The 53030-nt window shown below is 70.9% G+C and carries 63 protein-coding genes and 1 tRNA gene (1 of these 64 running past the window's edge); 17 read left to right on the forward strand and 47 right to left on the reverse strand.

The features are described 5' to 3' along the window. Window positions 1-212: 212 nt before the first annotated feature. A complete protein-coding gene (locus ACLBXO_RS24460) occupies window positions 213-923 on the reverse strand; it encodes a hypothetical protein (RefSeq protein WP_447686992.1) in 711 nt (236 codons plus the stop codon). A 13-nt stretch (window positions 924-936) separates the two neighbouring features. Further along, window positions 937-2061 carry an AI-2E family transporter gene (locus tag ACLBXO_RS24465; protein WP_331315672.1) on the reverse strand — a complete coding sequence of 375 codons (1125 nt, stop codon included), beginning with the start codon at window positions 2059-2061 and terminating at the stop codon, window positions 937-939. 142 nt (window positions 2062-2203) lie between these two features. Between ACLBXO_RS24465 and purM the strand changes: the two genes are divergently transcribed. Both purM and purN read left to right on the forward strand, forming a co-directional pair. Then, the gene (purM, locus tag ACLBXO_RS24470) at window positions 2204-3283 is read left to right on the forward strand and encodes a phosphoribosylformylglycinamidine cyclo-ligase (RefSeq protein ID WP_447686993.1); all 1080 of its coding nucleotides are present in this window, start codon (window positions 2204-2206) and stop codon (window positions 3281-3283) included. Next, window positions 3283-3933 carry a phosphoribosylglycinamide formyltransferase gene (gene purN, locus ACLBXO_RS24475; protein WP_447686994.1) on the forward strand — a complete coding sequence of 217 codons (651 nt, stop codon included), beginning with the start codon at window positions 3283-3285 and terminating at the stop codon, window positions 3931-3933. The genes purM and purN overlap by 1 nt, the downstream gene beginning before the upstream one ends. Before the next feature lie 132 nt (window positions 3934-4065). Here purN and ACLBXO_RS24480 read toward each other — a convergent pair whose 3' ends face one another. Then, window positions 4066-4431 carry a hypothetical protein gene (locus ACLBXO_RS24480; RefSeq protein WP_331315675.1) on the reverse strand — a complete coding sequence of 122 codons (366 nt, stop codon included), beginning with the start codon at window positions 4429-4431 and terminating at the stop codon, window positions 4066-4068. Window positions 4432-4599: 168 nt separating this feature from the next. Next, window positions 4600-5022, reverse strand: a complete 423-nt coding sequence (gene ndk, locus ACLBXO_RS24485) for a nucleoside-diphosphate kinase (protein WP_012317495.1) — start codon at window positions 5020-5022, stop codon at window positions 4600-4602. Window positions 5023-5291: 269 nt separating this feature from the next. Between ndk and ACLBXO_RS24490 the strand changes: the two genes are divergently transcribed. After that, on the forward strand, window positions 5292-5756 hold the full coding sequence (locus ACLBXO_RS24490) for a DUF2147 domain-containing protein (RefSeq protein WP_331315676.1): 465 nt from the start codon (window positions 5292-5294) through the stop codon (window positions 5754-5756). Between the two features lie 6 nt (window positions 5757-5762). Here the strand turns inward: ACLBXO_RS24490 and ACLBXO_RS24495 are convergent, their stop codons facing one another. Further along, window positions 5763-6398 carry a glutathione S-transferase N-terminal domain-containing protein gene (locus ACLBXO_RS24495; protein WP_447686995.1) on the reverse strand — a complete coding sequence of 212 codons (636 nt, stop codon included), beginning with the start codon at window positions 6396-6398 and terminating at the stop codon, window positions 5763-5765. Window positions 6399-6637: 239 nt separating this feature from the next. Here ACLBXO_RS24495 and ACLBXO_RS24500 point away from each other — a divergent pair, with 239 nt between their 5' ends. The 5 genes from ACLBXO_RS24500 to ACLBXO_RS24520 all read left to right on the forward strand — a co-directional run bounded on the left by ACLBXO_RS24500 (window position 6638) and on the right by ACLBXO_RS24520 (window position 10818). Continuing rightward, window positions 6638-6955, forward strand: a complete 318-nt coding sequence (locus ACLBXO_RS24500; protein ID WP_447686996.1) for a hypothetical protein — start codon at window positions 6638-6640, stop codon at window positions 6953-6955. A gap of 126 nt (window positions 6956-7081) precedes the next feature. Continuing rightward, window positions 7082-9121 (forward strand): FUSC family protein, encoded by a 2040-nt coding sequence (locus ACLBXO_RS24505; RefSeq protein ID WP_447686997.1) that lies wholly within the window; start codon window positions 7082-7084, stop codon window positions 9119-9121. A 23-nt stretch (window positions 9122-9144) separates the two neighbouring features. After that, window positions 9145-9339, forward strand: coding sequence for a DUF1656 domain-containing protein (locus tag ACLBXO_RS24510; RefSeq protein WP_020091795.1), 195 nt, complete (start codon window positions 9145-9147; stop codon window positions 9337-9339). Next, on the forward strand, window positions 9339-10394 hold the full coding sequence (locus ACLBXO_RS24515) for an efflux RND transporter periplasmic adaptor subunit (RefSeq protein ID WP_447686998.1): 1056 nt from the start codon (window positions 9339-9341) through the stop codon (window positions 10392-10394). Before ACLBXO_RS24510 ends, ACLBXO_RS24515 begins: the two co-directional genes overlap by 1 nt. Before the next feature lie 202 nt (window positions 10395-10596). Then, window positions 10597-10818 carry a hypothetical protein gene (locus ACLBXO_RS24520; protein ID WP_331315681.1) on the forward strand — a complete coding sequence of 74 codons (222 nt, stop codon included), beginning with the start codon at window positions 10597-10599 and terminating at the stop codon, window positions 10816-10818. Window positions 10819-11326: 508 nt separating this feature from the next. On the opposite strand, the gene gatB is transcribed toward ACLBXO_RS24520, so the two are convergent. From gatB to ACLBXO_RS24545, 5 genes are all read right to left on the reverse strand, one after another. Beyond that, window positions 11327-12799, reverse strand: a complete 1473-nt coding sequence (gatB, locus tag ACLBXO_RS24525) for an Asp-tRNA(Asn)/Glu-tRNA(Gln) amidotransferase subunit GatB (RefSeq protein WP_447686999.1) — start codon at window positions 12797-12799, stop codon at window positions 11327-11329. A 210-nt stretch (window positions 12800-13009) separates the two neighbouring features. Further along, window positions 13010-13309: a hypothetical protein gene (locus ACLBXO_RS24530; RefSeq protein ID WP_331315683.1), complete on the reverse strand. Its 300-nt coding sequence runs from the start codon at window positions 13307-13309 to the stop codon at window positions 13010-13012. Continuing rightward, window positions 13306-14784, reverse strand: a complete 1479-nt coding sequence (gene gatA / locus ACLBXO_RS24535; protein ID WP_447687000.1) for an Asp-tRNA(Asn)/Glu-tRNA(Gln) amidotransferase subunit GatA — start codon at window positions 14782-14784, stop codon at window positions 13306-13308. The genes ACLBXO_RS24530 and gatA overlap by 4 nt, the downstream gene beginning before the upstream one ends. A 78-nt stretch (window positions 14785-14862) precedes the next feature. Next, the gene (gatC, locus tag ACLBXO_RS24540) at window positions 14863-15150 is read right to left on the reverse strand and encodes an Asp-tRNA(Asn)/Glu-tRNA(Gln) amidotransferase subunit GatC (protein WP_012317485.1); all 288 of its coding nucleotides are present in this window, start codon (window positions 15148-15150) and stop codon (window positions 14863-14865) included. Window positions 15151-15318: 168 nt separating this feature from the next. After that, window positions 15319-15459: a hypothetical protein gene (locus ACLBXO_RS24545; protein ID WP_012317484.1), complete on the reverse strand. Its 141-nt coding sequence runs from the start codon at window positions 15457-15459 to the stop codon at window positions 15319-15321. 172 nt (window positions 15460-15631) lie between these two features. On the opposite strand from ACLBXO_RS24545, the gene ACLBXO_RS24550 reads away from it, so the two are divergent. Next, window positions 15632-16201, forward strand: a complete 570-nt coding sequence (locus ACLBXO_RS24550; RefSeq protein WP_447687001.1) for an SMI1/KNR4 family protein — start codon at window positions 15632-15634, stop codon at window positions 16199-16201. Beyond that, window positions 16198-16710 (forward strand): Holliday junction resolvase RuvX, encoded by a 513-nt coding sequence (ruvX, locus tag ACLBXO_RS24555; protein WP_331315688.1) that lies wholly within the window; start codon window positions 16198-16200, stop codon window positions 16708-16710. The genes ACLBXO_RS24550 and ruvX overlap by 4 nt, the downstream gene beginning before the upstream one ends. On the opposite strand, the gene dprA is transcribed toward ruvX, so the two are convergent. The 21 genes from dprA to ACLBXO_RS24660 form a co-directional block, all read right to left on the reverse strand. Beyond that, window positions 16700-17902, reverse strand: a complete 1203-nt coding sequence (gene dprA / locus ACLBXO_RS24560) for a DNA-processing protein DprA (RefSeq protein WP_447687002.1) — start codon at window positions 17900-17902, stop codon at window positions 16700-16702. The two genes, ruvX and dprA, sit on opposite strands and share 11 nt — an antisense overlap. Window positions 17903-17948: 46 nt before the next feature. Then, on the reverse strand, window positions 17949-18554 hold the full coding sequence (plsY, locus tag ACLBXO_RS24565; protein WP_447687003.1) for a glycerol-3-phosphate 1-O-acyltransferase PlsY: 606 nt from the start codon (window positions 18552-18554) through the stop codon (window positions 17949-17951). Beyond that, window positions 18551-19855, reverse strand: a complete 1305-nt coding sequence (locus ACLBXO_RS24570) for a dihydroorotase (protein ID WP_447687004.1) — start codon at window positions 19853-19855, stop codon at window positions 18551-18553. The genes plsY and ACLBXO_RS24570 overlap by 4 nt, the downstream gene beginning before the upstream one ends. Further along, window positions 19852-20655, reverse strand: coding sequence for an imidazole glycerol phosphate synthase subunit HisF (gene hisF, locus ACLBXO_RS24575; protein WP_447687005.1), 804 nt, complete (start codon window positions 20653-20655; stop codon window positions 19852-19854). The genes ACLBXO_RS24570 and hisF overlap by 4 nt, the downstream gene beginning before the upstream one ends. 32 nt (window positions 20656-20687) lie before the next feature. Further along, window positions 20688-21431, reverse strand: coding sequence for a 1-(5-phosphoribosyl)-5-[(5-phosphoribosylamino)methylideneamino]imidazole-4-carboxamide isomerase (gene hisA / locus ACLBXO_RS24580; protein ID WP_447687006.1), 744 nt, complete (start codon window positions 21429-21431; stop codon window positions 20688-20690). A gap of 37 nt (window positions 21432-21468) precedes the next feature. After that, window positions 21469-22128 carry an imidazole glycerol phosphate synthase subunit HisH gene (hisH, locus tag ACLBXO_RS24585; RefSeq protein ID WP_331315695.1) on the reverse strand — a complete coding sequence of 220 codons (660 nt, stop codon included), beginning with the start codon at window positions 22126-22128 and terminating at the stop codon, window positions 21469-21471. A gap of 19 nt (window positions 22129-22147) precedes the next feature. After that, window positions 22148-22627: a DUF2628 domain-containing protein gene (locus ACLBXO_RS24590; protein WP_419539363.1), complete on the reverse strand. Its 480-nt coding sequence runs from the start codon at window positions 22625-22627 to the stop codon at window positions 22148-22150. Window positions 22628-22701: 74 nt separating this feature from the next. Continuing rightward, a complete protein-coding gene (gene hisB / locus ACLBXO_RS24595) occupies window positions 22702-23289 on the reverse strand; it encodes an imidazoleglycerol-phosphate dehydratase HisB (protein WP_447687007.1) in 588 nt (195 codons plus the stop codon). 84 nt (window positions 23290-23373) lie between these two features. Next, a complete protein-coding gene (locus ACLBXO_RS24600; protein WP_447687008.1) occupies window positions 23374-24249 on the reverse strand; it encodes an S-methyl-5'-thioadenosine phosphorylase in 876 nt (291 codons plus the stop codon). A 297-nt stretch (window positions 24250-24546) separates the two neighbouring features. After that, entirely contained in the window at window positions 24547-25458 is a 912-nt protein-coding gene (locus ACLBXO_RS24605; RefSeq protein ID WP_331315700.1) for a cytochrome c1, read from the reverse strand. An 18-nt stretch (window positions 25459-25476) separates the two neighbouring features. Further along, a complete protein-coding gene (locus ACLBXO_RS24610) occupies window positions 25477-26763 on the reverse strand; it encodes a cytochrome b (RefSeq protein WP_331315702.1) in 1287 nt (428 codons plus the stop codon). A 13-nt stretch (window positions 26764-26776) separates the two neighbouring features. After that, a complete protein-coding gene (petA, locus tag ACLBXO_RS24615) occupies window positions 26777-27346 on the reverse strand; it encodes a ubiquinol-cytochrome c reductase iron-sulfur subunit (protein WP_447687009.1) in 570 nt (189 codons plus the stop codon). Window positions 27347-27543: 197 nt separating this feature from the next. Beyond that, complete coding sequence (locus tag ACLBXO_RS24620; RefSeq protein WP_331315706.1) at window positions 27544-29409, reverse strand: ABC transporter ATP-binding protein; 1866 nt, start codon at window positions 29407-29409, stop codon at window positions 27544-27546. An 88-nt stretch (window positions 29410-29497) separates the two neighbouring features. Beyond that, a complete protein-coding gene (locus ACLBXO_RS24625) occupies window positions 29498-30085 on the reverse strand; it encodes a protease inhibitor Inh/omp19 family protein (protein WP_447687010.1) in 588 nt (195 codons plus the stop codon). Between the two features lie 171 nt (window positions 30086-30256). Next, complete coding sequence (locus ACLBXO_RS24630; RefSeq protein ID WP_024831121.1) at window positions 30257-31081, reverse strand: succinate dehydrogenase iron-sulfur subunit; 825 nt, start codon at window positions 31079-31081, stop codon at window positions 30257-30259. 85 nt (window positions 31082-31166) lie between these two features. Further along, the gene (sdhA, locus tag ACLBXO_RS24635; RefSeq protein WP_076727961.1) at window positions 31167-32984 is read right to left on the reverse strand and encodes a succinate dehydrogenase flavoprotein subunit; all 1818 of its coding nucleotides are present in this window, start codon (window positions 32982-32984) and stop codon (window positions 31167-31169) included. Between the two features lie 31 nt (window positions 32985-33015). After that, window positions 33016-33435, reverse strand: coding sequence for a succinate dehydrogenase, hydrophobic membrane anchor protein (gene sdhD, locus ACLBXO_RS24640; protein ID WP_331315710.1), 420 nt, complete (start codon window positions 33433-33435; stop codon window positions 33016-33018). A 10-nt stretch (window positions 33436-33445) separates the two neighbouring features. Continuing rightward, a complete protein-coding gene (sdhC, locus tag ACLBXO_RS24645) occupies window positions 33446-33847 on the reverse strand; it encodes a succinate dehydrogenase, cytochrome b556 subunit (protein WP_331315711.1) in 402 nt (133 codons plus the stop codon). 129 nt (window positions 33848-33976) lie between these two features. Further along, entirely contained in the window at window positions 33977-35278 is a 1302-nt protein-coding gene (locus tag ACLBXO_RS24650) for an SLC13 family permease (RefSeq protein ID WP_447687011.1), read from the reverse strand. 223 nt (window positions 35279-35501) lie between these two features. Continuing rightward, on the reverse strand, window positions 35502-36089 hold the full coding sequence (locus ACLBXO_RS24655; protein ID WP_447687012.1) for a hypothetical protein: 588 nt from the start codon (window positions 36087-36089) through the stop codon (window positions 35502-35504). Between the two features lie 124 nt (window positions 36090-36213). Further along, entirely contained in the window at window positions 36214-37707 is a 1494-nt protein-coding gene (locus ACLBXO_RS24660) for an AMP nucleosidase (protein ID WP_331315714.1), read from the reverse strand. Window positions 37708-37832: 125 nt separating this feature from the next. Here ACLBXO_RS24660 and tsaA point away from each other — a divergent pair, with 125 nt between their 5' ends. Then, the gene (gene tsaA, locus ACLBXO_RS24665; protein ID WP_331315715.1) at window positions 37833-38342 is read left to right on the forward strand and encodes a tRNA (N6-threonylcarbamoyladenosine(37)-N6)-methyltransferase TrmO; all 510 of its coding nucleotides are present in this window, start codon (window positions 37833-37835) and stop codon (window positions 38340-38342) included. Then, window positions 38339-39031 (forward strand): SGNH/GDSL hydrolase family protein, encoded by a 693-nt coding sequence (locus ACLBXO_RS24670; RefSeq protein WP_447687013.1) that lies wholly within the window; start codon window positions 38339-38341, stop codon window positions 39029-39031. The genes tsaA and ACLBXO_RS24670 overlap by 4 nt, the downstream gene beginning before the upstream one ends. A gap of 27 nt (window positions 39032-39058) precedes the next feature. Here ACLBXO_RS24670 and guaA read toward each other — a convergent pair whose 3' ends face one another. The 8 genes from guaA to ACLBXO_RS24710 form a co-directional block, all read right to left on the reverse strand. After that, window positions 39059-40615: a glutamine-hydrolyzing GMP synthase gene (gene guaA / locus ACLBXO_RS24675; protein WP_447687014.1), complete on the reverse strand. Its 1557-nt coding sequence runs from the start codon at window positions 40613-40615 to the stop codon at window positions 39059-39061. A 223-nt stretch (window positions 40616-40838) separates the two neighbouring features. Continuing rightward, window positions 40839-41258 carry a hypothetical protein gene (locus ACLBXO_RS24680; protein WP_331315721.1) on the reverse strand — a complete coding sequence of 140 codons (420 nt, stop codon included), beginning with the start codon at window positions 41256-41258 and terminating at the stop codon, window positions 40839-40841. Further along, complete coding sequence (locus ACLBXO_RS24685) at window positions 41255-41647, reverse strand: hypothetical protein (RefSeq protein ID WP_331315723.1); 393 nt, start codon at window positions 41645-41647, stop codon at window positions 41255-41257. The genes ACLBXO_RS24680 and ACLBXO_RS24685 overlap by 4 nt, the downstream gene beginning before the upstream one ends. A gap of 237 nt (window positions 41648-41884) precedes the next feature. Then, the gene (locus ACLBXO_RS24690; protein ID WP_331315724.1) at window positions 41885-43258 is read right to left on the reverse strand and encodes an NTP/NDP exchange transporter; all 1374 of its coding nucleotides are present in this window, start codon (window positions 43256-43258) and stop codon (window positions 41885-41887) included. Window positions 43259-43366: 108 nt separating this feature from the next. Continuing rightward, window positions 43367-44122, reverse strand: a complete 756-nt coding sequence (locus ACLBXO_RS24695; RefSeq protein ID WP_447687015.1) for an NADPH-dependent F420 reductase — start codon at window positions 44120-44122, stop codon at window positions 43367-43369. Then, a complete protein-coding gene (locus ACLBXO_RS24700; protein ID WP_447687016.1) occupies window positions 44112-45017 on the reverse strand; it encodes an aldo/keto reductase in 906 nt (301 codons plus the stop codon). The genes ACLBXO_RS24695 and ACLBXO_RS24700 overlap by 11 nt, the downstream gene beginning before the upstream one ends. Window positions 45018-45130: 113 nt before the next feature. Next, entirely contained in the window at window positions 45131-45469 is a 339-nt protein-coding gene (locus ACLBXO_RS24705; protein WP_331315729.1) for a hypothetical protein, read from the reverse strand. A 74-nt stretch (window positions 45470-45543) separates the two neighbouring features. After that, on the reverse strand, window positions 45544-45999 hold the full coding sequence (locus ACLBXO_RS24710) for a CHRD domain-containing protein (protein WP_447687017.1): 456 nt from the start codon (window positions 45997-45999) through the stop codon (window positions 45544-45546). Between the two features lie 260 nt (window positions 46000-46259). Between ACLBXO_RS24710 and ACLBXO_RS24715 the strand changes: the two genes are divergently transcribed. After that, window positions 46260-46336: transfer RNA gene (locus ACLBXO_RS24715), tRNA-Met, on the forward strand. On the opposite strand, the gene ACLBXO_RS24720 is transcribed toward ACLBXO_RS24715, so the two are convergent. The 7 genes from ACLBXO_RS24720 to ACLBXO_RS24750 form a co-directional block, all read right to left on the reverse strand. Then, window positions 46315-47469 (reverse strand): tyrosine-type recombinase/integrase, encoded by a 1155-nt coding sequence (locus tag ACLBXO_RS24720; RefSeq protein ID WP_447687018.1) that lies wholly within the window; start codon window positions 47467-47469, stop codon window positions 46315-46317. The two genes, ACLBXO_RS24715 and ACLBXO_RS24720, sit on opposite strands and share 22 nt — an antisense overlap. Continuing rightward, window positions 47466-47729, reverse strand: a complete 264-nt coding sequence (locus ACLBXO_RS24725; RefSeq protein WP_447687019.1) for a helix-turn-helix transcriptional regulator — start codon at window positions 47727-47729, stop codon at window positions 47466-47468. Before ACLBXO_RS24725 ends, ACLBXO_RS24720 begins: the two co-directional genes overlap by 4 nt. Window positions 47730-47879: 150 nt before the next feature. Then, window positions 47880-48515, reverse strand: coding sequence for a lambda exonuclease family protein (locus ACLBXO_RS24730; RefSeq protein WP_447687020.1), 636 nt, complete (start codon window positions 48513-48515; stop codon window positions 47880-47882). Between the two features lies 1 nt (window position 48516). Then, entirely contained in the window at window positions 48517-49314 is a 798-nt protein-coding gene (locus ACLBXO_RS24735) for an ERF family protein (protein ID WP_447687021.1), read from the reverse strand. Window positions 49315-49345: 31 nt separating this feature from the next. After that, on the reverse strand, window positions 49346-49849 hold the full coding sequence (locus tag ACLBXO_RS24740) for a hypothetical protein (protein ID WP_447687022.1): 504 nt from the start codon (window positions 49847-49849) through the stop codon (window positions 49346-49348). A 1-nt stretch (window position 49850) separates the two neighbouring features. After that, window positions 49851-50015: a hypothetical protein gene (locus ACLBXO_RS24745; protein WP_447687023.1), complete on the reverse strand. Its 165-nt coding sequence runs from the start codon at window positions 50013-50015 to the stop codon at window positions 49851-49853. A 448-nt stretch (window positions 50016-50463) separates the two neighbouring features. Beyond that, window positions 50464-51312: a helix-turn-helix domain-containing protein gene (locus tag ACLBXO_RS24750; RefSeq protein WP_447687024.1), complete on the reverse strand. Its 849-nt coding sequence runs from the start codon at window positions 51310-51312 to the stop codon at window positions 50464-50466. Window positions 51313-51329: 17 nt separating this feature from the next. On the opposite strand from ACLBXO_RS24750, the gene ACLBXO_RS24755 reads away from it, so the two are divergent. Beyond that, window positions 51330-51572: a carph-isopro domain-containing protein gene (locus ACLBXO_RS24755; RefSeq protein WP_427510080.1), complete on the forward strand. Its 243-nt coding sequence runs from the start codon at window positions 51330-51332 to the stop codon at window positions 51570-51572. 29 nt (window positions 51573-51601) lie between these two features. On the opposite strand, the gene ACLBXO_RS24760 is transcribed toward ACLBXO_RS24755, so the two are convergent. Beyond that, window positions 51602-51829: a hypothetical protein gene (locus ACLBXO_RS24760; protein WP_447687025.1), complete on the reverse strand. Its 228-nt coding sequence runs from the start codon at window positions 51827-51829 to the stop codon at window positions 51602-51604. Between the two features lie 293 nt (window positions 51830-52122). Between ACLBXO_RS24760 and ACLBXO_RS24765 the strand changes: the two genes are divergently transcribed. The 3 genes from ACLBXO_RS24765 to ACLBXO_RS24775 form a co-directional block, all read left to right on the forward strand. Next, complete coding sequence (locus tag ACLBXO_RS24765) at window positions 52123-52524, forward strand: hypothetical protein (RefSeq protein ID WP_447687026.1); 402 nt, start codon at window positions 52123-52125, stop codon at window positions 52522-52524. Window positions 52525-52661: 137 nt separating this feature from the next. Then, window positions 52662-52895: a hypothetical protein gene (locus ACLBXO_RS24770; protein ID WP_447687027.1), complete on the forward strand. Its 234-nt coding sequence runs from the start codon at window positions 52662-52664 to the stop codon at window positions 52893-52895. After that, on the forward strand, window positions 52892-53030 hold the start of the coding sequence (locus ACLBXO_RS24775) for a DnaB-like helicase C-terminal domain-containing protein (RefSeq protein WP_447687028.1). Its footprint extends 1325 nt past the window's final position; only the first 139 of its 1464 coding nucleotides appear in the window; its start codon is at window positions 52892-52894; its stop codon lies beyond the right edge, outside the window. Before ACLBXO_RS24770 ends, ACLBXO_RS24775 begins: the two co-directional genes overlap by 4 nt.

Genomic DNA, 53030 nt, shown 5'->3' on the forward strand with positions numbered 1-53030 from the left:
CGCGCGCCGGGCCGCGGGCGCGCGCCGCGTCGCCGGGTTGGCCGCCGCGCGCCGCCGGGGCTCGGCGGCCTCGTCGGCGGCGTCGCGGTCCATGGGCTTCTGCGTCGATTCCATCCCGGATCCCTGTCTCTGCTCCTCGCGGCGGCGGAGCGTGTATCACCCTCGACCGGCGGCCTTCACGACAGTTTCGTGACGCCCGCCGCATTCCGCGCTCAGCCGGCCGGGTCGGACTCGTCTTCCAGACCCATCCGCCGCAGGACGGCCAGCGCGAGCGGCCGGCTGATCCGCCGCCCGCGGCCGAGGGCGTCGCGGTCGAGCTCGGCAACGACGTCGCGGGCGCGGCCCAGCGATCGGTCGATTCGCAGGGCCAGCGCATCGATCACGCCGAGATCGACGACCAGCTGCCGGTCCACGAACAGCTTGACCAGGACGGCGCGCAGCAGGGCGTCGTCCGGCGCCTCGATGGCGATGCCGGGGGCGAGGCGGAGCCGCGAGCGCAAGTCCGGCGTCGCGAGGTCGAGGGCGTCGAGGCCCGCGGCGCTGGTCAGCAGGACCGGGCAGCGCCGTTCGCGGGCGCGGTTGAGCAGGTGGAACAGCGCCGCCTCGTCGAGCCGCTCCGCCCGGTCGATGTCCTCCACGATTAGCGCCCCGTTGGACACGAGGTGCTGGACGGCGTCGGCACCCAGCTCCGCGGCCGGCAGGGTCCAGGCATGGGCGCGCTCGGCCCAGATCGCCGCGAGGTGGCTCTTGCCGCTGCCCGGGGGGCCGGTGAGGACCAGGACGCTGTCGGGCCAGTCCGGCCACGCCTCGATCAGCGCGTAGGCAGCCTCGTTGGCCGGCCCGACGAGGAAATCCTCGCGCCCGTAGCGGGGATCGAGCGGCAGGTCGAAGGCCAGCTGCCGGGGTGGGGCGTTCTCGCGCATGTGCCGCTCAGGATCATCCCGCGCCCGCGGAGGTCAAGGCCGAAGCGTCCGTGCCGCCGTGCTCGATCAGGATCGGCTGCCCGGCGTGATAGAGCCGGCTCTCCAGGTAGCGGGCCAGGGCGAAGCGGACCAGCACGCCGATCGAGGCCGCGATCGGGACCGCGAGCAGCAGCCCGACGAAGCCGAACAGCGTCCCGAAAGCGAGCAGGGCGAACATCAGCCAGACCGGATGCAGCCCGGTGGAATCGCCGACGAGCTTCGGCGAGATGACGTTCCCCTCCAGGAACTGGCCGACGAGGAACACGCCGACGGTCAGGCCGAGATGCAGCCAGTCTCCGGAGGGCCAGAACTGGACGAGCGCGACGCCCACGGAGAGCAGGAAGCCGGTGAGCGTACCGACGTAGGGGATGAAGGTCAGGAACCCCGCGATCAGCCCGATCAGCACGCCGAAGTTGAGGCCGACCAGCCAGAGGCCGACCGCGTAGAAGCTGCCCAGGATGAGGCAGACCAGCGTCTGGCCGCGGACGTATCCGGTGACCGCCCCGTCGATCTGGCGCGCCAGCTCGCGCACCGTCGCCCGGTGCCGGGGCGGCACCCAGCCGTCGATGGCGGCGACCATCCGGTCCCAGTCGACGAGGATGTAGAAGGCGACGACCGGCGTCACGACGAGCAGCGAGGCGATCGAGATCAGCGCCTGGCTGCCCGACCAGAGCGATTTCAGGAAGGCCAGGAGCCACGTCCCGGCCTGGGTGGCCAGCGTACCCACCGAGGATTGCAGCTCGTTGAGGACGTTCGCGCCGCCGACGCGCTCGAGCAGGGTGCCGGACCGCTCGGCGATGATCGCCTGGAGCCGCGACACCATCCCGGGCAGCGCGTTGACGAGCGCCACGACTTGGTTGGCCGTGAGCGGGATCAGGATCAGCAGCGTCACGACGAGGACGACGACGAACAGCGCCAGGATCAGCAGGCTCGCCGCCAGCCGCCCGAGACCGAGCCGCTCCAGCCGGTCGGCCAGGGGATCGAGCAGGTAGGCCAGCGTGATGCCGGCCACGAACGGCAGCATCACCTCCCGGAGGAGGTAGACGATCAATCCCAGGGCGACGACAGCGGCCAGCCCGATCACAGCCCGTGCGCGCACGATGACGCTCCCCCCGCAGCACACCACGCCAGCGGGCAGAGTGGGTATGCGGGGCGCGCCGATCAAGGCGCCGCCGGCACGACTCGCGCCGCGCGCGGGAAGCCGCTAGAGCGGGGCCAGTATTCAGCGAGGTGGCGCGGGCATGACGGCCAAGGACGGCAACGAGCCGAAGACGGGGCTGACCTACGCGGCGGCGGGCGTCGATATCGATGCCGGCAACGCCATGGTCGAGACGATCAAGCCGCTGGTGCGCTCGACCCGGCGCCCGGGCGCCGATGCCGAGATCGGCGGGTTCGGCGGCCTGTTCGACCTGAAGGCCGCGGGCTTCCGCGACCCGATCCTGGTCGCTGCCAATGACGGCGTCGGCACCAAGGTCAAGATCGCCATCGAGACCGGCCGCCACGACACGATCGGCATCGACCTCGTGGCGATGTGCGTGAACGACATCATCGTCCAGGGCGCCGAGCCGCTGTTCTTCCTCGACTACTACGCCACCGGCAAGCTGGTCCCGGGCGTCGGCGCCGACATCGTGCGCGGCATCGCCGAGGGCTGCCGGCAGGCGGGCTGCGCGCTGATCGGCGGCGAGACCGCCGAGATGCCCGGCCTCTACGACGAGTTCGACTACGACCTCGCGGGCTTCTCGGTCGGCGCCGCCGAGCGCGGCGCGCTGCTGCCCCGGCCCGGCATCCGGCCCGGCGACGTCGTGCTCGGCCTGCCCTCCTCCGGGGTCCATTCCAACGGCTTCTCGCTGGTTCGCCGGATCGTCGCGAAGACCGGCCTCGGCTGGGACGCGCCGGCCCCGTTCGCCCCGGGCCGCAGCCTCGGCGAGGCGCTGCTGGAGCCGACCCGGATCTACGTGAAGCCGCTGCTCGCGGCTCTGGGCGCCACCGGCGGGATCCGGGCGCTGGCCCACATCACCGGGGGCGGCTTCCCCGACAACCTGCCGCGGGTCCTGCCCGACGATGTCGGCATCGCCGTCGACCTCGACGCCGTCACCCCGCCGCCGGTCTTCGGCTGGCTCGCCCGCGAGGGCGGCGTCGCCGAGGCCGAGATGCTGCGCACCTTCAACTGCGGGATCGGCATGGTGGTGATCGCCGCCGCCGACGCCGTCGACGACGTCGACGAGGCCCTGACCCGGGCCGGCGAGACCCCGGTCCGCCTCGGGCGGATCACGGCGCGCGGCCCCGAGCCGGTGACCTTCACCGGCCGCCTCGCCCTCTGATGGCGGCCGGCCGCAAGACCCGCGTCGCGGTCCTGATCTCGGGGCGCGGCTCGAACATGGTGGCGCTCCTGGAGGCCGCGAAGGATCCCGCCTTCCCGGCCGAGATCGTGCTGGTCCTGTCGAACCGCCCGGAGGCCGCCGGCCTGGCCCGGGCGGCCGAGGCGGGCATCCCGACGCAGGCCATCGATCACCGGGCCTTCGCCGACCGCGCCGGCTTCGACGCCGCCCTCGACGCGGCGCTGCGCGCGGCCGAGATCGACCTCGTCTGCCTCGCCGGCTTCATGCGGATCCTGACGACGGACTTCGTGGCGTCCTGGGCCGGCCGGATGCTCAACATCCACCCGTCGCTCCTGCCGCTGTTCAAGGGCACCCACACGCACCGGCAAGCGCTGGACGCCGGCGTGCGCCTGCACGGCTGCACGGTCCATTTCGTCGTGCCGGAGCTCGATGCCGGACCGATCGTCGCCCAGGCCGCGATCCCGGTCCGCCAGGACGACGACCCCGACAGCCTCGCCGACCGGGTGATCGTGCAGGAGCGGCGCCTCTACCCGGCGGTGCTCGCCCTGGTGGCGGGCGGCCGCGCCCGCCTTGAGGGCGACCGCGTGGTGATCGCCGACGCGGCGCCGGACGGCGCGCTGCTCAGCCTCTAGCAGGCGGCAATACGGTCAACCCCGTCCCGGCGGGCGGGGCGAGGCCATTCGGCCGACCCGCCCGCCGCTGTGACGCTCCCCGGGTTGCCGCCCTCCGCGCGCGGACCCGGGAGCCCTCGGGACTCGGGGCGCTCAGACCGGGCGCTGCAGCTTGCAGCTGTCCAGGGCCGAGAGCGCCTTGGCGCGGGCGGTGTCGTTGAAGTAGCCGGTGGTCCGGTAGGCCTCGATCTCGGAGGCATCGAGGCTGCGCAGGGTCTGCCGGGCGTAGCAGCCGCAGGGGCGCTCCAGGGACGCCTCGGGGGCGCTGGTCATGCGGGCCTGGACGACGGTGCAGGCGTGGCGCACGCGGCCTTCGAGATTGGTCTTGCTGGCGGTCTTGAGGGCCGGATCGGGCTCGTACTGCTGGAACGGGGCCGAGGATCCGCCCGCGAGGGCGGCGGTCGCGCCGAGGGCGATCAGGCCGGTCGCGATCAGCAGGGGCAGGCGGCGCATCGTCATGGTCGGAATCGTCCGGGGGCTGAGGTTGGCTAAGCTCGGCCGTTGGACGCTCCCGGGCTCCGTCCCGTCAAGGACGACCCGGTCACACAGCGCGTCATTCCCCGCGCCGCCGGGTATGGGGCACGCGAATGGCGGGTCGGTGTGCCCAACCCGCCACCGCACCGCGCCTCAGGCGGCGATGTCGGAATCCTTGAAGAACTGCGCGATCTCGAGCTTGGCGTTCTCGGCGCTGTCCGAACCGTGGACGGTGTTCTCGCCGACGGACTCGGCGAACTTCTTGCGGATCGTGCCCTCGGCGGCCTGGGCCGGGTTCGTCGCGCCCATGACCTCGCGGTACTTGGCGACGGCGTTCTCGCCCTCGAGGACCTGAACCACCACCGGGCCGGACGTCATGAAGGTCACGAGCTCGCCGAAGAACGGGCGCTCCTTGTGCACCTCGTAGAACTTCTCGGCCTGCTCCTTGGTCATGCGGATGCGGCGCTGGCCGACGATGCGGAGGCCGGCCTCCTCGATGACGGCGTTGACCGCGCCGGTCAGGTTCCGCCGCGTCGCGTCGGGCTTCAGGATCGAGAAGGTGCGCTCGGTGGCCATGGTGCGTCCGGTCTGTCTGTGGAAAAGGTCTGCGGCGCGCCGGCGATCCGGGCACGCCGGGGCAGCGAGAATTTCGCTTCGGCGCCGGGCTTATAGCGGGCGCCCCCCGGTGCCTCAAGCGGCCCGGCGCGACCCGGCGGGGCAAGCGCGGCCGTGGCTCCGCCGCAACACCGCCGAAAAATCGCCCGATTGCGGCGGCTCAGTCGCGCACCAACCGACTTCGTCCACCCCCCGGGCGTCCGCGGACGCCCCTAACCCGGAGACGAACCATGCGACTCGCTCTCGGCGCCAGCCTGCTTCTCGCCGGCCTCTCCGCCGCCGCCGCCGACACCGCCAAGGATCCGTCCGGCACGTGGCTCACCGGCGACGGCCGCGCCAAGATCCGGATCGACCGCTGCGGCGCCGGCCAGAAGCTGGTCTGCGGCAAGGTCGTCTGGCTCAAGACGCCGACCTTCGACAACGGCGCCCCGCGCACCGATCTCAAGAATCCCGATCCGAAGAAGCGCGCCCGCCCGGTGATCGGTCTCCAGCTGATCGAAGGTCTGAAGCCGGACGACGCGAAGTTCACCGGCGAACTCTACAATATCGAGGAAGGCAAGATCTACACGGTCAGCCTGGAGCGCGAGAGCGAGGCCGAGCTCAACGTCTCGGGCTGCATGCTCAAGATCCTGTGCGGGTCGCAGACCTGGACCCGCGTGCCGGACGTGAACCAGCAGGCCGCCAACAAGAACTGAGCGGCGTCAGATCGCCGCGAGGCCGCGCTGCACCGCCGGCCTCGCCAGGATGCTCTCGAGCCATCGGGCCACGTTCGGCAGGGTGTTGATGTCGACACCCTGCTTGAAGTTGAGCTTGGCCCAGGTGAACGTCGCGATATCGGCGATGGAGTAGTCGTCGGCCAGGAAGGGGCGGCCCTCGAGGCGGCGCTCCAGCACGCCGTAGAGCCGCTTGGCCTCCGCGGTGAACCGCTCGATCGCGTACGGCACCTTCTCGGGCGCGTAGATCTTGAAGTGGTGCGTCTGCCCGAGCATCGGCCCGAACCCCGCCACCTGCCAGAACAGCCACTCGTCGACCTGCACGCGGGCGCGCTCGTCGGTCGGGTAGAACTGCCCGGACTTCCGACCGAGATACTGCAGGATTGCCCCGGATTCGAAGACCGAGATCGGCTGTCCCCCGGGCCCGTCCGGGTCGACGATGGCGGGAATCTTGTTGTTGGGCGAGATCGCCAGGAAATCGGGCGCGAACTGCTCGTTCTTGGCGATGTCCACGGGAACGATGCGGTAGGGGAGTCCGCACTCCTCCAGCATGATCGGGATCTTCCAGCCGTTCGGCGTACTCCATGTGTGGACGTCGATCGGCCGCCCGGACACCGCTGCCATGCTCTGCCTGCTCCTGGACCCGATCGTCGGCGGCGCGGTGGTCCTCCGCCGTTTCCGTACAACCCCGGCAGTGAAGACGATTTCCCGGCCGCGCTCAAGGGCAGCGGCCGGCGAGCCCGACGGTTCGGTGAAGCTGCGCCGGAGCTTGCGGCGGCCGGCCGAGCGGTCTTGCCGGGCGCACGAGCGAGCGGCGAGATTGCGGCTCGGGCGCCGGAACGACGCCCGAGGGGGAACTTCCGATGATCGATCGTCTCGCCAGGATCGCGATCCTGTCCGCGCCGCTGCTCGCCGCCTGTCCGGCTTCCGCCAAGGACGCGCCCGCCAAGGAGTCGCCTGTTCGGGAGGCACCCGCGAAGGCGCCGCCCGCCGCCGAGGCACCGGCAGCGCCAGCCGCCAGGACCCCGAGCCCGGGCCAGTCCGCCACCCGCGAGCGGCAGAAGACCTGCGGCGCCGAGTGGCGCGCCCTCACCGACGCGCAGAAGGCCGCGCAGGGGCCGAAATGGCCGCAGTTCTGGAGCAAGTGCAACAAGCGCCTGAAAGGTGGCGACAAGGCCTGACCGGCTAGAACCGCGGGGCGTTCCGTTCGTTCAGACATCCGCGGCGGATCGGCAGGAGGCACGAGGCGATGACGGACCCTGCTCCGCCCGGACGGGCGGTGGACAGCGCGGCGCGCCGGGTCCGGCATGGCTGAGGCCCCCGTTTCCATCGCCGCGGATCCCCGCGCCGAACCGTTCGTCGACCGCGCCCTGGCGTTCCTCGATGCCTGGGTGCCCAAGCCGGCCGCCTGGGCCTTCGCGCTGCGGATCTGGATCGCGATGATGCTGGCGCTGGCCGCCGCCTTCTGGCTCCAGCTCGACAGCGCCTCGTCCGCCGCCACCTGCGTGGCGATCCTCGCTCAGCCCAAGCGCGGGCAGGCGATCTCGAAGGCGGTCTACCGCCTGCTCGGCACGCTGATCGGTGCCGCGGTGGCGCTCGTCTTCATGGCCCTGTTCGGCCAGGACCGGGTGCTGCTGCTCCTCAGCTTCACCGCCTGGCTCGGCCTGTGCGTCTTCGTCGCCCAGTTCCTGCAGGACACGCGGGCCTACGGCGCGATGCTGTCCGGCTACACAGTGGCGATCGTCGCGCTCGGCCAGATCGACGATCCGCAGGGCACCTTCGACGCCGCCGTGTCCCGCGTCGCCGTGATCGTGCTCGGCATCGTCGTGATCACCTTCATCAACGACGCCCTCGCCTCGCCGAGCACGTGGCGGGCGCTGCTGCCGCAACTGCGCAAGGCCTGGGACGACACGCGCGGCTACGCCCGCGAGACGCTGGCGGCGGGCGACCTCGGCGCCGTGCGCACCGCCGCGCTGATCCGCACCATCGCGCCGATGCGGGCCGATGCCAGCGCCATCGCGGGCGAGCTGGACGACGGCCGGTACCGCGCGGCCGGCGCGCGCAGCTGCATCGCCGCGCTCTACGTGATGGCGGCCGCGATTCGCAGCCTCGGGGCCGCGGCGACCTCCCTGCGCGACCCGAGCCCGGCCGTCGCGGAGGCGGTGGCGATCTGCCGGCGGGTCGCGGACGCGCCCGATCCCGACGCCCTCGACCGCGACGACGAGCGCCTGCGCGACCTCGTCGACGCCGCCATCCGCGACGGGACCCGTCCCCTCGACGAGGTCGTGGTCCTCCAGCGCGCCCTCGACTTCGTCTGCGCCGCGACCTTCGCGCAGGACGGCATCCGCGCCCTCGCCGACGGCCACCCGCCCCTGCGCGACGCCACGCTGCCGACCCACCGGGACTTCCCGGTGGCCCTCCGCGGCGCCCTGCGGGTGGCCCTGAGCTTCGCGGTGACCGCCGCCACCTTCGTGGCGCTCGGCCTGCCGCAGGCCTCCTTCGCGCTGGTGCAGGTGGCCGCGACCGCGGCGCTGTCGTCGGTCACGCCGGACCCGAAGAAGTTCGCCAACGGCGTCGTCATCGGCATGACGCTGGCCGCCACCCTGGCGGGCATCGCCCGGTTCGCGCTCCTCAACGGCGTCCAGGGCTTCCCGATGCTGGCGATCGTGATGGCGCCGGTGATCTTCCTGGGCTGCTTCCTGTCCCTGAACCCGAAGACTTTCGGGATCGGCTTCATCCTGATCGTGTTCTTCCCCGTGCTGCTGGGGCCCTCGAACCCGCAGACCTACGACGCCCTCACGTTTCTCCTGAACGCGTTCCTGGTGGTCGTGGCGGCCGTGATCCTGTCGATCGTCGTCCGCCTCATCCTGCCGATCACGCCGGCCCAGCAGCGGGTCTTCGCCCTCGACTCGGCCCGGCAGGCGCTCGCCGACGCCCTCGTCGGCCAGGGCGGCGACGCCACCACCCGCACCAGCCTGAACGCCGACCGGCTGTTCCAGTTCGCGACTTACAGCTCGGGGAGCGGCGCGGTGCGGCGGGCGAACCTGCACCACGCCTTCGCGCTCGCCCGCCTGGAGGCCGCCGCTGCCCGGGCCCACGCCGAGCTGCGCCGCCTCTGGTCGGTCGCTGCCCTGCGCGGCGCGATCCCGCGCGCCCGGGACGCCCTCGCCGCGGGCGACGATCGCGGGCTCGAGACCGCGGCGCGCGACCTGATCCGCGCCGCGTCCGGCGAGGATCGGGCGGTGCGGCTGACCACGGCCCGCGCCGCCAGCGACCTCGTCACCGCGTCGCGCACCATCACCCGTCACCGGCGATTCCTGAATCGCCTCGACATCGCGCTATTCTGACGACCGCTTCTCCCGGGGTCACCATGCACGAGGACATCCATGTCGGCGGGGTGCTCGTCACGGCCTTCGTCGCCTATGCGCTGGCGGCCTTCGTGATCCTGGTCGTCCTGCGACTCGTCTTCGCCCGCATCCGCTTCAGCCGCTACGTCGCCAACGCCCCGCTCGCCGAGGCCGGCCTCTACGTCTGTGTCCTCGCCCTCCTGATCGCGTTCATCTGATGCCCGACACGACCGCCGACGAGGATGATCCGAAGACCGCCGCCCGCGACACTGCGCCCGGGCGGAGCGACCCGCTGCCCGCCGTGCCGCGCCGGGGCCGCGCCGCGAAGGTGTTCCGCCTCGCGGCCACCGGCTTGATACTCCTCGTGGCAGCCCTGGCGGCGGCGTTCGTGTGGGAGTTCTACGTGGCGGCGCCCTGGACGCGCGACGGCACGGTCCGCGTGCAGGTCGCCAACATCGCCCCGCAGGTCGCCGGGCAGATCGTCGAGGTCCGGGTCCAGGACAACCAGAATGTCCGCAAGGGCGACGTCCTCTACGTGATCGACCCGGTCGACTTCGAGGTCGCGGTCACCTCGGCGGACGCCGAGGTGAAGAACCGCGAGGCCGACCTGCAGGTGAAGAACGCCCAGTCGGCCCGCCGGCAGGCGCTCTCGACCGTGTCGACCTCGATCGAGGAGAAGCAGCAATTCGCCGGGGCGGCGAAGATCGCCGAGGCGACGCTGGAGAGCGCGCAGGCGCAGCTGCGCCAGGCGAAGGTGAATCTCGAGCGCACCCAGGTGAGGTCGACCGTCAACGGCCGGGTGACCAACCTGCTCATGCGGGTCGGCGACTACGCGCGGACCGGCACGGCGAACATCAACGTGGTCGACACCGATTCCTTCTGGATCGACGGCTATTTCGAGGAGACCAAGATGCCCAACATCCACGTCGGCGATCCCGCCGACGTGAAGCTGATGGGCTTCGACCCGCACCTGACCGGCACGGTCCACAGCATCACGCTCGGAATCTCGACGGCGAACGCCGCCGCCAGCACGCAGGGGCTACCCGACGTCAACCCGGTCTACACCTGGGTCCGCCTCGCCCAGCGGGTACCCGTCCGCATCCGCATCGACCACGTCCCGACGGGCGTCCCGCTCATCGCCGGCATGACCGCGACGGTGTTCGTCAACGGCGGCCGCGGCCCGGCGCCGAACTGGTTCATGGACCTGCGCGACCGCGTCTCCGCCCTGACTACGCCGGCGGCCGGTCCCGCCCGGGAAGCCGAACGGCGCTGACCCGGCCTGCTTCCGGCCGCGGTCACCGCCGCGGCCGCGTCCCCGAAAGCCGCGGTATTCGACTTCGCGTTCTCGAACCCGTCGCCGGTGGCGGGCGACGCGGCCGTCACCGCGCGACTGAAGTGCGTCAGCGCCGAAGCGCGGAGCCTCGCACCGATCGGGGACCTGCTCGTCGCGGATCCGACCGATCCGGATCGGGGCGATGTCGCCGGACGCGGCGCTGTACCGGCTGCGCGGTCGCCTGACGACCGCGGAATCCGACTTCCCGTCGAGAACGATAGAGGTGCCGGCAAGTGGTTTGCGCGCCAATCAATATTTCGCAGCGCCGCGGGATCGATCCAAGTCGTTGAGCCTGCACGCGCTGCAGCGCGCTCGCGGAGCCAAGTGGATCGAGAATGCCTTTTGCCGAGAAAATAGCTATTGACCGACCTGGAGCGCGGGCGCACTCTCTCCCTGTGCTTGGCGAAAGCCGGCACGGACCGGCACGAAACCTTGACGCGATCGGGTTTCGCAGCGGTGTCGGTCGCGGGAAGCTGGAGGAGACAGGGATGACTCCACCGCAGCGGAATGCCGCCTGGACGGTTCAGGGACAAGTTCGGCCCGAGACCTAGCGGCGCAGCACGGACAGCCGGACGGACGCGGCTCCAGGGGCGCAGAAGCGGCCACGCATGGCACGCCTTCGAATGCGCGAAAGGCCCCACTTCGAGCCGTTCCGCCGCGGTTTCTCTCTGAAGAACGCGAATGCCTCACCTGCCCGGCAGCGCCGCGGCGGGATCTCGTCGTGGCCGAGGCGCCGACGGGGCTGAGGGCGGCCGGCATCGTCGCCGACCCCGGATCCGCGGCCACTCATCCCGCGCCGCGCCCCGAGGCCCGCCGATGCGGGGCGCCTCAGGATCGGATCGCGCGCGGGATGGCCGTTCACCGCGAGGCGGTCACTCGATCCCGAGCTTCGCCTTGAGCAGCGCGTTCACCGCCGCGGGGTTCGCCTTGCCGCCGGTGGCCTTCATGGTCTGGCCGACGAACCAGCCGAGCAGGGTCGGCTTCTCCTTGGCCTGTGCGACCTTGTCGGGATTGGCCGCGATGATCTGGTCCACCGCCGCCTCGATGGCGCCCGTGTCGGTCACCTGCTTCATGCCGCGGCTCTCGACGACGGCGCGCGGGTCGCCGCCCTCGGTCCAGACGATCTCGAACAGGTCCTTGGCGATCTTGCCGGAGATGACGCCCTCGCCGATCAGGTCGATGATCGCGCCGAGCTGGTCCGCCGAGACCGGGGTCGCGTCGATGGACAGGCCTTCCTTGTTGAGGCGCCCGAACAGCTCGTTGATCACCCAGTTGGCGGCGGCCTTGCCGTCCCGACCCTTGGCCACCGCCTCGTAGTAGTCCGCGGAGGCGCGCTCGGCGACCAGCACGCCGGCATCGTAGGGCGAGAGGCCGAACGCCGAGACGAAGCGCGCCTTCTTGGCGTCCGGCAGTTCGGGCAGCCCCTCGGCCAGCGCGTCGACGTAGGCCTGGTCGAATTCCAGCGGCAGCAGGTCCGGATCGGGGAAGTAGCGGTAGTCGTGCGCCTCTTCCTTCGAGCGCATCGAGCGCGTCTCGCCCTTGGTCGGGTCGAACAGGCGCGTCTCCTGGTCGATCTTCCCGCCGTCCTCGAGGATGGCGATCTGGCGCCGCGCCTCGGTCTCGATCGCCTGCCCGATGAAGCGGATCGAGTTGACGTTCTTGATCTCGCAGCGTGTGCCCAGCGGCTCGCCGGGGCGGCGCACCGAGACGTTCACGTCGGCGCGGAGCGAGCCCTTCTCCATGTCGCCGTCGCAGGTGCCGAGATAGCGCAGGATCGTGCGCAGCTTGGTGACGTAGGCCTTCGCCTCCTCGGAGGAGCGCAGGTCGGGCCGGGACACGATCTCCATCAGCGCAACGCCCGACCGGTTGAGATCGACGAAGCTCCGGGTCGGGTCCTGGTCGTGCAGCGACTTGCCGGCATCCTGCTCGAGGTGCAGGCGCTCGATGCCCACGGTGATCGAGGCGCCGTCGGCCAGATCCACCAGGACCTCGCCCTCGCCGACGATCGGGTCCTTGTACTGCGAGATCTGGTAGCCCTGCGGCAGGTCCGGGTAGAAGTAGTTCTTCCGGTCGAACACGGAGCGCAGGTTGATCTTCGCCTTCAGGCCGAGGCCGGTCCGCACCGCCTGGGCGACGCACTCGGCGTTGATCACCGGCAGCATCCCGGGCATCGCGGCGTCGACCAGCGACACGTGGTCGTTCGGCTCGGCCCCGAACTCGGTCGAGGCGCCGGAGAACAGCTTCGCCCGGCTGGACACCTGGGCGTGGATCTCCATGCCGACGATCACCTCCCAGTCGTGGAGGCCGCCCTTGATCAGCTTCTTGAGGTCGACGGGTGCGTTCATGGTCGTCCGGGCCGGGAAGGGAGCGTGGCGGGATCCGCCCACCCGCGCCCGCGTCCCGAGGTGCTGCGCGGCGGCCTCGAAGGCGGGCTCCAGGGATCGCGCGGCCGGCTGGAGGCCTCCTTCGCGGCCCGCGCACGCGGGGACCTCAGGACGAGGGCGCGGGTCGGCGTCGATGTCGTGCGGCCACTTACGGGCCGCGTCGCGAAAAGATCAAGCGCGGCGTCTGACCGCCTGCCGCGCGCCGTAGCCCAGGACTGCCCAGAGCAGGGCCGCCACGGCCCGCACCGGGAAGAAGGTCGGGCCGTCGCGGGTGATCGGCGCCGGCCACGGTATGCCGGCCGCGCTCACCGCGTAGGAGAACAGCACCGAGAAGCCGAGCGCCGCGATCGCCGCGATGAAGACCTTGCCGAACTGGCTGGCGGTCCAGCCGAGGTAGACCGCCACCACGATCAGCGCCGGATCGAACGCGGCCCAGATCCAGACCGTCCAGGGATAGTACGGGACGGTCATGACCACCACGGCTCGGGTAGGACGGTGCGACCGGCGGAGTCCTCGATCACCTGCGCGACCGCGAACAGCGTCTCCTCGTCGAAGGGCCGGCCGATGAGCTGCAGGCCCAGGGGCAGGCCCTGGCCGTCGAGCCCCGCCGGCACGGCGATGCCCGGCAGCCCGGCCATGTTCACCGTCACGGTGAACACGTCGTTGAGGTACATCTCCACCGGGTCGGCCGAGGCCTTCTCGCCGATGCCGAAGGCGGCCGACGGCGTCGCCGGCGTCAGGATCGCGTCGACCCCGGACGCGTAGGCGGCCTCGAAGTCGCGCTTGATCAGCGTGCGGATCTTCTGCGCGCGGACGTAGTAGGCGTCGTAGTAGCCGGCCGAGAGCACGTAGGTGCCGATCATGATCCGGCGCTTCACCTCGCGGCCGAAGCCGGCGGCGCGAGTGTTCTCGTACATCCCGGCGATGTCCTTGCCGGGCACGCGCAGGCCGTAGCGGACGCCGTCGTAGCGGGCGAGGTTCGAGGACGCTTCGGCCGGGGCCACGATGTAGTAGGCCGGCAGCGCGTAGGCGGTGTGCGGCAGCGAGATCTCCCGGATCGTCGCGCCGGCGGCCTTGAGCCACGCCGCGCCCTCGTCCCAGAGCTTCTGGATCTCGGCGGGCATGCCGTCGACCCGGTACTCCCTCGGGATCCCGATGGTGAGGCCCTTCACGCCGCGCGACACGGCGGCCTCGAAGTCCGGCACCGCGAGGTCGGCGCAGGTCGTGTCCCGGGCGTCGGCGCCCGCCATCGAGCCGAGGAGGATGGCGCAGTCGCGCACCGTCCGGGCGATCGGGCCGGCCTGGTCGAGGGAGGAGGCGAAGGCCACCGTGCCCCAGCGCGAGCAGCGCCCGTAGGTCGGCTTGATCCCGACCGTGCCGGTGAAGGCGGCGGGCTGCCGGATGGAGCCGCCGGTATCGGTCGCGGTGGCGCCGAGGCAGAGGCGCGCGGCAACCGCCGCGGCGGAGCCGCCCGAGGAGCCGCCGGGCACGATCGGCGCGTCCGATCCCGCGCGCCGCCAGGGCGAGACCACGTTGCCGTAGGCGCTGGTCTCGTTGGACGAGCCCATGGCGAACTCGTCGAGGTTCAGCTTGCCGAGCATCACGGCGCCGTCGCGCCACAGGTTGGCCGACACCGCCGATTCGTAGTGCGGCTCGAAGGTCTCGAGGATCTTGGACCCTGCCGTGGTCGTCACGCCGTGCGTGCAGAACAGGTCCTTGATGCCGAGGGGGATGCCCTCGAGCGGCCGCGCCGCGCCGGACGCGATCTTCTGATCGGAGGCCTCGGCCATCGCCAGGGCGCGGTCCGGGGTCTCCCGGATATACGCGTTCAGGACGCGGGCCTTGGCCATGGCGTCGAGATGCGCCTGGGTCAGCTCGCGGGCCGAGATCCGCTTCGCCTTCAGGGCGTCGCGCGCTTCGGCCAGGGTGAGTTCGTTCGGATCCACGCTGTTCACGTCCCCGCGCGCGCCGCCGCGCGCCTGCCCGCCAGAAATCCGGTCCGCAAGGTCCGGGCCGTCCTCGGCCTACTCGACCACCTTCGGGACCAGGAAGTAATTGTCCTCGGTCTCGGGCGCGTTGGCCACGACGTCGGCGGCGCGGCCGCCCTCCGTGACGACGTCCTCGCGCTTCTTCATCGCCATCGGCGTCACCGAGGTCATCGGCTCGACGCCCGCGACGTCGACCGTGCCGAGCTGCTCGACGAAAGCCAGGATGGCGTTCAGCTCGCCCTGGAGGGGCCCGACTTCGTCGTCGGTGACCGCGATCCGCGCCAGATGCGCGATGCGCCGAACCGTCTTCTCGTCGACCGACATGCCGTCCCGTTCGTCCCTGCCCGGGAGCGCTCTCCCGAAGTCGGTCGCGCTATAGCATCGGCCCTCGACGCGCCGCAACGCGGGTGGGCTATGCCGCGCCGCCGGTATGCCGGTCCAGCGGCGCGGGACCGGCGCGACGGAGCGCGGCGGGCCGGTTGACGGACTGGATCAGGTCACGACGTGGTGGGGCGTCACCGACATCTCGATCGTGATTCCCGGTTGCCGGACCGGCTGGATCATGGCTTGGGTGAAGCCAGCGACCAGCACCTCGAAGGCGAGGAGCAGCATCCAGCGGTGCTTGCGCGGCATCGCCCGCCGGCGGCCGGACGGAGCGGAAGAGGAGAGCTGGCCGTTCGTCGACAAGGCGGACCCCTACAGCGTGGTTTAACGGAACATTAACCTACCTAGACGCGAACGGCTCCGCGCGCACCGGGGGCGATCTGCGGAGGAGCCGAAGCCTGTGGACGGTGGAGCGGGAGCGATGTGGGAGACGGTCTTCGAGGAGCTCGCGCCGGGCTACGTGCCGGACGCGGCGGCCCTCGATCGGGCGGCGGAGGCGCTGGGCTTCGCCCTGCCGGCCTCCTATCGCGACTTCTGCCGGACCTGCGGCGTCGGCCTCGCGGGCGGGCAGTTCCGCGTCGCCGTGCCGGCACCGTTCGAGGCCTGCGATCTGGTGAGCCAGGCGGCCCTCATCGCCCACAGCGTCGGCGCCGCCGTCGCCATGCTGGAGGACGGGGCGGAGCCGCACCGATTCGACGTCGAGGGCGGCGACGCCGGCATCGTCGAGCGCGCCTGCTTCTTCGGCGCGGGCGAGGACGGCAGCTTCCTGTTCTGGGACGTCGCCGGGACCGACGGGGAGTACGACGTCTGGCTTCTGGCGCCCGACCTGGAGACGGTGCGCTTCGGCGGCGAGAGCCTCGACGACTTCTTCACCCGGGTCACGGCGCCGTCCGCGGCCCTGGTCCTGGGACCGGGCTCGGAGCCCCTCCCCGCCCGGTTCGAGGGCGTCACCGAGGCCACCCTCGCGCGCACCGCGCGGGCGGAGTCATGAACTTCGACGCGATCCGCGCCTTCGCGGCCGAGTCCCGCGGCGGCGCCCGCCTGATCGGCATCGATCTCGGCACCAAGACGATCGGCCTCGCCCTGTCGGATCTCGGCCGCCAGATCGCGACGCCGCTCGAGACGATCCGCCGGGTGAAGTTCACTCCCGACGCGCAGCGGCTCGCCGCCCTGTGCCGGCAGCACGCGGTCGGCGGCCTCGTCGTCGGGCTGCCGCTCAACATGGACGGGAGCGAGGGGCCGCGGGTGCAGTCGACCCGCGCCTTCATGCGCAACCTCGCGCCGATCCTCCCCCTCCCCCACGTCTTCTTCGACGAGCGACTCTCCACCGCCGTGGTCACCCGCGCGCTGATCGAGGCCGACGCCTCGCGGGCGCGGCGCGGCGCGCTCGTCGACAAGCTCGCCGCCGCCTACATCCTCCAGGGCTGCCTCGACGTCATGCGCAACCTCGCGGACGCCGACGCGGACGACGATCCCGAGGACGGGTCCCTCAGCGGCTGACCAGCGAGACGGTGCCGCTGCCGTGGCGCTCGATCCGTCCGTCGAGCTCCAGTTCCAGCAGCACGCTCTGCACGGTCCGGGCACCGACCCCGGCGCTCCGCGCCAGCTCGTCGGTGCCGACCGGGCTCGGGCCGAGCAGGGCCACGATCCGCGCCCGGTCGTCCACCGCCTCGCGCGGCGGGTCGTCGCGCGCGGGATCGTCGGCGGACGCGCCGTAGGCTCGCTCCGGTCCCGGGTCGAGAGCCGCGTCGAGCGCGATCTCGTCCCAGAAATCCGGCTGCTCGGCGAGGTCCGGCCGCCCGCGCGCCGGTGCCGCCTCGGCATCCGGGCCGCGCTCGATGATCGGTCCCAGCACCTCCAGAACGTGGTCCATCTCGGAGACCAGGGTGGCGCCCTGGCGGATCAGGTCGTTGGTGCCCTCGGCGCGCGGGTCGAGGGGCGAGCCGGGCACCGCGAACACCTCCCGGTTCTGCTCCAGGGCGTAGCGCGCCGTGATCAGCGAGCCGGAGCGGCGGGCGGCCTCCACCACCACCGTCCCGTAGGACAGGCCCGAGATGATCCGGTTGCGCCTCGGGAAGTCCCGCCCCCGGGGCTCCCAGCCCATCGGCATCTCCGCGAGGACCGCGCCGCCCTCCGCCAGGATGGCCTCGACCAGGCTTCCGTGGCTCGCAGGGTAGATCCGGTCCTGGCCGCCGGCCATGACGGCGATCGTGCCGGTGCGCAGGCTCGCCCTGTGAGCGCGCGCGTCGATCCCGCGGGCGAGGCCGGAGACGATTGTCAGGCCGGCCTCGCCGAGGCCGCGGGCGAGCCGCTCGGTGAAGGCGAGCCCCGCCGACGAGGCATTCCGCGAGCCGACGAGAGCGGCGGCGGGCCGGTTGAGGATCGGGGCGCCGCGCACGGCCAGGAGCGGCGGCGCCGCGTCGACCTGCGCGAGGAGACGCGGGTATTCCGCCTCGCCGCTGGCGATCAGCCGCCCGCCGAGGCGGGCCAGGGCCGCGATCTCGGCCTCGGCCTCAGCGCGGGCGAGCGGTACGATCCGCCGTCCCTGGCGGCCGGTGAGCTCCGGCAGGGCGTCGAGGGCGGCGGCCGCGCCGCCGAACCGGTTCACGAGCCTCCGGAAGGTGCGGGGGCCGACGCCCTCGGTCCGGATCAGCCGCAGCCAGTCGAGCCGCTGGGCTTCGGTGAGCTGCATCCAACACCCCCACACCTGCCCGAAGGTCGGCGCGGCGCGCCGGCACTCAGCCCTTCTGGCCGATGCGCCCCTCGGTGCCGGACGCGAGTCGGCGGATGTTGGGCGCGTGCTTCCACCATAGCAGCAGGCCGAGCAGTAGGAACAGCAACGCCTGCGTCGGGGCGCCGAGCATCCAGAGGACGAGGGGAGTGGCCGCCGAGGCGGCGAGCGCCGCCAGCGACGAGTACTTGAGCGCGAAGGCGAGCCCGAGCCAGATCGCCGCGAACGCCGCGAGGGCGGGCGGGCTGAAGGCGAGGAGCACGCCGATGAAGGTCGCGACGCCCTTGCCGCCCTTGAAGCCCAGCCAGACCGGGAAGAGGTGGCCGAGGAAGGCGCCGAGCCCGGCCGCGAGCGCCGGGCCCTCACCCAGCTGGCGCGCGATGAGGACGGCCGCCGTGCCCTTGAGGGCGTCGCCCAGCAGGGTCGCCGCGGCGAGGCCCTTGCGGCCGGTGCGGAGCACGTTGGTGGCGCCGATATTCCCGGAGCCAATCGCCCGGACGTCGCCGAGGCCGGCGAACTTCGTGAGGATCAGCCCGAACGGGATGGAGCCCAGGGCGTAGCCGAGGGCGAGGCCGCCGAGGGCGGCCGGGGTGGCGAGATCCGGCGGTATCATGCGGCGGCCGCGAGGTCGTCGACCGCGTGGACGATCCGGCCGCCGACCAGCGTCAGCACCGCCGCGCCCTGGAGGCGCGCCTCGTCGAAGGGGGAGTTCTTCGAGCGCGACTTCAGCCGGCGCTTGTCGAGGACGTAGGGCAGATCGGGATCGATCAGCACCAGGTCGGCGGGAGCGCCGACCGCCAGCCGGCCGGCCTCGCGGCCGAGGATCCGCGCCGGGTTCACGGTCAGCGCGGCGACGAGCTTGGGCAGCGCGAGGTCGCCGGTATGGACGAGTCGCATGGCGGCGCCGAGCAGCGTCTCGATGCCGAGGGCCCCGTCCGCCGCCTCGGCGAAGGGCAGGCGCTTGGTCTCCACGTCCTGCGGATTGTGGTCGGACACCACAACGTCGATCACGCCCTCGTCGAGGGCGCGCACCACCGCCTGACGGTCGGTCTCGTGGCGCAGGGGCGGCGAGAGCCGGCAGAAGGTGCGGTAATGGCCGATGTCGTTCTCGTTGAGGACGAGGTTGTTCACCGAGACGCCGCAGGTCACCGGCAGGCCGTCCTGCTTGGCGCGCCGGACGATGTCGACCGAATCGGCGCAGGAGATCATCGCCGCGTGGTAGCGGGCGCCGGTCAGCCGGACGAGTCGGATGTCCCGCTCCAGCATCACGGTCTCGGCCTCGCGGGGGATGCCCATGAGCCCGAGGCGCGAGGCGAGCTCGCCCTCGTTCATGACGCCCTCGGCGACGAGGGCGGATTCCTCCACGTGCTGCACGATCAGCGCGTCGAAATCCCGGGCGTAAGTCAGGGCACGGCGCAGCACCTGCGCGTTGGCCACGGCCCGGAGCCCGTCGGTGAACGCGACCGCGCCGGCCTCCTTGAGCAGGCCGAACTCGGTCATCTCCCGGCCGGCCAGCCCCTTGGTGATGGCGGCCGCCGGCAGGACGTTGACGCTCGCCGTGTCGCGGGCGCGGCGGAGCACGAAATCGACGATGGCCGGCTCGTCGATCACCGGGTTGGTGTCGGGCATGCAGACGAGCGTCGTGACGCCGCCCGCGGCCGCCGCGGCGCTCGCCGAGGCCAGGGTCTCGCGGTGCTCGGCTCCCGGCTCGCCCACGAAGGCGCGCATGTCGATCAGCCCGGGGGTCAGCACGCGGCCGGCGCAGTCGACGCGCTTCGCGTCGGCCGGGGCGCCCGGCGCCGCGCCGGCGGCGATGTCGGCGATGCGGCCGTCCCGCACCAGCACCGCGCCGGCGGTCTCGCGGCCGGTCGCGGGATCGAGGAGGTTAGCGTTCGCCAGAAGGTAGCTGCTCACAGGGGCGCCCTCGCGGAAGAGGCCGGGCCGTCGAGGCGCATGGCGAGGCCGGCCGCCGCCATGTGCGCCTTCGCCTCGGCGACGCTCGCCTGGCCGAAATGGAAGATGGAGGCCGCCAGCACGGCGCTGGCGCCGCCCTCGGCCACGCCGGCCACGAGGTCGTCGAGCCCGCCGACGCCGCCCGAGGCGATCACCGGCACGGTGACGGCGTCGCTGATCGCCCGCGTGAGGGCAAGGTCGTAACCGGAGCGCGTCCCGTCCTTGTCCATGGAGGTCACGAGCAGCTCGCCGGCGCCCTTGTCGGCCACCAGCCGCGCGAAGGCCACGGCGTCGATCCCGGTCGGGTCGCGGCCGCCATGGGTGAAGATCTCCCAGGCGGCCGGCGCGCCGGGGGGCGAGACGCGCTTGGCGTCGATCGCCACCACGATGCACTGCGCGCCGAACTTCTCGGCGGCCCGGGCCACGAGGTCGGGATCCTTCACGGCCGCGGTGTTGATCGCGACCTTGTCGGCACCGGCGAGCAGCAGCGCGCGCACGTCCTCGACGGTGCGCACGCCGCCGCCGACGGTGAGCGGCATGAAGCAGGCCTCGGCGGTCCGGCTGACGATGTCGAGCAGGGTGCCGCGGGCCTCGCGGCTCGCGGTGATGTCGAGGAAGCACAGCTCGTCGGCGCCGGCCGCGTCGTAGACCTTGGCGGCCTCGACGGGATCGCCGGCGTCGCGCAGGCCCTCGAAGCGCACGCCCTTCACGACGCGCCCGTCCTTCACGTCGAGGCAGGGGATGATGCGGGTCTTCAGCACGGGCGGCGTCTCATGTCGCGAGCCTCTGGATATCACGCCGCCGGGCCGCGCGCCGCAGCGATCGCGGCCAGGGCCGCCTCCGGATCGATGCGGCCGTCGTAGAGTGCCCGGCCTGTGATGGCGCCCGCGATCAGGGTGCAGTCCGGCTGCAGCAGGCGGTGGACGTCGTCGATCGACGCGAGGCCGCCCGAGGCGATCACCGGGATGCGCACGGCCTGGGCGAGCGCCAGGGTCATCTCGACGTTGAGCCCCTTCAGGATCCCGTCGCGGGCGATGTCGGTGTAGATGATCGCCGCGACGCCCGCGTCCTCGAACCGGCGCCCCAGCTCCTCCGCGGTCATGCTGGAAGTCTGGGCCCAGCCCTCGACGGCGACGCGGCCGTCCTTGGCGTCGATGCCGACCGCGATCTTCCCGGGATACTTGCGGGCGGCCTCCCGGACGAAGCCGGGATCGCGCACCGCGGCGGTGCCGATGATCGCGCGGGCGACGCCCTTGCTCAGCCAGCCCTCCAGCGTCTTCATCTCGCGGATCCCGCCGCCGAGCTGGACCGGGATCGTCACCCGCGCGAGGATCGCGTCCACCGCCTCCGCGTTCCGCGGCGCCCCCGCGAACGCGCCGTCGAGGTCGACCACGTGGAGCCAGGAGAACCCCTGCGCCTCGAAGGTCGCGGCCTGCGCGGCCGGATCGTCGCCGAAGACCTTGGCCTGCGCCATGTCCCCCTGGATGAGGCGGACGCAACGCCCCTCTTTCAGGTCGATCGCCGGGTACAGGATCACGGGCGCTTCCGTCCTTCTTGCCTGGGTCGAACGGCGCTCACGGGCGCCAGTTCAGGAAGTTGGCGATGAGCGCGAGGCCCAGCCGCTGGCTCTTCTCGGGGTGGAACTGCGTGCCGGCCACGTTGTCGCGGGCGACGAGGGCGGTGACCGGGCCGCCGTACTCGGCGCGCGCCACCACGTCGTCCGGGCGCTCCGCGTTCAGCGCGTAACTGTGCACGAAGTAGGCGTGCAGCCCGTCCTCGCCGGTGGGGATGCCGGCGAGCAGCGGGTGGTCGCGCTCGGTCCGCAGGGTGTTCCAGCCCATGTGGGGGACCTTCAGGGCCGGGTCCGACGGCCGGATCGGGCCGACATCGCCGGGGATCCAGCCGAGGCCCGCCGTGGTCGCGTACTCGAGCCCGCGGCTCGCCAGGAGTTGCATGCCCACGCAGATCCCGAGGAACGGGCGGCCGGCCCCGTGGGCGACCCGCGTCATCGCCTCGACCATGCCGGGGACGGCGTCGAGCCCGCGGCGGCAATCCGCGAAGGCGCCGACGCCGGGCAGCACGACGCGGTCGGCGGCGGCCACAACGTCGGGGTCCGAGGTCAGGCAGATCCGCGCGTCGCGCCCGCTCTCGCGGGCGGCGCGCTCGAAGGCCTTGGCGGCGGAGTGGAGGTTGCCCGATCCGTAATCGATGATCGCGACGGTCTCGGTGGTCATGCGCGTCTCGCCCGGGAACTCACCGGGCGCCTTCCTGGGCGGGGAACAGCCCGATAACCGGCTCGGTCCGCCGGCTGGGGCCGCTCGGGAACGGGGCCCGCGGCGCGGTCGGGCTCGCCCCGAGCCAGCGGTTCAGGGCGCGGGCCTCCGCTTCCTCGGGCGTCGCGGCGATCACGGCGTCGCGCGCCGGCCAGCCGCGCCGGGCGAGGGTCCAGCGGCGCAGGCTCGAGGCCTCGAGGCCGATCAGCCAGGCGGCCAGCAGGGTGACGATCAGGCCGGCGCCGGCCGGCAGCCCGAGGGCGATACCGGCCGCGGCCAGCGCCACGAGGCCGACGAGGACGAGCAGGGCGGCGAGCCAGAGGCGGTGGAACAGGAACCACAGGACCGTGAAGGCGAAGGCCGGCCACGAGAAGCCGTCCCGCACCAGCAGAGCCCGGTCGAGCCCGACCGACTCGCCCGGCCGGGCATCGGCCGGCAGGTGGAGCGTGTAGCTGCGCATCCGCATCGCGAAACTCCGACAGCGTGCGCCGCGACGGCCGCGTGACCGATCCTGGCGCCCGACGACAACGGGTCTTAGAGGGAGCCCTTGGTGGAGGGAACGCGCCCCTCCTCCCGCGGATCGATCGCCACGGCCTTCCGCAAGGCGCGGGCCAGCCCCTTGTAGCAGCTCTCCGCGATGTGGTGGGCGTTGTCGCCGTAGAGGGTCTCGACGTGCAGGGTCAGGCCGGCATTCATCGCGAAGGCCTGGAACCACTCGCGGACCAGCTCGGTGTCGAAATTGCCGATCTTCTCCACCCGGAAGGTGGTGCGGAACACGAGGAAGGGCCGGCCGGAGATGTCGACGCAGACCCGGGTCAGCGCCTCGTCCATCGGCAGGTGGATGTCGGCGTAGCGCGTGACCCCGCGCTTGTCGCCGAGCGCATTGGCGAAGGCCTGCCCCAGGGCGATGCCGCAATCCTCTGCCGAGTGGTGCTGGTCGATATGCAGGTCGCCGTCGACCTTCACGTCCAGGTCGAACAGGGCGTGCCGCGCCAGCAGATCCAGCATGTGGTCGAGGAAACCGATGCCGGTGGCGATCGTCGACCGCCCGGTCCCGTCGAGATTGACGGTGACCGCGATATCGGTCTCCGCGGTCTTCCGGCTGATGGAGGCGCTGCGCATTTCGGTCTGGACTTCGCGTCGGGGGCGGCCGGGGCCGCCCGCGCCTTCTAGAGGGACTCGCCGCGGATTGGAAAGGGCGGCCGGCTACCCGTTGAGGACCCGCCCCGCCACGGCGTCGAGCTTGGCGAGCAGAGCCGGGTCCCGGACCGCGGGCGCCGTCATGATCGCGCCGTCGAGCGCCCGGTGCGAGCCCGCCGGGCACGGCTCGCGCACGGCCGGAAAGTCGCGGGCGAGACGGGCCACGAGCCGCGCCGCCTTGTCGGCATTGGCCCGGGCGACCGCGATCACCGAAGCGACGTCGACCGCGTCGTGGCCGGGGTGCCAGCAATCGTAGTCGGTCACCATCGCGATCGTCGCGTAGGTGATCTCCGCCTCGCGCGCGAGCTTGGCCTCGGGCATGTTGGTCATCCCGATCACGTCGAAGCCCTGGGCCTTGTAGGCGCGGGATTCCGCTAGAGACGAGAATTGCGGCCCCTCCATGCAGACATAGGTGCCGCCGCGATGGACCGCGATGTCCTCGGCCTTCGCGGCCTGGGCGATCCGCGCCTGTAGGCCGGGGCCGACCGGATGGGCGAGGGAGACGTGGGCGACGCAACCGTCGCCGAAGAACGACGAGGCGCGCCCGTGGGTCCGGTCGACGAACTGGTCGACGAGCACGAAGAGGCCCGGCGGCAGCTCCTCGCGGAACGAGCCGCAGGCCGAGAGGGCGACGAGATCGGTGACGCCGGCCCGCTTCAGGACGTCGATATTGGCGCGGTAATTGATGCCCGACGGCGAGAGCCGGTGTCCCCGTCCGTGGCGGGCCAGGAACACGACCTTGGTGTCGCCGATCCGTCCGGTGCGCAGGGCGTCCGAGGGCTCGCCCCAAGGCGACGCGACGCGCTCCTCGCGGACATCCTCGAGCCCCGGCAAGTCGTAGACGCCGGAGCCACCCATGACTCCCAGTACCGCTGCGCTCATGCCGGACTCCCTCAACGCGCGACGCCTCGGCAGCGCGGCCTGCCCACCCGGCACCTCGTCGCGAGGAGCCGGAGCCATGCGGAGGCCTCGAAGGAGACCGCCCGAAGCCGCTCTGATCCCTGAAGCCCTCCTCCGAGACCCGCTGACGCGGTCACCCCGGGACGAGGTGGTGCCGGTGACGGGCCGTGTCGGAAGGCGGACCGTCGCGGCGGGCGAGCGGTAGCATGGAGCGCCGGCCAAAAAAAAGATGGGCCTCCCGATGGAGGCCCATCCGAACTGCGACCCGATCCGGCCGGTTCAGTAGGTCTTGTGAAGCTCCGGCTGGAGGCCGTGAACCTCCCCGCCGACATCGGCCCAGATCTTCTTCTTCACGTAGTAGAGCAGGCCCGACAGGATGATCAGGAACAGGATCACCCGGAAACCCAGGGCCTTGCGGTCCATCATGTGCGGCTCGGCCGCCCACATCAGGAAGGCCGCAACGTCCTTGCCGTACTGGTCGACCGTCTCGGGCACGACCGGCTGGCCCTGGTCGTTCTTCGGGTAGGAGACCTGCCCGTCGGTGATCGGCGGCGGCATCGCGATGATGTGGCCGGGATAGTACTTGTTGTAGTGGCCGCCTTCCGGCAGCGCGAAGTCCTTCGGCGGATCCTCGTAGCCGTTGATCAGGGCGTGGATGTAGTCCGGCCCCTGCTCCGAGTAGCCGACGAAGGGCAGCCAGTCGGTCAGGAAGTACAGCGAGCCGCGGGAGAAGGTCCGGGCCTTGGCGATCACCGAGAAGTCCGGCGGGGCCTTGCCGCCGTTGGCCGCGGCCGCCGCCTGGTCGTTCGGGAAGGGCGGCGGGAAGGTGTCGGCCGGCCGGCCCGGCCGCTCGAACATGTCGCCGGCGTCGTTCGGCCCGTCCTTCACCTGGTAGGTCGCGGCCAGCGCCTTGACCTGCCCGGCCGAGAAGTCCGGCCCGCCTTCCTGCGCGAGGTTGCGGAAGGAGACCAGCTTCATCGAGTGGCAGGCCGAGCAGACCTCCTTGTAGACCTGGAAGCCGCGCTGCAGCTGCGCGGTGTCGAAGCGGCCGAACACGCCGGCGAAGCTCCAGTTCACGCGGGCCGGGATCGGCCCGCCATGCCCTTCCTGGGCGGAGACCGGCACGGCGCCGATCAGCAGGGCCGCCAGGGCGGCCGCGGCGGTCGTCGAGAGGACGCGGGTCATCATCATGGTCCTGTCGTCGGCCCGTCAGCCTTTGGTGGTCGGAGCGGCGGCGGCGCCCGCGGGCATGCCGGATCCGCTCACCTGCTTGCCCGGTCCGGTCACGCTCTCGAGGATCGAGCCCGGCAGCTTCTTCGGCGTCTCGAACAGGCCGCAGAGCGGCATGACGATCAGGAAGTGCGCGAAGTAGTAGGCGGTGCAGACCTGCGCGGCGAGCACGTAGCCACCCTCCGGGGGCTGCGAGCCCAGCCAGCCGAGGAGCAGCGTGGCGCCGATGAACACCCAGAAGAACTGGCGGTAGATCGGCCGGTAGTTGCACGAGCGGATCCGCGACGTGTCCAGCCACGGCGCGAAGGCCAGGATGATCACCGCCGAGAACATCAGGATGACGCCGCCGAGCTTGCTCGGGACCGCGCGCAGGATCGCGTAGAACGGCAGGAAGTACCATTCCGGCACGATGTGCGCGGGCGTCACCGCCGGGTTCGCCTGGATGTAGTTGTCGGCGTGGCCGAGGAAGTTCGGCTGGTAGAACAGGAACCACGCGAACAGGATCATGAACACGCAGGTGGCGAACACGTCCTTGACCGTCGCGTAGGGCGTGAACGGCACCGCGTCCTTACCCGACTTGATCGGGATGCCGGCCGGGTTGTTCTGGCCGGTCACGTGCAGCGCCCAGACGTGCAGGATCACGACGCCGGCGATCATCCAGGGCAGCAGGTAGTGCAGAGAGAAGAAGCGGTTCACGGTCGGGTTGCCCACCGAGTAGCCGCCCCAGAGCAGGGTCTGGATCGTGTCGCCGACCACCGGGATGGCCGCCAGGATGTTGGTGATGACGGTGGCGCCCCAGAAGCTCATCTGGCCCCACGGCAGGGTGTAGCCGAGGAAGGCGGTCGCCATCATCAGGAGGTAGATGACGACGCCGAGGATGTAGAGCACCTCGCGCGGCGCCTTGTACGACCCGTAATAGAGGGCGCGGAACATGTGGACATAGACGGCCACGAAGAACATCGAGGCGCCGTTGGCGTGCGCGTAGCGCAGCAGCCAGCCGTAGTTCACGTCGCGCATGATCTTCTCGACGGAGGTGAAGGCACCCGTCGCCGAAGGCTCATAGTGCATCGCCAGCCACACGCCGGTGATGATCTGGATCCCCAGGAAGGCCGCGAGGATCGCCCCGAAGGTCCAGAAGTAGTTGAGGTTCCGCGGAACCGGGTAGGCAATGAAGGACGAGTGCACCAGCCCGGCGATGGGTAGGCGCGCCTCGAACCATTTGGCTACGCGGCTCTTGGGGACGTAGGTGCTGGCCGTTCCGCTCATGCTTCCGTCCTCCTCAGGCCGCTTCCTTGCCGCCTTCGCCGATCCGGATCTTGGTATCCGTCTGGAAGGCGTAGGGCGGGATCGGCAGGTTGATGGGCGCCGGTCCGTGGCGCACGCGGCCCACCGCGTCGAATTGCGAGCCGTGACACGGGCAGGCCCAGCCCTCGAAATTGCCCTGGTGACCGATCGGCACGCAGCCGAGATGCGTGCAGTTGCCGTACACGACGAGCCACTGGTCGTGGCCGCTCTTCACCCGGGTCGGGAAAGCGGCCGGGTCGATCATCGCCGAGAGGGGGACCGCTCTCATGTCGGTCACTTCCTTGGCGGTCAGCTTGCGCACGAAGATCAGCTTGCCGCGCCAGAAGACGTTGACGATCTGGCCGTCCTGGATGGGCGTCAGGTCGACCTCGATCGGCGCGCCGGCGGCGATCGTGTCGGCGTCGGGCGCCATGGAAGAGATCAGCGGCCAGACGACGGCACCCGCCCCGACCGCCAGCCCGGCGCCGGTCGCCAGGAACAGGAAGTCGCGGCGGCTGCCCTCATGACCAGAGACCGCGGGAGCGGCGGCTGATGTGTTCGCCAAGGTTCGGAACTCCATGCGTCGGCGTCAGGGCCGCAGGTGCCCTCGTCCCGGCTCGTCCCGGGAACAAAGCATTATGGTTCTAATCTGAGCAATGAGACCGTCTGCCGCCCCCGAGTCAAGCCGCAGTGTGCGGCGCGGCGATAAGGTCGCCCCTCAATCGTAGCGGTATGTTGCCGGCAACCGCGCCGCGCCGGCGTTCAGGCCACGGCGCTGTCGTACCGGGCCGTCCCGTCGTCGAGGAAACCGCCCGACTGGCGCGACCACAGGCCCGCATAGACGCCACCGGCTGCGACCAGCTCGGCATGCGTCCCCTCCTCGATGATCCGTCCGCGGTCGATCACCACCAGGCGATCGAGGGCCGCGATGGTCGACAGGCGGTGCGCGATCGCCAGCACGGTCTTGCCGGCCATCAGCGTGTCGAGCGAGTCCTGGATCGCCGCCTCGACCTGGCTGTCGAGGGCCGACGTCGCCTCGTCGAGGATGAGGATCGGCGCGTCCTTCAGCATGACGCGGGCGATGGCGATGCGCTGCCGCTGCCCGCCCGACAGCTTGACGCCGCGCTCGCCGACCTGGGCGTCGTAGCCGCGCCGCCCCTTGTGGTCGACGAGATCGGCGATGAACCCGTCCGCGTGGGCGAGGCGGGCGGCCCGCTCGATGTCCGCCTGGGTCGCGCCGGGACGGCCGTAGGCGATGTTGTCGCGGATGGAGCGGTGCAGCAGCGACGTGTCCTGGCTGACCATCGCGATGGCCTCGCGCAGGGATTGCTGGGTCACCGTCGCGATGTCCTGACCGTCCACCAGGATGCGCCCGCTCTCCACGTCGTAGAGCCGCAGGAGCAGCCCCGCCAGGGTCGACTTGCCGGCGCCGCTGACGCCCACCAGCCCGACCTTCTCGCCCGGGCGAATCGTCAGGGAGAAATCCTCGATGACGGTGGCGTCGCCGCGCCCGTAGTGGAAGCCGACCTCCTCGAACCGGATCTCGCCGCCGGTGACGGCGAGCGTCCGCGCGTCCGGCGCGTCGACGAGGGCGTGCGGCCGGGCCATCGTCTGCATGCTCTCCTGGACCACGCCGACGTTCTCGAAGACGCCGCGCACGGTCTGCATGACCCAGCCCGACATGGCGATGAGGCGCAGGACCAGGGCGAGTCCCGCCGACGCCTCGCCGGTTGTCATGCCGCCGTCGCGCCACAGGACGAGGCAGGCCGCGCCGGTGGCGATCAGGAGGGTGCTGTTGAGCAGGCCGAGGAGACTGGTGGTCAGCGTCACCAGCCGGAACTGGTGGAGATAGGCGGCGGTGTGGACCTCCACGGCGTCCTGAACGGCGGCCCTCTCCTCGCGGTCGCGGGCGAAGAGCTTCACCGTGAGGATGTTGGTGTAGCTGTCGACGATGCGGCCGATCAGCGTCGAGCGGGTGTCGGCGGTCCTGTGCGAGCGCGCCCGGGCCCGGGGCACGAACCACGCGGTCAGGGCCGCGTAGGCAGCGATCCAGAGCAGGACCGGGACGGCGAGCCACGGCGAGATCGCGCTGAACAGTCCGACCGCGGTGATCGCGTAGATTGCCACGTACAGGAGCGTGTCGATGAAGACGACGGCGAGCTCCCGCACCGCCGGGCCCACCTGGACGACGCGGTTGGCCAGACGCCCCGAGAAGTCGCCCTGGAAATACGAGAGCGCGTGCCCGAGGGTGTAGAGATGCGCCCGCCAGCGGATCTGGCTCGTCGATTGCGGCACGACGAGCTGGTTGGACAGGACCTCGTGGGCCCAGATCGACAACGGTCGCACCACGGCGATCAACAGCACCACCAGCCCGAGCTCGCCCGCGTGGTCCGACAGGACCGTCGCCCGGTCGGCCGAGCCGAGCAGGTCGATGAACCAGCGCATCACGAGGTAGAGGGAGGCCTCGACCGTGCCGGCGATCACCGCGATGACGAACAGGGCCGCCAGGGCGGCGCGGATCGGGCGCAGGTAGAACCAGGCGAAACCGAGCACCGACCGCGGCGGCATCCGCGCCTCGTCGAAGGGCGCGAAGGGGTCGACGCGGCGTTCGAGCCAATCGAGGAACATGTGTACGGGGGCGTGACGCGGCGGGAGCCCCTCATGTAAGCGCCTCCCGCCGGGTGCCAACCGCGCGGCGTGGTCGCGCCGCCCGGCGTCAGCGGTTCAGGGCGAGGGCCGCGCCGGACTTGGTCAGGGCGCCTTCCAGGCCGCCGCCGCCCTGGCGCAGCCGCGCCGCCACCGAGCCGCCCGGCTGATACAGGTAGACCTCGCCGTCGCGGAAGTCCCAGGCCGAGACCCGCGCCAGATCCTTGTTGGCGCAGCCCGAGGCCGTCGCCCGGTAGAGGTCGAGGGCCGGCGTGCTCGAGAGCGTGACCTTGCAGTTCGCCCCGGTGGCGTCCCGGGCATCCCAGCTGCCGACCACCGAGGAGCGGCCGCCCGTGGCGACCGGCGGCGGCGGCGGCGGGGGCGCGACCGGCTCGGCGATCACGGTCGGTCCGCCGGGCGGCGTCGCGGACGCCTGGGCTCCGGGCGGGGGCGGCGCGTCGGGGCTAGCCGCGGCGCCGGGCGGCGGCGCCAGCGGGGCCGCCGTCACGGTGCCCGACGGCATGGCCGGCACGGTGTCGAGGGACGCCTGGGGCGACGGGCCCCGGGTGCGCGGCCCGTCGAGGCGGCTCGAGGCGCAGGCGCCGAGGCTGGCGCTCAGGCAGAGAACGGCGAACGTCGACAGGCTCGGGCGCAGCATCGGTCCACTTCGGGTCAGGATTGAGGGCGCGGAGGCGCTTCGACCCTGACTCCGTGCCAATTGCGCTGACCGCAAGGCGGCGCTCTCAGCCCGGGCCGACTCCGCTGCGGAGAGCCGGCCTTTTCGGCCGAGTGTGGCCCCCAGGCCTCAACACACGGCGGCTCTCTGCAATCAGAGCGTGCGCTCGACCATCATCTTCTTGATCTCGGCGATGGCCTTCGCCGGATTCAGGCTCTTCGGGCAGGTATTGGCGCAGTTCATGATCGTGTGGCAGCGGTACAGCCGGAACGGGTCGTGCAGCCCGTCGAGGCGGTGGCCGGTGTTCTCGTCGCGCGAGTCGATCAGCCAGCGATAGGCCTGGAGCAGGGCTGCCGGGCCGAGGAACTTGTCGCCGTTCCACCAGTAGCTCGGGCACGACGTGGTGCAGCACGCGCACAGGATGCACTCGTAGAGTCCGTCGAGGCGGGAGCGGTCCTCCGGCGTCTGGCGCCACTCCTTCTCAGGGGCCGGCGTCTCGGTCTGGAGCCAGGGCTCGATGGCGGCGTGCTGGGCGTAGAAGTTCGTCAGGTCCGGCACGAGGTCCTTCAGGACCGGCATGTGCGGCAGCGGGTAGATCCGGATCGCCCCGTCCTTGTCCTTGCGGGTCATGACCGGCAGGGCGTTGTCGGGGCTCTTGCACTCGTCGATGCCCATCGTGCAGGCGAGCGCGTTCTGCCCCTCGATATTCATCGCGCAGGAGCCGCAGATGCCCTCGCGGCAGGACCGGCGGAACACCAGCGTCGAGTCGACCTTGTTCTTGATCCACAGCAGCGCGTCGAGGACCATCGGGCCGCAATCCTCGCGATCGACCTGATAGGTGTCGATCCGCGGATTGGCCCCGTCATCCGGGTTCCAGCGGTAGATCTTGAAGGTCTGCAGGTTCCTGGCGCCGGGCGGGGCCGGCCAGGACTTCCCCTGCGTGATCTGCGAGTTCTTCGGAAGGTTGAACTGAGCCATGGTTCTCGACGGCTTCCGCTGGAGCAGGACGCGGCGGCCGGAGGGGCGAGGCCCCGCCGCCGCAGTCGTGGTGCAGAGTTGGGGATCAGTACACGCGGGCCTTGGGCTCGATATACTGGATCTCGTTCGACATCGTATAGGTGTGGACCGGGCGATAATCGATGTTCACCTGATGCCGGCCCTCGTCGAGCCAGGACAGGGTATGCTTCATCCAGTCCTTGTCGTCGCGGTCCGGGAAATCCTCGCGCGCGTGGGCGCCGCGGGACTCGGTGCGGTTGGCGGCCGATTCCATCGTCACCACCGCCTGGCCGATCAGGTTGTCGAACTCCAGGGTCTCGAGGAGATCGGTGTTCCAGACCAGCGAGCGGTCGGTGACCTTCACGTCGGCGGCGGCGTTCCAGACCTTGTGGATCAGGCCCTTGCCCTCTTCGAGCACCTCGCCGGTGCGGAACACGGCGCAGTTGTTCTGCATCGTCTTCTGCATCTCGGCGCGAAGCTCCGCGGTCGGCGTGGAGCCGTTGGCGTAGCGGAAGCGGTCGAGGCGCTCGAGCGCCTTGTCGGTCGCGCCCTTCGGCAGTTCCATGGCCCGGCCGTTCGGCTCGACGATCTCGGCGCAGCGCTTGCCGGCGGCGCGGCCGAAGACGACGAGGTCGATCAGCGAGTTCGAGCCCAGGCGGTTAGCACCGTGGACGGAGACGCAGGCCGCCTCGCCGATCGCCATCAGGCCCGGAACCACCGTGTCGGGGTTGCCGTCGCGCAGCGTCAGCACCTCGCCGTGGTAGTTCGTGGGGATGCCGCCCATGTTGTAGTGGACGGTCGGGATGACCGGGATCGGCTCCTTGGTCACGTCGACGCCCGCGAAGATCCGCGCGGATTCCGAGATGCCGGGCAGGCGCTCGTGCAGGATCTTCGGGTCCAGGTGATCGAGGTGCAGGTAGATGTGGTCCTTGTTCTTGCCGACGCCGCGGCCGTCGCGGATCTCCATGGTCATGGAGCGCGAGACGACGTCGCGCGAGGCGAGGTCCTTCGCCGACGGCGCGTAGCGCTCCATGAAGCGCTCGCCCTCGGAATTGGTGAGGTAGCCGCCCTCGCCGCGGGAGCCTTCCGTGATCAGGCAGCCCGCGCCGTAGATCCCGGTCGGGTGGAACTGCACGAACTCCATGTCCTGCAAAGGCAGGCCGGCGCGCAGCACCATGGCGTTGCCGTCGCCCGTGCAGGTATGGGCGGAGGTCGCCGAGAAATAGGCGCGGCCGTAGCCGCCGGTCGCCAGGATGGTCATCTGGGCGCGGAAGCGGTGGATCTCGCCGGTGGCCTGATCCAGGGCGATGACGCCGCGGCAGCGGCCCTCGTCGTCCATGATCAGGTCGAGGGCGAAGTACTCGATGAAGAAGTCGGTCTGGTTCTTCACCGCCTGCCCGTAGAGGGTGTGCAGCATGGCGTGGCCGGTCCGGTCGGCCGCCGCGCAGGTGCGCTGGGCGGTGCCCTTGCCGTAATCCGTGGTCATGCCGCCGAACGGGCGCTGGTAGATCTTGCCCTCCTCCGTGCGGGAGAACGGCACCCCCCAGTGCTCCAGCTCGTAGACGGCGGCCGGCGCGTTGCGCACGAGGTACTCGATGGCGTCCTGGTCGCCGAGCCAGTCCGACCCCTTCACGGTGTCGTACATGTGCCAGCGCCAGTCGTCCGGGCCCATGTTGCCGAGAGAGGCCGAGATGCCGCCCTGCGCCGCGACGGTGTGCGAGCGAGTCGGGAACACCTTGGTGATGCAGGCGGTGCGCAGGCCCGCCTCGGAGCAGCCCACCGTGGCGCGCAGGCCCGCGCCGCCCGCGCCGACGATCACGACGTCGAATGCGTGATCGTGGATGGTGTAGGCAGGCCCGCTGCCGTTGGTGCCGTTGGCGGCCATGTTCGGCTCCTCGAGATCGATGTTGGCGGGGTCAGGCCGGCTGTCCGAAGCCGATGCGCAGGACCGCGTAGAGGCAGGCGACGGCCACGACGACCGCGTAGGCGTTGTTGGCGAACACCGCCGCGATCTTCGTCGCCGGCGCGTGCACGTAGTCCTCGATGATCACCTGCATGCCGAGGCGCATGTGGACCGTGACCGACAGTAGCGCCAGGATCAGGAGGATCGAGACCAGGGGGGTCGCGACGAGGAGCCGCGCCTCGGCGTAGCCGCGGCCCGCCATCTTGGCGATGATCACCACGAAGCTCAGCATCAGCACGACGTTGGCGACGGCGGTCAGCCGCTGCAGCCACCAGTGGCCGGCGCCGTGATGGGAGACGCCGAGGCCGCTGACCCGCGCGCGCGGGGTGCGGATCGAGACGCGCGTGTCCTGCCGGACCTCTTCCTTAGCCATGTCGGCCTCCTCAGCGGACCAGAAGGGCGACCGCCCAGATGACGAGGGTGAGGGCCACCGAGCCGATCAGCGTCAGCCGGGCCATCGAGAGGCGCTTCTCCCGGTCGAAGCCGACGCCGGTGTCCCAGATCAGGTGCCGGATGCCGCCGAGCATGTGGTGCATCAGGATCCACGTGTAGACGAACAGGATCAGGCGCCCGAAGATCGAGCCGAAGAACCCGGCCACGGAAGAGTAGCCGGCCGGTCCCGAGGCCAGAGCCACGAGCCAGATCGCGACGAGTGCAGTCCCGCCGTAGAGCGCGGTGCCGGTGATGCGGTGGAACACCGACATCGCCATCGTCCAGGTCCAGCGATAGATCTGGAGATGGGGCGATAGCGGCTGTGCCACTGTCGGGCGGGCGGTGGGTGCCATCGGGTTGAAGCCTCGCAGCTGCGAACTGGACCGTCTCTAATCTGGTAGCGCTAGTGGCTGAGCGGGCAACCCGCAATCCACCATGGTGCGGCGCAATGTGCCCTCCGAGGCGACACTTTGCCGATTCTGTCACTTCAGCTGCCCCAGGATGCGCCACCACGCGTAATCGAGGGGCGCGGCCACGAGCAGCGACAGGATTCCGAAGCTCAGCGTGAGCCGGGTCGCGTCCCGGAGGCGGACCCGGCCGAGCTCGCTGGCGAACACGATCGGGGGCGCCTGGTAAGGGAAGAAGAGGGTCGAGTAGCCGATCACCTGCAGCGAGACGACCGCGAAGGGTGACAGGCCGCTCGCCTGCGTCATCTCGCCGGCCAGGGCCGTGTAGAGGGCCGGGGCGCCGTTGGCGGTGACGAGGAGGGTCAGCACCGTCGCGATCCCGGTGAGCACCGCGAAGTTCTGCGTCGGCGCGTCGTGCGCCAGGGGCGCGACCGTCAGCAGGAGGTGGCCGAGGCGCTCGCCGAGCCCGGTCTCGTTGACCAGGGCGACGAGGCCGAGCAGCGCCGCGATGTAGAAGCAGGTCCTCAGGTTCACCTGCTGGAACGCCTCCGGCGGGAGAACTCCGATCCGCGGTAGCAGGCAGACGACGGCCGCGGCGAGTCCGACCCAGGCGGGGGCGAGCCCGTGCAGGCTGTCGGTCATCCACAGGACCAGCGTGCAGGCGAGGATCACCGCGAGGCGCCGCTCGGGCGCCGAGAGCGGCGGCAGCACCGGCAGGATCGGAGCGGTGGAACCCAGATCGTCCGGAAACAGCCGGACGATGAGGGCGACCAGCAGCGCGCCCTTCACAAGGGCCAGGACCGGGGCGTGCAGGAGGAGGTAGGAGAGGTACGAGAGGTGCAGGCCGAGCAGGTGCTCCGCCGAGCCGGCCATGACGAGGTTCGGGACGTTGGCGGGCAGGATCGCCGCCGACAGGATCGGCGTGGCGAGGCCGACGGCCAGGACCGCCCCGGTCCGCCCCGCCCGGCCGGCCGCGAGGCCGAAGGCGTCGCAGAGCGCCAGGGTGACGGGGATCATCAGGGCGATGCGACCCAGATTCGACGGCATGACGAAGGCGATGAGGAAGCTCAGCGTCACCAGCCCGGCGATGAAGCGCCCGTAGGAACCCGAGAGCCGCAGCGCGAGCGTCCGCGCCATCCGGGCGCCGAGGCCGGTCCGGGTCATGCCCTGCCCCACCACCATGCCGGACAGGACCAGCCAGAAGGCGGAGGACGAGAAGCCCGAGAACACCGTGGCGGCGGAACCGAGCCGCAGCAGCATCGCGAGCCCGAAGAAGGCCAGCGCCGTGACGATCTCGGGCAGGAGGGCGGTCGCCCAGAGACCCATGCACAGCACGAGCAGCGCCGCCGTCGCCGCAACCAGTCCCTCACCGCTCACCGCGTTCGTCCCCGCACCACGCTACGCCGGAAGCGGCATCCTCGTCCGATTGGAACGGTTCGCAATTCGGGAGTGATTGAGCGAGCCTTCGTCAGCCGCGAAGGCTGTGGATCGAGGAGGTCGACCCGGCCAGGGCATCACGCGAGGACGCCCGGCCGAAGGCCGGCCGGGCGTCGCGCAATTCAGAGGCTGCGCCGCGGGGACGAGACCCGCGCCGCCCGGCTCAATAGCCGTAGCCGTAGTAGCCGTTGCAGGCGGCCGGGTCGTAGGCGCCGTAGCCGTAAGTGTCGGCGCAATTGTCGTAGCCGTAGCCGTAGCCGACACCGCCCAGGCCGTAACCGACGCCGAGGCCGAGTCCGAGGCCGGCCAGCCCGTAACCGACGCCGCGGCCGTAGCCCCGGCCGTGATAGCCGCGGTTGACGAAGCCGCGACCCGCGATCCCGCGGTTCCCGATCCCGCCGTACCGCCCGGCCTGGTTGAGCCCGCCGGTCCGAAGGCCGCCGGTCCGGACGCCGCCGACGCCGGCCGCGCCGAGACCGGCGCCGCGGAAGCCGCCGCCCGGTCCGCCGAGCCGCGCCGCGCCGACGCCGCCGTTCTGGAAGGCACCGCCGCCGAAGCCCCCGTTGCGGAATGCTCCGCCGCCGACGCTGCCGCCCCGGAAGCCGCCGCCGAAACCGCCACCGTGGAAGCCGCCTCCGCCGAAGCCGCCCCCGTGGAACCCGCCGCCGCCGAAGCCGCGGGCATCGGCCCCGGCCGGCACGAAGGCAACGGCGGTCAGCAGGGCAGTGGATACGAGTGCGATGCGAGTCATGGAAGAGCTCAGCCTGATGAGTGGTGTGTTAACCTCTCAACACCGCTCGGAATGGTCGTATCCAAGCTTGAGTATAGCTGACGGCGTGGCAGTCGGTCGCTGAGACGGTGATCCGCGCATCGCCTCACCGGAAGGGCGGTTCGTCGAAGCTGCGCAGCTTGCGCGAGTGGAGTCCCTGCCGGTCCGCCCGCAGCCCGTCGAGGGCCGCGAGGCCGACCTGGAGATGCTCCGAGACGGCCCGGTCGTAGAAGGCGTTGGCGGCGCCCGGCAGCTTGATCTCGCCGTGGAGCGGCTTGTCGGAGACGCAGAGCAGCGCGCCGTAGGGCACGCGCAGGCGGAAGCCCTGGGCGGCGACGGTGCCGCTCTCCATGTCCACCGCAACCGCCCGGGACTGGTTGATCCGACGCCGCTCCTGGCTGAAGCGCAGTTCCCAGTTGCGGTCGTCGTAGGTGACCACGGTGCCGGTGCGCAGGCGTCGCTTGAGCGCGTCGGCCTGCTCGCCCGTCACCGCGGCGGCGGCATCCTGGAGGGCGACCTGGACCTCGGCGAGGGCCGGCACCGGCACGTCCGGCGGGACGAGCTCGTCGAGGATCCGGTCGCGGCGAAGATAGGCGTGCGCCAGCACGTAGTCGCCGATCGTCTGCGACTGCCGCAGGCCGCCGCAATGGCCGACCATCAGCCAGCAATCCGGACGCAGGACGGCGAGGTGGTCTGTGATCGTCTTCGCGTTCGACGGCCCGACACCGATATTGACCAGCGTCGTGCCCTGCTGGGTCCCGTCGGCGTCGCGCGCCACCAGATGGTAGGCCGGCATCTGGTGCCGGTGCCAGGGGGACGCCGCGATCACCGCGGCGGGGTCCGCACCGGCCGCCTCCGCGCGGCTCACGGACACGCCGCCCGGCAGGACCAGCCGCTCGAACCCCTCCGCGCCCGAGGCGAGCCGCTCCAGCCCGTGGCGGACGAACTGGTCGACGTAGCGGTGATAGTTGGTGAGCAGGATCCAGGGCTGGACGTCGCGCCAGTCGCAGCCGGTGTAATGGACCAGGCGCCGGAGCGAGTAATCGACCCGCACCGCGTCGAACAGCGCCAGGGGCAGCGGCTCCCCCGCGATCTGGTCGAAGGTCCCGTCGGCGATCTCGTCGCCCACGAGCGAGAGGAGCGGGACCGGGAAGTAGGTGGCGAGGTCGGCGCCGTCGACGGTCCGCCCGCGCGCGTCCAGCCCGGCCTCCAGAACGTACGGATAGGGAATCTCCTGGGCGCTCAGGCCGACCTCGATGGCGACGCCGTAATCGGCGATCAGCGGCTCCAGCTGACGGGTCAGGTAGGTTCGGAAGAAGCCCGGATGCGTGACCGTCGTGGCGTAGGTGCCGGCGGCCTGGAGCTTGGCGGTGGCGCGCCGGACGCGCGGCAGCGGCCCGTCCGGGCGGTAGCTGATCCGCAGCTCCGGGTAGCGGAAGGCGAGCCGCTCCGTGGCGTCCGGCGGAGGCCCGCCGGCGAGATAGCGCTCGAGGGCGGTCCGCAGGGCGCCGGCCGCGTCGTCGTAGAGTTCGACCAGCCGGTCGATGGCGGTCGCGGCATCCGCCACCGCCTGCATCGGCCGCAATTCCCGCTCGATCATGTCGCCTCCATCGCTGCTGCCGGATCTACACCCCGCGCCACCCGGGGGCGAGATGCGGGGTTGCGGGCCGCGGACACATGGCCGACAAGCCGGCCGGCGCGGAGCGAGGCGGCAGGGACGCGAGAATGGACGCGGGAGCGGACGCGGACGGGTTCGGGACCCGTCCCGGCGAAGAGCGGGCCGCCCTGCCCGCGACCTACGACGCGGGCCTCCACTTCATCGGCCGCCTGCGCACGCCCTGGCAGACGCGGTCCGACTGCCCGAAGAACGGCCTGCAGACCGACGCGGTCTGCACCGTGGAGGTCGATCCGGCCTACGCCCCCGGCCTGCGCAACGTCACGGGCTGCACGCACCTGATCCTGCTCTACTGGATGGACCGGGCGACCCGCGGCCTCGTGATCCAGCGGCCGCGCCACGCCGACGGCCCCCGCGGCACCTTCTCGTTGCGCTCGCCCGCTCGCCCCAATCCGATTGCCCTTTCCGTCGTGGAATTGCTCGGCCGCGACGGCGACACCCTCCGGGTGCGCGGGCTCGACTGCCTCGACGGCACGCCGCTCCTCGACATCAAGCCCTACTACGCCACGACGGACGCGCGGCCCGACGCTCGCGTCGAGCGGGCCGGGGCCGAGCCGTGAAGCGCGCCGTTCTCCTCGTTCTCGGCGGGCTCGCCCTTTTCGCCATCGGCGGATTCGCGGGGTGGCGCCTCCATCGGCCGGGGGCCGACGCGCGGGCCTACGCGGAGATGCGCCTCATCGCCGTGCAGGTGAGCCTCGACGAGGCACCGCCGGGCTACGTGTTCTGGGCGGGCGATTCCCAGGTGGAGCTGCAGCCCGGGAGCCAGCGGCCCTGCGGCCTCGCGTTCCTGAATGGCGGGATCAGCGGCGCGACCGCGGCCAGCTACGCGGACTACCTCGCGCGCCTGAAATTCGCGGTCCATCCCCGGCTCGCGATCCTGACCATCGGGACCAACGACATCCTGGTGAAGAACAACCCGCAGCTGCACAAGCCGACGGAGCAGTTCGAGGCCGCCGCCGAGACGATCGTCAAGCGGCTCCAGGCCTTGAGCCCGCGCGTCGTGGTGACCGCCCTCCCCCCGGTCGGCCGCGAGATCGGCAAGCTGGTCGAGGCGGGTGCGGTCGCGGACTACTCGCGCCGGTTGCAGGACCTCTGCGGGCGGCTCGGCTGCGTCTTCACGGACCCGTTCGCGGCCCTGCGCGACGGCGACACCGGCTACGCCAAGCCCGGGGCCCTGCGCGACGGGCTGCATCTCGCGGCGTTCCGCCCGGCGATGAGGGCGGTCGAGCCAGCGCTCTGCAACCCGTGACGGCGCGGGATCGGACCGGAGGCCGGCTCACTCCCACTCGATCGTGCCGGGGGGCTTCGAGGTGATGTCGTAGGTCACCCGGTTGATGCCCTTCACCTCGTTGATGATCCGGGTCGCGACCCGGCCCAGGAAGGCCATGTCGAACGGGTAGAAGTCGGCGGTCATGCCGTCGACCGAGGTGACGGCGCGCAGCGCGCAGACGTGGTCGTAGGTGCGGCCGTCGCCCATCACGCCGACGGTCTTCACGGGGAGGATCACCGCGAAGGCCTGCCAGATCGTGTCGTAGAGACCGGCCTGCCGGATCTCGTCGAGGTAGATCGCGTCGGCCTTGCGCAGGGCCTCCAGCTTCTCGCCGGTGATGGTGCCGGGGCAGCGGATCGCCAGGCCCGGGCCCGGGAACGGGTGGCGGCCGACGAAGCCCTCGGGCAGGCCGAGTTCCTTGCCGAGCACCCGGACCTCGTCCTTGAACAGCTCGCGGAGCGGCTCGACGAGCTTCATGTTCATGCGCTCGGGCAGGCCGCCGACATTGTGGTGGCTCTTGATCGTCACGGACGGTCCGCCCGTGAACGACACGCTCTCGATGACGTCGGGGTAGAGCGTCCCCTGCGCGAGGAACTTCGCCCCGCCGATCTTCTTCGACTCGGCCTCGAACACGTCGATGAACAGGCGGCCGATGGTCTTGCGCTTGACCTCCGGGTCGCTGACGCCCTCCAGCGCCGCGAGGAACATCCCCGACGCCTCCACGTGGACCAGCGGGATGTTGTAGTGGTCGCGAAACAGCGCCACGACCTGCTCGGCCTCACCGAGACGCAGGAGCCCGTGGTCGACGAACACGCAGGTCAGCTGATCGCCGATCGCCTCGTGGATCAGCACCGCCGCCACCGCCGAATCGACGCCGCCCGAGAGGCCGCAGATCACCTTCTCGGAGCCGACCTGCGCGCGGATCTTGGCGGTCGCCTCCTCGCGGTAGGCGCCCATGGTCCAGTCGCCCGAGCAGCCCGCGACGTCGCGCACGAAATTGCGGATCAGCAGGGCGCCGTGGGGCGTGTGCGCCACCTCCGGGTGGAACTGCACCGCGTAGTAGTTGCGGGCCTCGTCGGCCACCGCCGCGAACGGCGCGTTCCGGGAGATCGCCACGGTGGTGAAGCCGTCCGGCAGTTTGGTGACGCGGTCACCGTGGCTCATCCAGACCGGGTACTTCTCGCCCTTGTGCCAGACGCCCTTGAACAGCGGGCAGTCGGCCAGGATCTCGACCTCGGCGCGGCCGAACTCAGCGTGGTGGCCGCCCTCGACGGCGCCGCCGAGCTGGGCCGCCATGGTCTGCTGGCCGTAGCAGATGCCGAAGACCGGGACGCCCGAATCGAACACGAGCTGGGGCGCGCGGGGCGAGGCCTCGACAGTCACCGATTCGGGGCCGCCGGAGAGGATCACGCCCTTCGGCCTCTGCTCGCGGAACGCGGCCTCGGCCTTCGTGAAGGGCACGATCTCGCAGTAGACGCCCTCCTCGCGGACCCGGCGGGCGATGAGCTGCGTCACCTGAGAGCCGAAATCGACGATCAGGATCTTGTCGTGGTCGGTGTTCATCGCGGGCGATTATCCGAAGGCCGCGGCGCGTGCAACGCACAAGTCCGGATTGTCCGGCCCGCCGACGTGCCGACACCCACGAAATCGCCAGATTCACCCGCCGGTCAAAGCCTCGTCCCTCGCCCCGGGGCCATCCCGCCCGGTCCGGGACCCGGATCCGCCGACGCGGCGAGCCGCGCGGCGATCCCGGCCGGCGATCCAGGCCGGACCGGCGCGACGGACCTCAGTCGAAGTTGCGGACCTTGGCCGAGCCGCCGAGGCTGATCGCGGGCTTGGCGGCGGCGCCGGCGAGGCTCACCTTCTTCTGGCCGGGCGGAGTCTTGGCGCGCAGCTGCGGGGCAACCTCGGGAGCCGGGCGCGACGGCTTCAGATGCGCCTGGCCGTGGATCACCGAGCCGATCTCGCCCGCCACGCGGATCAGGTCGTCGCGCTCGCACGAGCGGGCGACCTTCAGCCCGAGCTTGTGCATGTGGCTCTTGCCGTAGAGGTAGGCGGCGAGCTGGGCGCGCTTCAGCGGCGGGATCTGCTCCAGGATCAGCGGCAGATCGAAATCGTCGGCCCGGTACACGGAGCCCAGAACCTCGAGGGTCACCGGGCAATCGACTTCGGGCTCGGCGCCGCTGGTCGGATGCGCTTGCGTCATGGATGCCTCTCGGAAATCGATGGATCGGGATGAGGCTCGGATGCCCCGGAGCCGGGGTCGAGTTCAACCCCTATCGGGACGGTGAGGTTCGCAATCCTGTCCTGCGCCGGCGCGGGCGTCGGTGGTGTGGCCGGTTCGGGCTTCCAGGCGCCGAGGCACCCGGTGCAGACCGATTCGATCACCGCGCGCGCATGGGCCTGCCGGCGAGCCCAGAGCATCTCCCGCGCCGCGCGCGCGGCCTCGGCGTCCGGAAGCGGGCGGATGCGGATGTAGAGGGGCTCCTGCGCGGCGACGGGTGCCGGATAGAGCGCGAGGAGCCCGAGCACGGCCATCGCGGGCCCGGCTGCGCGCCAATGGCGCCGCGGCGTCGACCATGCGGGTCCCGCCATGTCTGTCTCCAGCCCGGAACGAGCGCGATACCTCGCCCGTCAGGGTAAACCGCCTCTTAACGGGCGCCGAGGCCGCGCGGAACTTCACCCGGTCGTGCCGGTAGAACCTCGGGGGGCCGAGCGGGAGACGGCTTCATGCCTCAGATGTTCGACTGGATCTTTTTCGCGATCATGCTGCCGTTCCCGGCGTACCTGGTCTGGGACTTCATGCGGCACCGATAGGCGGGCCGGCGGCGGTCACCCGTCGAGCGAGGCCGCCGCGCGAACGACCGGGGCCGTCGGCTGAGGAGCGACGCCCGTCTCAGCGGCCTGTTCTGCGCGGCGCCGGTCCTGCGCGCGCCCGAGCCAGACGCTGTTCACGAGCCACGCCATCGACAGCGGGATCGCGGCGCCGGCCACGCTGGCGCTGCCGAGCCCCATGCCCTGGATACCCGTGAACGACCACGCGCCGACCTGATCGCCGAGCCGGTAGACCACCGTGTCGATGAAGCTCTTGGCCTTGTAGCGGTCTTCGCGCGGGACCACCGTGAACAGCACCTCGCGCACCGGACGGGCGATGGCGAAGTTGCCGGCCCGGCGCAGCACCTGGAACGCAACGATCACCCCGATCGTCGGCCAGAGAGCGAGCGCCGCGAAGCCGAGAATGCTGAAGGCCGGGAGGATCGCCAGCGTCAGGGCGACGCCGATGCGGTTCACGATCCGTCCGGTCAGGAACAGCTGGATCCCCAGCGTCAGGACGTTCACCGCCAGGTCGACGCTGGCGAAGAACGCCGTCTGCGCGCCGCGATCCGGGAAGCTGCGCTTCGCGATACCCGCCTGCTCGAAGTACAGGAAGGTCGACGTCACGGAGAACAGCAGCAGGAACAGTGATATGTTGAGCAGGTAGGGCGACGCGAGGGTCCGGGTGACGCCGGCGAGCACGCTGCCCCCGATCGTCCGGTCCTGACCGCCCTCGACGCCTCCGTCGCGACCCGGCACCTCGTGCAGCTGGGTCGACAGCGCCGCGAGCCCGCGCATGCAGAACACCGCGACTTCCAGGAGCACCACGGCGCAGAGCATCAGGCCCCAGGTCGGGACGTTCTTGGCCAGGATCGCGGTGGTCGCCGAGCCCGCGATGGCGCCGAGCGTGGCGCCGGCCGCGATGAAGCCGAACAGCCTCTTGCCCTGGGCGTTCGAGAACACGTCGACGATCGTCGCCCAGAAGATCGACACCACGAATAGGTTGAAGATCGACAGCCAGACGAAGAAGACCCGGCCGATCCAAACGCCCCACTCGGCGGGCGCGAGGTAGAGCGTCAGCGCGAAGGCCAGGATGTTGGCCGCGAAGAACCGGTAGGTGATCGGCACGAACCGCGCGCGCGGCATGCGCTTCACCAGGTAGGCGAAGGGCAGGTTGAGGGCGAGCATCCCCACCAGGGTGGCGGTGAACAGCCAGGGCAGGTTCTCGATGCCGCCGGCGACGCCCATCTGATCCCGAATCGGGCGCAGGACGTAGTAGGCGGCGAGAATCGAGAAGATGTAGGCCCAGGACCACGCCAGCGCCCGGCCCTCCCCGGGCTGAACGTCGATCAGGCGCGCGAGCGTGCCGCGGGCGGGGGCGGTTTCAGGCATGGGCCGATCTCACCGGAATGGGCTTCTTCCCCGGACGGGCCTCCCTCGGGGAAGGCTCGGTCGGGCCCCTCGCCGGCGCAGGGCGCGGCGAGGGGTCGGGCGACGCGCCTACTTCGCCAGTCCGAGTTTCTCGCGCATCTCCGGCGCGGTGACGTCGTGACCGAAGCCCGGGCTGCCCATGGCGAACTTGTCGGCGTCCTTGAGCGGGCCGACCACCACCGGGTCGAACCCGGCGTCGCGGACGAGGCCCTCGGCGACCGTCAGCGCCTCCGGGTCGTCCCCGGCGATCGGGATCGCCATGCGCCCGCCCGCTCGACCCTTGCCGCCGTCCGCGCCCTCCTTGGCGAAGACCTTGTAGTTGGCCGCGTTGAAGGCACGCACGATCTTGGCGCCGGGGAAGTACTTGGCCGAGGTCGCGCCGATCCCGTCGGCCTGGACCTCGTCGTAGAGCGCGCCGTCGCGTTTCTGCGTGGCGTTACCGGCATCGAGGACGACCTTGCCCTTCAAGGACGGTCCGATCTCCTTCGCGAGGTCCGGATAGGCCTTGTACGGGACGGCGATGAACACGGCGTCGCCGAACTTGATCGCCTCCTCCGGCGTGCCGGCCTTGGCCTTAGGCCCGAGCTCCGAGACCATCGCGGCGAGCTGCTCCGGGTGGCGGGAGGCGAACATGACCTCGTGGCCGTCCTTGACCCAGAGCGTCCCGATCGTGCCGCCGATGTTCCCGGCGCCGATCACTCCGATCCGGATCTTCTTCGGGCCGTCCTGGGCCGAGGCGGGCACGGCCGTGGGGACAGCGGCGGCCACGACGAGGCCGGCCGCCAGGGCGAGCGCCGTGCGGCGCGAGGTGAGATCAGACCGCATCGATGAACGTCTCCATCTGCTTGCGCTGCGCCGCGTCGGGCAGCTTGCCCCGCGCGGCCCCGAGGTTGTCCTCGACATAGGCGGCCTTCGCCATGCCGGGGATCGGGCAGGTCACGGCCGGGTTGCCGAGAACGTATTTCAGGAAGACCTGCGGCCAGCTCGCGCAGCCGAGATCCTTGGCGAATGCCGGCAGCTCCTTGCCCTGGACCGCCTTGAACAGGCGGTCGCGGCCGAACGGCACGTTGGTCATCACCGCCACGCCGCGATCCGCGGCCAGCGGGAGCACGCGCTCGGCGGCGGCGCGGTTGTCGATGGCGTAGTTCACCTGGATGAAGTCGAGGCTCTCGCGCTTCATGACGGCTTCCAAGGCATCGAGCTGATTGTCGCGCCAGACCGTGACGCCGACGTAGCGGATGCGCTTCTGCGCCTTCAGATCGCGCAGGACCGCCAGATTGTTGCTCACGTCGATCAGGTTGTGGACCGCCACCAGGTCGACGGTGTCGACCTTCATGCGCTTCAGCGATCTTTCGAACTCCGCGAGCGTCGCGTCGCGGCCGGTCGTGTCGACCTTGCTCGCGAGGAAGATCTTCTGGCGCAGCCCGGGCTCCGCCAGGATCAGGCCGAGGACGTCCTCGGCGGTGCCGTAGCTCGGGGCCGTGTCGATCACCGATCCGCCGAGATCGACGAAGGTGTTGACCGCCGCCTTCAGGGGCGCCACCGCCTCGGGCGTCGGTTCGACCTCGTAGCGCCGGGACGTGCCGATCCCGATGGCCGGGAGCATCTCGCCGGTCGACGGAATCGGGCGGCGGATCAGCGGTTCCGCCGCGGCGGCGAGGCGGCCGGCGAGCGGGGCGAGTGCGGCCGCGGCGATGACGGCGCGACGGGATACGGGCATGGCCGGCCTCCGACGGGTGGATGACCCGCCGGGAGATAGGGCGCTCCCGGGCCGTGTGCATTCTTAATTCTCACCCTTCCGTGAGCGACGCGGGCCGCTCCGACGGGGCGAGGCTAGTCTTCCTCCGGCGGGTCCTCGAATTCCGCGCCCTCGGTGTCGGGAGCGATGCGGAACCGGTACTCGTCGATCGCCAGGAACGCGCGGTGGGCGACCTGCGGGTCGATCCCGTCGCGGACGACCAAGGTCTGGAAATCGATGAACAGACGCGCGATGCGCGCCTCGTCCGGCAGCGTGGCCAGTGCCGACGAGCTGGCGCCGGCGCGCATCATGTAGCGCTTGGCCTCTCCGGCCGTGTCGGGCGCGGGCAGGACGACGACCTGCCCGGCTGTTTGCGGCCTCAGGTCCGCCCAGCGAACGGGCGTCCAGGCGATGATGGCGTCGATCTGCTTCATCGAAGGCTCCGGCAGGTGGACGGGATCCGCCTACCGGGCGCGGCCGGGCACGTCGAGGCTCGCGCCGTTCCGGATCAGGGGGCGCGCTCCAGCTGGCCGCGGAGCTCGCCCTTCGGATTCGCGGCGGTGTGGAGGTTGAAGTATATTTTCCCCGCCGCGAGATCCGCGGCCTTGGCGTCGTCGAGGGTCGCCTCGCCGGTGAAGGGGCTGCTCGCCGCCGTCACGGGAACGAGCACGCCGGCATTCTCGCCCGCCTTGGCCGGCCCGTGGAAATGGGCGGCCGTGACCGGGCCGGTGAGGCCGCTGTACTGGCCCGACCAGCTCAGGCGCTTGGTGGCGGGATCGAAGGTCGCGGTGATCTCGCCTTTGCCGGGAGACGCTGTCGCCGGGACCTCGCCGGTGCCGGTGAGCGCCGCGCGGTAGGTGACGTCCTGACCCGCCGCGGCGGCCGAGCTTGCGGCGAGCGGCACACCGAGGACGAGAAGGGCGGCGAGGCTGGTGGTCCAGCGATGGCTCATGCGCGCTGTCATCGAACGCTCCGCGATCAGACGGGCCTTCGGGTGGCCCCTGCGGGAACCTAGCGGGCCCGCAGGAATCGGACATGGCCGCCGCGGCGGCGCGAGGTGCTTTTCGGTGACAGCAGGGCCTGTCCCTGTCGCCCTCCCGGTCACGTGGACCGTCATGCCTGCGGGCGCGCGATTTGCGCACCGGAAACCGTTGACATCGCGTGCTCGCTCTCCCTATACCGCCGCCACTGCACGCGACGTCCTCGCGGACGCTCGCGGCTCGTGGCGGGGTAGCTCAGCTGGTTAGAGCAGAGGAATCATAATCCTTGTGTCGGGGGTTCAAATCCCTCCCTCGCTACCATCTAACTCCTTGTTTTTTCTTGCTAGACCGAACCCGCCTTCAGGCGGGTTTGACGTTTTTGGCGCCAAGGTTTGACGCCCGCTCGCGCTGCGACGCGCGAACTCGGCGTCCAAGGAAGACACCAGCGCCCGCATCTTCGGAGCCAGATCGGCCCCCTTCGCATAGTGGCGCGCCATCTCGATCGTGCGCTGGCCGAGGGCGTCGGCGATCGCACGTTCATCGTGGCCGATCTCGCGCAGCACGACGGCCAGGGTGTGCCGCAGCCCGTACAGGGTGAGACCCGGCTGCACTTTCCCGGCCTTCTCCAGTTTCAGCCGAATCGGCCGCCATGACGCGCGGAATCCGCTGAGCGTCCAGGGCTTACCCTCGGAGTTCGCGCACAGAGTCGGTGCTGTGTGCTCGGGCGCGGCAGCCAGGATCATCGCTAGCGGTAGCGGTGCGGGCCAGAACACAGGCTCGCCCGTCTTGGCGCGGCTCGTCGACAACTCGCCATCGCGAAAGGCCCCCCGCGGCAGGCCGAGCGCATCTTTCGGTCCGAGGCCGGTAAACATCATCAAGGCGACCGGAGTGAGGATGTGCGGCGGCGCAGCGGCCAGCACAGCTTCGCGCTCGGCGTCCGACCAAGGCCGATTGGCGTCGGGTTCGCCCTTCTTCTTGCGCAGATCCTTTATGCCGGCGGCAGTGTTTGCCGGCAGGTGGCCGCGCTCCGACCCCCAGGCGAAGAGTAGCGACAGCACCGCCTTCACGTAGTTGCCGAATCGACGGCCCTTCCGCTCCGCTGCGCGGTCTCTCACCTTCACCACGAACGGGCGCGTGAACCGAGAAAGGTCCGTGCCGTCGATGTCTTTCAGGTAATCGAGGACCTTCTGGTAGTCTGCGCGTGTCTGCGGAGCTAAGTCGGTGAAAGCCGCGTGCGCGCGGTAGGCGACGATCAGGCTGCCGAGCGTGCCGACCTTGGGCGCGGCGGCCGACACGGCGCTCTTTCCGATCCGGGCCACCTCCGCGAAGAACGCAGCGGATCCGAGCGGCGCCTTCTTCAGGTCGATCTTTTCGCCAGTCTTCCGGTGGTAGCATCGCATAACGCCGTGCCGATCCGCGAAGATCTGGAACCCTTTCACTCGAATGCGGGTCACCCGAGCCTCGCCAAGATATCTTCGTCGCTCTCCTGAACTGGCTCGCGTTCCGGCAGCGCCTCGAAGAAGAGGTCGACCTGGGTACGGTCCCAGAGCACGCGTGTGCCTACGAGTTTGGGCCGCGGCATCAGCTGTTCGCGCACCATCGCGTCGAAGGTCGTCGTAGACACCCCGACGTAGCGGGCCACCTCTTGGCGAGAGAGCCCTTTGGGCGCGAACGGAATTGTGGTCCGCTCGGGCGGGCGACCGCTATGCCGCACTTTCCCCTCCTAGGCGCTTCATCGCATGTTCGTGCTGGAGATCCCGAAGATCGAAGGGCGCATCAGACGCACGGTCTGGCGCTCGGCTGGCAATCTCGGTGTGGTGCTCGAGGAGCCGGCGCGGCTGTCGATGGTGCGGGTGGCCGGGCATCAAGCGGCCTCGGCCGTCCCGATGGCCAGGAGGGCCGCCATCCGGACCTCGACCTCGCCGAGGAAAGCGTTCACGGCAGCTTCGTCCTTCGCGATCTGGGCGTCGTCCCGGTGCAGCCGCTTCACCCACAGCCGCAGGGCCGGCGGTACGCTCGGATGCCACGAGGCGAAGTCGCACCACACCCGGCCCGTGCAGGCCATCTGCCAGCGCATCTGCGGCCGATGCTCCTCCGGGATCTCACCGGCGAGCAGCGTCTCCAGATGGGTGCGCAAGGTCGGGCACTTGAACTCGACGAGGCCGTCCCAGCCGACGAGCCGATCCGGGCTGGCCCCGGCCATCGCGATCGTCGGATGGTCGACGAACCCGACCTTCACGGTGTCGACGCCGTACAGGAACTCGTAGGCGTCGCAGGCCTGCGGCTCCCGCTCCGAGCCCTCGAGCATCGCGGCGGTGAGGTAGTGCTGCGTCGCGAGGCCGGTCAGGCGCTCGCCCACGAGCTCCATCAGATAGCGCTCGCGCTCCGCGGTCGGTTTGCCGTCGCGCTTGACCGCCAGCACGTCGGCGACGCGCGAGGCCGTGACCTTGCCGCAGCGGGCGTCCAGCCACTCTGGGCTGCCCTGGATCATCTCGGCCATGTCAGCGGCCCTCCGGCTGGGCACGCCGGGCGACGGCGCGCTCAATGGCGTCCAGGGCCTCGCTGTAGAGGCTTGCTGGAAGGTCGGGCACGCTCTCGACAGCGAAGACGCGCAGGAACTTGGCCGGCGCGATTCCATGCTCGGTGAGTAGGTTGCGCAACGTCTCGGCCTGCGCGTCCGAGATCACGTCCGCCGACGCGTCCGATCCGGACGCCCCGTCGGTGTCGTCCGGATCGTTGGTCAGGGCGATGTTGAAGACCTGCAGGACGAGGTAGCGGCGCGCGTAGGTGATCGTCGACCCGATGCCCTGGATGGGCGTCTTGTTGGCCTTCCCCTGTGCGCCAGCCGTGTCGGGCGGCAGATCCAGGTGGTAGACGCGCTCGTGCCCGGCCTCGTGGGCGCAGGTGCATTTCACCCGCAGATGCCCCTGGATCGGCGACGCCCCGGTGTCGAACGAGAGCGAGAAGCCGTGCCGCGCGATGACCGGCTGCGTGGCCCGCGCGATCGTTTCCAGGCGCGCGTAGGGGGCGCCGGAATGCGTGTTCCGGGCATCGCGCAGGACGCGCGGCAGCTCGGCCTGACAGGCCGCCATGGCGGCGATGAAGGCCACCCGGGCGCGCTCGGCACGATCCTCCCGGGCCATGACCAGGAATCGTTCGACCCGGTCGGGATCGACGTTCGGATCGCGCGCCATCCGCTCGATGATCGAGAGGACCGTGGCGCCCTCGCTCGGCGAGGCCGCTGTCACGGCCTGGGACGTCGCCTCGGTGGCGACGATCTGCATCTGCGGCTGGCTCACCGGCTGCTCTCCCCTCTCTCGCTGCGGGCGGTCACCGGCGCCGCCCGGTCGTGACGCTGCCGAGATCGTTCAGGATGGCGGCGCGGTCGGTATCGGTTTCGGCCAGCCGGTGCGCGTGCAGTTCGGTCACGGCTGGCGGCAGGCCATCGATCAGGGCCTGCGCAGAGGCGAGGCCGCGGACGATCGAGACGCCCCGGATCTCGGCGAGACCGGAGTCGTCGCGGCTCACCAGCATCACGACGGCGTCGCACAGCTCCTCGGCATCGACGACCGGGATGGGCAGGACCCGCACGACGTAGCGGCGGCCGGACCGGCCGCGCCAAGCGGACAGGGGCATGATGGGGCTCCCGCGGAGGCCTGCTGTGGAGCGGAGGCGCTCCTCGCGCGGTAGGCATTCAGCGGCCGCCCGATCGGCCGGCGCGATCTGGAGGGCGAAGCGGCGGGCCGCCTGCTGGTTGGCGAGGACCGCCGCTTGTGCGTCCAGCCGCTGGCGGCGCTCCTCGAGGGTCATATGATCGAAGGCATGGCCGGCCATGTCAGGCGGCCTCGCGGATCTGGTCGGCTTCACAATCCGCAATGGCTGCCAGCTCGTCGGCCTCCTCGGCCTCACGCTCCTCGATCCAGTGGCGCGCGGCCGCGATGCAGTCGAAGCCCTCGGCTTCGAGGCCGCGGGCGCTGCGAACCGCGTAGGCGCGATCCATAACGACGATCCAGCGGTCCTCAGACACGGATGGGAGGTGGACGCTTCCGCCCGAAGCGGAGGCCCCGAAGGTGAGGCTGATGTGAGATTGGGCGGCTTCGGACACGAGAAGCTCCATCGCGGCGGGCGATGCAGCTTTGTACGCATGGAGCGTACGTATCGTCAACGCATAAAGCGTACGATCGGACAAAACGTACGAACGATCAGGCCGTTTGGCCTGCGGGTACGTCAATCCCTTGTTGAGGCCTGCGCATGAGCCTGCGATCGGCAGGAACGGCCTGACCACCCGTCAGAATGATTGCCGGTCCATGGAATTCGGCCACGCTCTGAAGCCACTGCACTGCCGAGCGGCGCGCAGGCGGTGGCGGCGAGCGTCGCGGGGTAGCCGACAACGAAGAGGGTATCGAATAGGCCGCCGCGCACGTCCTCTCCGGATCGTGGCGTCGGATCTATGCCGGTCGATACCAGCCCGTGACGATCCCGAGGATGCGGACATGGTCCTCGCCGGCGCCGAAATCGAGCGCCTGCTGGTGATCTGGATGCGTGCTGTCCGGGTACAGGAGGACTTGGTCTCCGTCGGACCGGACCTTCTTGATGGTCCACTCGATGAAGTCGCCGCGCGACCGCTCGACATGGACGTATTTCCCATTCGGCGGTGCGTTCCGGCCCTCGCCGTAGCGCTGACAGATAGCATAATGCCCATCAGGCGCCACTTTATTAAGTGATGATCCAACAATTCGAAGGACGTACTGCCCGGCTTTATTGACGTAATGCTCGTTCGGGACAGAGATCCAGTCCTCCGGCTCGTCTAAAGACGGGCTTCTCTCCATCCAGTTGCTCGCATGTGCTGGTCCCATGACGGGCAACATGCCGGAACGAATCAGGAGGACGCTAGATGCTGAGTCCCGGGGTTCATGGGGCGGCAGCTTCAAAATTGTGGACGCTGCGAGAGGCATGGTCTCAAGCTGCGCCATCCACGCGCCGTGATCCGCGTCGCCGTGCACGAGCACGATCAGTTCGGCCGGCTGAATCGGCGGCGTCCCCTTACCGACAAGGGCGCGGGCGAGCTTGGCCGCCACCTTCGGCTGAAGCGACTCGATCGTCTGATCCTCGAAGTAGCGCTGGATGCTGGATCGGCCCCGGTAACCGGCCTCCCGAGCTACCTGCTCGAGGGACATGCCGGCACGCTCGCGCAGGTGGGCGAGACGTTCCGCGACGGGCCGGGCGCTGGTTGTGACCATGGCGCAGCTATGACGCACGGAGTCGTACGCTTTCCACGTTGACGTACGTACGCTCATTGCGTACGTATCGATGCATGACGCCCGCAGAGCGCATCATCCGGCGATTCGGTGGCATTCGACCCATGGCGTCGAAGCTCCGCGATACGCCGCCCTCGACCATCCAGGGCTGGATGGAGCGCGGCCTCATCCCGATCCGCCGAGCGCCCCAGATCATCGCCGCCTCCCGCGACCTCCCGCGCCCGGTGACGGCCGCCGATTTCATCCCGCGCCGCGACGCGGACGATCCGGTCGATGCCGCACGGGAGGAGGCTGTCTGATGCCGCCCGGTCCGCGCCCGCGCAACCAGCTACCGGCCGCCCGAGGCCTCGGCCACATCGGCGGCCTCGAGCAGAGCTGCAGCGAGGTCGCGAGCCTGACCGACGCGCATCCCGACCGTGTGCAGTACGGGCCCCGCACGAGCGCGCGGATCCTGCACGCGGCCGCCGGTGGTCATCAGCACGTAGGGGCCGCCCGGCCCAGGCAACGGCGCCACCAGGAAGCCGTTAAGCGCGTGGATCTCCGGTCCAGTCTCCATCCCGCTTGCCTCCCTCGCGGCACGGCCGCCGGCACCCGCGAATCCCTGCGCGCGCGGGCCGCGCGCCGCACCCGCAGACACCGCGCCGGCCCTGCCCGGAGCTTGCCGCTCGCCGGACCTCATGCCGGCTTCTTCCTCACGCCCCAGCTGCCTCGCTGGCCGCATCGCAGCCGGGGTGTCGCCGTTCTCCTCCGCCGCTTCCGTCGCCTCCCGTCCGCACGCCGTGCTTCGGCCCCGCCGAGGATCTCGCATGGAGGACTGATCGAATGCGGTCAAAATCGCGGTGGCGTCGCATGGTGACTGTGGAGCAGGCCAACGAGGTCGCCCGGGATCCGCTCCTGCGGCTCGTGTTGGATCGGAAGGATCGCACGGGCTCGCTGATGGCAGCCTACGACGATGTCGGGGGATGCCTCGGCCGCTCGCCGTCGTGGGTGCGCAAGGTGATCGGGCGCGCGGCCGACGTCTCGGTCGGTCTCCACGACTGGCTCAACATCAACACGCTCTGCGCGAGGCTCGATGCGGCGAGCGCGCGGCTGGAGGCCGCGACGGCGGCCCGAGAGGAGACGCGACGTGCGGTTCGTGAAGCTGCTTCGGTCGCTGGGCCGCTTCGGTCTGGCCGCGATCCGGGACCTGCGGTCGCGCCTGCGCGCGTGATGCCGGGGACGCTGGCCGAACTACCCCGCGCCCCGGGCTGAGAATTTCCGCCCCCCGCGGGGCGTGCCCCGCGCAACCTGGAGGCCCGCGATGGCCGACAACTCGGACGGTCCCCGGCCGCGGGGCGACATGCGTCCGCTCGCGTCCCTGGCCACGCCCGCGGTCGCGGAGTAGCCCGATGCGCTGGATCCTCATCCGCGCCGGCGCGGTGCTCGGCCGGGGCAGCCGCGAGACCGTGCTGACGCTCGCCGAGCACCACGGTCTCGTCTGGCACGCGACCTCGGGACGCTCGCCCGAGCCCGGCCGGGGCTACCGTCCCGACGGCACGGAACTGCCGCCGCGGCTCGTCCAGGGCGCCCTGATGCTTCCGGAGGCGATGCTGCCGGCGCGAGCCCGGAGGCGCGCGGCATGAACCTCCCGCACGCCATCACCGCGCGCCTCAAGGCGATCCGGCCGGAATACCGGGCACCCCCGCACAACGTCGACGCGGAGCAGGCGCTGCTCGGCGCGATCCTGGTCAACAACGACGCCTATCACCGCGTGGCGG

This window comes from Methylobacterium sp. C33D (genome assembly GCF_053345825.1).

Bases quoted from the DNA above. Each gene is read 5' to 3' on its own strand.
- ndk (WP_012317495.1), bottom strand. From the start codon at position 5,022: ATGGCCACCGAGCGCACCTTCTCGATCCTGAAGCCCGACGCGACGCGG.
- gatB (WP_447686999.1), bottom strand. From the start codon at position 12,799: ATGAACGCACCCGTCGACCTCAAGAAGCTGATCAAGGGCGGCCTCCAC.
- ACLBXO_RS24770 (WP_447687027.1), top strand. From the start codon at position 52,662: ATGCGCTGGATCCTCATCCGCGCCGGCGCGGTGCTCGGCCGGGGCAGC.
- ACLBXO_RS24495 (WP_447686995.1), bottom strand. From the start codon at position 6,398: ATGGCAGCGGTGTCCGGGCGGCCGATCGACGTCCACACATGGAGTACG.
- ACLBXO_RS24600 (WP_447687008.1), bottom strand. From the start codon at position 24,249: ATGAGCGCAGCGGTACTGGGAGTCATGGGTGGCTCCGGCGTCTACGAC.
- ACLBXO_RS24520 (WP_331315681.1), top strand. From the start codon at position 10,597: ATGTCGCCGGACGCGGCGCTGTACCGGCTGCGCGGTCGCCTGACGACC.
- ACLBXO_RS24730 (WP_447687020.1), bottom strand. From the start codon at position 48,515: ATGGCCGAGATGATCCAGGGCAGCCCAGAGTGGCTGGACGCCCGCTGC.
- ACLBXO_RS24625 (WP_447687010.1), bottom strand. From the start codon at position 30,085: ATGCTGCGCCCGAGCCTGTCGACGTTCGCCGTTCTCTGCCTGAGCGCC.
- ACLBXO_RS24740 (WP_447687022.1), bottom strand. From the start codon at position 49,849: ATGGCCGGCCATGCCTTCGATCATATGACCCTCGAGGAGCGCCGCCAG.
- ruvX (WP_331315688.1), top strand. From the start codon at position 16,198: ATGAACTTCGACGCGATCCGCGCCTTCGCGGCCGAGTCCCGCGGCGGC.
- ACLBXO_RS24690 (WP_331315724.1), bottom strand. From the start codon at position 43,258: ATGCCTGAAACCGCCCCCGCCCGCGGCACGCTCGCGCGCCTGATCGAC.
- ACLBXO_RS24630 (WP_024831121.1), bottom strand. From the start codon at position 31,081: ATGGCTCAGTTCAACCTTCCGAAGAACTCGCAGATCACGCAGGGGAAG.
- gatC (WP_012317485.1), bottom strand. From the start codon at position 15,150: ATGTCGGTCGACGAGAAGACGGTTCGGCGCATCGCGCATCTGGCGCGG.
- ACLBXO_RS24755 (WP_427510080.1), top strand. From the start codon at position 51,330: ATGACGCCCGCAGAGCGCATCATCCGGCGATTCGGTGGCATTCGACCC.
- ACLBXO_RS24760 (WP_447687025.1), bottom strand. From the start codon at position 51,829: ATGGAGACTGGACCGGAGATCCACGCGCTTAACGGCTTCCTGGTGGCG.
- ACLBXO_RS24710 (WP_447687017.1), bottom strand. From the start codon at position 45,999: ATGACAGCGCGCATGAGCCATCGCTGGACCACCAGCCTCGCCGCCCTT.
- ACLBXO_RS24680 (WP_331315721.1), bottom strand. From the start codon at position 41,258: ATGACGCAAGCGCATCCGACCAGCGGCGCCGAGCCCGAAGTCGATTGC.
- ACLBXO_RS24700 (WP_447687016.1), bottom strand. From the start codon at position 45,017: ATGCCCGTATCCCGTCGCGCCGTCATCGCCGCGGCCGCACTCGCCCCG.
- ACLBXO_RS24500 (WP_447686996.1), top strand. From the start codon at position 6,638: ATGATCGATCGTCTCGCCAGGATCGCGATCCTGTCCGCGCCGCTGCTC.
- sdhA (WP_076727961.1), bottom strand. From the start codon at position 32,984: ATGGCCGCCAACGGCACCAACGGCAGCGGGCCTGCCTACACCATCCAC.
- tsaA (WP_331315715.1), top strand. From the start codon at position 37,833: ATGGACGCGGGAGCGGACGCGGACGGGTTCGGGACCCGTCCCGGCGAA.
- ACLBXO_RS24610 (WP_331315702.1), bottom strand. From the start codon at position 26,763: ATGAGCGGAACGGCCAGCACCTACGTCCCCAAGAGCCGCGTAGCCAAA.
- ACLBXO_RS24685 (WP_331315723.1), bottom strand. From the start codon at position 41,647: ATGGCGGGACCCGCATGGTCGACGCCGCGGCGCCATTGGCGCGCAGCC.
- hisB (WP_447687007.1), bottom strand. From the start codon at position 23,289: ATGCGCAGCGCCTCCATCAGCCGGAAGACCGCGGAGACCGATATCGCG.
- sdhD (WP_331315710.1), bottom strand. From the start codon at position 33,435: ATGGCTAAGGAAGAGGTCCGGCAGGACACGCGCGTCTCGATCCGCACC.
- ACLBXO_RS24705 (WP_331315729.1), bottom strand. From the start codon at position 45,469: ATGAAGCAGATCGACGCCATCATCGCCTGGACGCCCGTTCGCTGGGCG.
- ACLBXO_RS24765 (WP_447687026.1), top strand. From the start codon at position 52,123: ATGGTGACTGTGGAGCAGGCCAACGAGGTCGCCCGGGATCCGCTCCTG.
- sdhC (WP_331315711.1), bottom strand. From the start codon at position 33,847: ATGGCACCCACCGCCCGCCCGACAGTGGCACAGCCGCTATCGCCCCAT.
- ACLBXO_RS24515 (WP_447686998.1), top strand. From the start codon at position 9,339: ATGCCCGACACGACCGCCGACGAGGATGATCCGAAGACCGCCGCCCGC.
- ACLBXO_RS24480 (WP_331315675.1), bottom strand. From the start codon at position 4,431: ATGACGATGCGCCGCCTGCCCCTGCTGATCGCGACCGGCCTGATCGCC.
- ACLBXO_RS24590 (WP_419539363.1), bottom strand. From the start codon at position 22,627: ATGCGCAGCTACACGCTCCACCTGCCGGCCGATGCCCGGCCGGGCGAG.
- ACLBXO_RS24545 (WP_012317484.1), bottom strand. From the start codon at position 15,459: ATGCCGCGCAAGCACCGCTGGATGCTGCTCCTCGCCTTCGAGGTGCTG.
- ACLBXO_RS24605 (WP_331315700.1), bottom strand. From the start codon at position 25,458: ATGATGATGACCCGCGTCCTCTCGACGACCGCCGCGGCCGCCCTGGCG.
- ACLBXO_RS24750 (WP_447687024.1), bottom strand. From the start codon at position 51,312: ATGAGCGTACGTACGTCAACGTGGAAAGCGTACGACTCCGTGCGTCAT.
- ACLBXO_RS24510 (WP_020091795.1), top strand. From the start codon at position 9,145: ATGCACGAGGACATCCATGTCGGCGGGGTGCTCGTCACGGCCTTCGTC.
- ACLBXO_RS24490 (WP_331315676.1), top strand. From the start codon at position 5,292: ATGCGACTCGCTCTCGGCGCCAGCCTGCTTCTCGCCGGCCTCTCCGCC.
- hisH (WP_331315695.1), bottom strand. From the start codon at position 22,128: ATGACCACCGAGACCGTCGCGATCATCGATTACGGATCGGGCAACCTC.
- ACLBXO_RS24550 (WP_447687001.1), top strand. From the start codon at position 15,632: ATGTGGGAGACGGTCTTCGAGGAGCTCGCGCCGGGCTACGTGCCGGAC.
- ACLBXO_RS24745 (WP_447687023.1), bottom strand. From the start codon at position 50,015: ATGGATCGCGCCTACGCGGTTCGCAGCGCCCGCGGCCTCGAAGCCGAG.
- plsY (WP_447687003.1), bottom strand. From the start codon at position 18,554: ATGATACCGCCGGATCTCGCCACCCCGGCCGCCCTCGGCGGCCTCGCC.
- ACLBXO_RS24695 (WP_447687015.1), bottom strand. From the start codon at position 44,122: ATGCGGTCTGATCTCACCTCGCGCCGCACGGCGCTCGCCCTGGCGGCC.
- ACLBXO_RS24660 (WP_331315714.1), bottom strand. From the start codon at position 37,707: ATGATCGAGCGGGAATTGCGGCCGATGCAGGCGGTGGCGGATGCCGCG.
- ACLBXO_RS24620 (WP_331315706.1), bottom strand. From the start codon at position 29,409: ATGTTCCTCGATTGGCTCGAACGCCGCGTCGACCCCTTCGCGCCCTTC.
- ACLBXO_RS24460 (WP_447686992.1), bottom strand. From the start codon at position 923: ATGCGCGAGAACGCCCCACCCCGGCAGCTGGCCTTCGACCTGCCGCTC.
- ACLBXO_RS24530 (WP_331315683.1), bottom strand. From the start codon at position 13,309: ATGACCGTCCCGTACTATCCCTGGACGGTCTGGATCTGGGCCGCGTTC.
- guaA (WP_447687014.1), bottom strand. From the start codon at position 40,615: ATGAACACCGACCACGACAAGATCCTGATCGTCGATTTCGGCTCTCAG.
- purM (WP_447686993.1), top strand. From the start codon at position 2,204: ATGACGGCCAAGGACGGCAACGAGCCGAAGACGGGGCTGACCTACGCG.
- dprA (WP_447687002.1), bottom strand. From the start codon at position 17,902: ATGCAGCTCACCGAAGCCCAGCGGCTCGACTGGCTGCGGCTGATCCGG.
- ACLBXO_RS24655 (WP_447687012.1), bottom strand. From the start codon at position 36,089: ATGACTCGCATCGCACTCGTATCCACTGCCCTGCTGACCGCCGTTGCC.
- purN (WP_447686994.1), top strand. From the start codon at position 3,283: ATGGCGGCCGGCCGCAAGACCCGCGTCGCGGTCCTGATCTCGGGGCGC.
- ACLBXO_RS24505 (WP_447686997.1), top strand. From the start codon at position 7,082: ATGGCTGAGGCCCCCGTTTCCATCGCCGCGGATCCCCGCGCCGAACCG.